The 57671-nt window shown below is 34.0% G+C and carries 48 protein-coding genes and 2 pseudogenes (1 of these 50 running past the window's edge); 34 read left to right on the plus strand and 16 right to left on the minus strand.

From position 1 onward, the window contains the following. Positions 1-119: 119 nt before the first annotated feature. Complete coding sequence (locus ACQKP0_RS17900; protein ID WP_427407193.1) at positions 120-1955, minus strand: DNA ligase D; 1836 nt, start codon at positions 1953-1955, stop codon at positions 120-122. 135 nt (positions 1956-2090) lie between these two features. Here ACQKP0_RS17900 and ACQKP0_RS17905 point away from each other — a divergent pair, with 135 nt between their 5' ends. From ACQKP0_RS17905 to ACQKP0_RS17930, 6 genes and pseudogenes are all read left to right on the plus strand, one after another. Beyond that, positions 2091-2924 carry a Ku protein gene (locus ACQKP0_RS17905; protein ID WP_427407194.1) on the plus strand — a complete coding sequence of 278 codons (834 nt, stop codon included), beginning with the start codon at positions 2091-2093 and terminating at the stop codon, positions 2922-2924. Positions 2925-3223: 299 nt separating this feature from the next. Further along, complete coding sequence (locus tag ACQKP0_RS17910) at positions 3224-3883, plus strand: phosphatase PAP2 family protein (protein WP_427407195.1); 660 nt, start codon at positions 3224-3226, stop codon at positions 3881-3883. A 150-nt stretch (positions 3884-4033) separates the two neighbouring features. After that, a pseudogene (locus ACQKP0_RS17915) lies at positions 4034-4117 on the plus strand (YjcZ family sporulation protein); the annotation flags it as partial. A gap of 496 nt (positions 4118-4613) precedes the next feature. Further along, positions 4614-4814: a cold-shock protein gene (locus ACQKP0_RS17920; protein ID WP_427407196.1), complete on the plus strand. Its 201-nt coding sequence runs from the start codon at positions 4614-4616 to the stop codon at positions 4812-4814. Positions 4815-5243: 429 nt separating this feature from the next. Then, positions 5244-7205 (plus strand): LTA synthase family protein, encoded by a 1962-nt coding sequence (locus ACQKP0_RS17925; protein ID WP_427407197.1) that lies wholly within the window; start codon positions 5244-5246, stop codon positions 7203-7205. Positions 7206-7378: 173 nt separating this feature from the next. Next, positions 7379-8722, plus strand: a complete 1344-nt coding sequence (locus ACQKP0_RS17930; protein ID WP_427407198.1) for an amino acid permease — start codon at positions 7379-7381, stop codon at positions 8720-8722. Between the two features lie 18 nt (positions 8723-8740). Here the strand turns inward: ACQKP0_RS17930 and ACQKP0_RS17935 are convergent, their stop codons facing one another. The 4 genes from ACQKP0_RS17935 to ACQKP0_RS17950 all read right to left on the minus strand — a co-directional run bounded on the left by ACQKP0_RS17935 (position 8741) and on the right by ACQKP0_RS17950 (position 11274). After that, positions 8741-9364, minus strand: coding sequence for a LysE family transporter (locus ACQKP0_RS17935; RefSeq protein WP_427407199.1), 624 nt, complete (start codon positions 9362-9364; stop codon positions 8741-8743). Positions 9365-9494: 130 nt separating this feature from the next. After that, complete coding sequence (locus tag ACQKP0_RS17940) at positions 9495-9938, minus strand: YndM family protein (RefSeq protein ID WP_427407200.1); 444 nt, start codon at positions 9936-9938, stop codon at positions 9495-9497. A gap of 307 nt (positions 9939-10245) precedes the next feature. Beyond that, positions 10246-10584 carry a hypothetical protein gene (locus tag ACQKP0_RS17945; RefSeq protein ID WP_427407201.1) on the minus strand — a complete coding sequence of 113 codons (339 nt, stop codon included), beginning with the start codon at positions 10582-10584 and terminating at the stop codon, positions 10246-10248. A gap of 159 nt (positions 10585-10743) precedes the next feature. Further along, a complete protein-coding gene (locus ACQKP0_RS17950; protein ID WP_427407202.1) occupies positions 10744-11274 on the minus strand; it encodes a cysteine hydrolase family protein in 531 nt (176 codons plus the stop codon). A 366-nt stretch (positions 11275-11640) separates the two neighbouring features. Between ACQKP0_RS17950 and ACQKP0_RS17955 the strand changes: the two genes are divergently transcribed. The 5 genes from ACQKP0_RS17955 to panF all read left to right on the plus strand — a co-directional run bounded on the left by ACQKP0_RS17955 (position 11641) and on the right by panF (position 16003). Beyond that, positions 11641-12231 (plus strand): cell wall hydrolase, encoded by a 591-nt coding sequence (locus ACQKP0_RS17955; protein WP_427407329.1) that lies wholly within the window; start codon positions 11641-11643, stop codon positions 12229-12231. Positions 12232-12606: 375 nt separating this feature from the next. Next, the gene (locus ACQKP0_RS17960; RefSeq protein ID WP_427407203.1) at positions 12607-13257 is read left to right on the plus strand and encodes a DsbA family oxidoreductase; all 651 of its coding nucleotides are present in this window, start codon (positions 12607-12609) and stop codon (positions 13255-13257) included. A 168-nt stretch (positions 13258-13425) separates the two neighbouring features. Beyond that, the gene (locus ACQKP0_RS17965) at positions 13426-14196 is read left to right on the plus strand and encodes an alpha/beta fold hydrolase (RefSeq protein ID WP_427407204.1); all 771 of its coding nucleotides are present in this window, start codon (positions 13426-13428) and stop codon (positions 14194-14196) included. A gap of 113 nt (positions 14197-14309) precedes the next feature. After that, positions 14310-14570 (plus strand): YhdT family protein, encoded by a 261-nt coding sequence (locus ACQKP0_RS17970; protein ID WP_427407205.1) that lies wholly within the window; start codon positions 14310-14312, stop codon positions 14568-14570. Next, the gene (gene panF, locus ACQKP0_RS17975) at positions 14567-16003 is read left to right on the plus strand and encodes a sodium/pantothenate symporter (RefSeq protein ID WP_427407206.1); all 1437 of its coding nucleotides are present in this window, start codon (positions 14567-14569) and stop codon (positions 16001-16003) included. The genes ACQKP0_RS17970 and panF overlap by 4 nt, the downstream gene beginning before the upstream one ends. A gap of 29 nt (positions 16004-16032) precedes the next feature. On the opposite strand, the gene ACQKP0_RS17980 is transcribed toward panF, so the two are convergent. Continuing rightward, positions 16033-17298: an MFS transporter gene (locus tag ACQKP0_RS17980; protein WP_427407207.1), complete on the minus strand. Its 1266-nt coding sequence runs from the start codon at positions 17296-17298 to the stop codon at positions 16033-16035. Positions 17299-17516: 218 nt separating this feature from the next. Here ACQKP0_RS17980 and ACQKP0_RS17985 point away from each other — a divergent pair, with 218 nt between their 5' ends. From ACQKP0_RS17985 to ACQKP0_RS18025, 9 genes are all read left to right on the plus strand, one after another. Then, positions 17517-18170, plus strand: coding sequence for an MOSC domain-containing protein (locus ACQKP0_RS17985; protein ID WP_427407208.1), 654 nt, complete (start codon positions 17517-17519; stop codon positions 18168-18170). Positions 18171-18480: 310 nt separating this feature from the next. Next, positions 18481-19473 (plus strand): ABC transporter ATP-binding protein, encoded by a 993-nt coding sequence (locus tag ACQKP0_RS17990; RefSeq protein ID WP_427407209.1) that lies wholly within the window; start codon positions 18481-18483, stop codon positions 19471-19473. After that, positions 19466-20434, plus strand: a complete 969-nt coding sequence (locus ACQKP0_RS17995; RefSeq protein ID WP_427407210.1) for an ABC transporter ATP-binding protein — start codon at positions 19466-19468, stop codon at positions 20432-20434. The genes ACQKP0_RS17990 and ACQKP0_RS17995 overlap by 8 nt, the downstream gene beginning before the upstream one ends. A 69-nt stretch (positions 20435-20503) precedes the next feature. Beyond that, positions 20504-22111: an ABC transporter substrate-binding protein gene (locus ACQKP0_RS18000; RefSeq protein WP_427407211.1), complete on the plus strand. Its 1608-nt coding sequence runs from the start codon at positions 20504-20506 to the stop codon at positions 22109-22111. A gap of 74 nt (positions 22112-22185) precedes the next feature. Continuing rightward, positions 22186-23187, plus strand: coding sequence for an ABC transporter permease (locus ACQKP0_RS18005; protein ID WP_427407330.1), 1002 nt, complete (start codon positions 22186-22188; stop codon positions 23185-23187). 15 nt (positions 23188-23202) lie between these two features. Then, positions 23203-24096, plus strand: a complete 894-nt coding sequence (locus ACQKP0_RS18010) for an ABC transporter permease (protein WP_427407212.1) — start codon at positions 23203-23205, stop codon at positions 24094-24096. Positions 24097-24654: 558 nt separating this feature from the next. After that, the gene (locus ACQKP0_RS18015) at positions 24655-24783 is read left to right on the plus strand and encodes a hypothetical protein (protein WP_427407213.1); all 129 of its coding nucleotides are present in this window, start codon (positions 24655-24657) and stop codon (positions 24781-24783) included. A gap of 40 nt (positions 24784-24823) precedes the next feature. Beyond that, the gene (locus tag ACQKP0_RS18020; RefSeq protein ID WP_427407214.1) at positions 24824-25504 is read left to right on the plus strand and encodes a response regulator transcription factor; all 681 of its coding nucleotides are present in this window, start codon (positions 24824-24826) and stop codon (positions 25502-25504) included. Continuing rightward, the gene (locus ACQKP0_RS18025) at positions 25501-26898 is read left to right on the plus strand and encodes a HAMP domain-containing sensor histidine kinase (protein WP_427407215.1); all 1398 of its coding nucleotides are present in this window, start codon (positions 25501-25503) and stop codon (positions 26896-26898) included. The genes ACQKP0_RS18020 and ACQKP0_RS18025 overlap by 4 nt, the downstream gene beginning before the upstream one ends. A 31-nt stretch (positions 26899-26929) precedes the next feature. On the opposite strand, the gene ACQKP0_RS18030 is transcribed toward ACQKP0_RS18025, so the two are convergent. Further along, positions 26930-27481, minus strand: coding sequence for an Hsp20/alpha crystallin family protein (locus ACQKP0_RS18030; RefSeq protein WP_427407216.1), 552 nt, complete (start codon positions 27479-27481; stop codon positions 26930-26932). Between the two features lie 458 nt (positions 27482-27939). Here ACQKP0_RS18030 and sucA point away from each other — a divergent pair, with 458 nt between their 5' ends. The 3 genes from sucA to ACQKP0_RS18045 all read left to right on the plus strand — a co-directional run bounded on the left by sucA (position 27940) and on the right by ACQKP0_RS18045 (position 32978). Further along, the gene (gene sucA / locus ACQKP0_RS18035; protein ID WP_427407217.1) at positions 27940-30771 is read left to right on the plus strand and encodes a 2-oxoglutarate dehydrogenase E1 component; all 2832 of its coding nucleotides are present in this window, start codon (positions 27940-27942) and stop codon (positions 30769-30771) included. Positions 30772-30816: 45 nt separating this feature from the next. After that, positions 30817-32043, plus strand: a complete 1227-nt coding sequence (gene odhB, locus ACQKP0_RS18040) for a 2-oxoglutarate dehydrogenase complex dihydrolipoyllysine-residue succinyltransferase (protein ID WP_427407218.1) — start codon at positions 30817-30819, stop codon at positions 32041-32043. A gap of 128 nt (positions 32044-32171) precedes the next feature. Beyond that, the gene (locus tag ACQKP0_RS18045) at positions 32172-32978 is read left to right on the plus strand and encodes a DUF2935 domain-containing protein (protein ID WP_427407219.1); all 807 of its coding nucleotides are present in this window, start codon (positions 32172-32174) and stop codon (positions 32976-32978) included. Positions 32979-33074: 96 nt separating this feature from the next. Here the strand turns inward: ACQKP0_RS18045 and sda are convergent, their stop codons facing one another. Continuing rightward, on the minus strand, positions 33075-33206 hold the full coding sequence (gene sda / locus ACQKP0_RS18050) for a sporulation histidine kinase inhibitor Sda (protein WP_427407220.1): 132 nt from the start codon (positions 33204-33206) through the stop codon (positions 33075-33077). A 312-nt stretch (positions 33207-33518) separates the two neighbouring features. On the opposite strand from sda, the pseudogene ACQKP0_RS18055 reads away from it, so the two are divergent. After that, positions 33519-35155: pseudogene (locus ACQKP0_RS18055) on the plus strand (AMP-binding protein). A gap of 124 nt (positions 35156-35279) precedes the next feature. On the opposite strand, the gene ACQKP0_RS18060 reads toward ACQKP0_RS18055, so the two are convergent. Next, complete coding sequence (locus ACQKP0_RS18060; protein WP_427407221.1) at positions 35280-36764, minus strand: aldehyde dehydrogenase family protein; 1485 nt, start codon at positions 36762-36764, stop codon at positions 35280-35282. Between the two features lie 266 nt (positions 36765-37030). Then, positions 37031-37822, minus strand: coding sequence for a membrane protein insertase YidC (gene yidC, locus ACQKP0_RS18065; RefSeq protein WP_427407222.1), 792 nt, complete (start codon positions 37820-37822; stop codon positions 37031-37033). Between the two features lie 715 nt (positions 37823-38537). On the opposite strand from yidC, the gene ACQKP0_RS18070 reads away from it, so the two are divergent. The 3 genes from ACQKP0_RS18070 to ACQKP0_RS18080 all read left to right on the plus strand — a co-directional run bounded on the left by ACQKP0_RS18070 (position 38538) and on the right by ACQKP0_RS18080 (position 42807). Further along, a complete protein-coding gene (locus tag ACQKP0_RS18070; RefSeq protein ID WP_427407223.1) occupies positions 38538-39422 on the plus strand; it encodes an ATP-binding protein in 885 nt (294 codons plus the stop codon). 12 nt (positions 39423-39434) lie between these two features. Further along, positions 39435-41351, plus strand: coding sequence for a vWA domain-containing protein (locus tag ACQKP0_RS18075; protein ID WP_427407224.1), 1917 nt, complete (start codon positions 39435-39437; stop codon positions 41349-41351). 310 nt (positions 41352-41661) lie between these two features. Beyond that, positions 41662-42807 (plus strand): D-alanyl-D-alanine carboxypeptidase family protein, encoded by a 1146-nt coding sequence (locus ACQKP0_RS18080; RefSeq protein ID WP_427407225.1) that lies wholly within the window; start codon positions 41662-41664, stop codon positions 42805-42807. Positions 42808-42912: 105 nt separating this feature from the next. On the opposite strand, the gene ACQKP0_RS18085 is transcribed toward ACQKP0_RS18080, so the two are convergent. Further along, positions 42913-43620, minus strand: a complete 708-nt coding sequence (locus tag ACQKP0_RS18085; RefSeq protein WP_427407226.1) for a Crp/Fnr family transcriptional regulator — start codon at positions 43618-43620, stop codon at positions 42913-42915. A gap of 110 nt (positions 43621-43730) precedes the next feature. Between ACQKP0_RS18085 and moaA the strand changes: the two genes are divergently transcribed. Genes moaA through mobB form a run of 3 tightly spaced genes read left to right on the plus strand, consistent with a single transcriptional unit; the run spans position 43731 to position 46547 of the window. Continuing rightward, entirely contained in the window at positions 43731-44744 is a 1014-nt protein-coding gene (gene moaA, locus ACQKP0_RS18090; protein WP_427407227.1) for a GTP 3',8-cyclase MoaA, read from the plus strand. Between the two features lie 34 nt (positions 44745-44778). Next, complete coding sequence (locus ACQKP0_RS18095) at positions 44779-46071, plus strand: molybdopterin molybdotransferase MoeA (RefSeq protein WP_427407228.1); 1293 nt, start codon at positions 44779-44781, stop codon at positions 46069-46071. Then, entirely contained in the window at positions 46038-46547 is a 510-nt protein-coding gene (gene mobB, locus ACQKP0_RS18100) for a molybdopterin-guanine dinucleotide biosynthesis protein B (RefSeq protein ID WP_427407229.1), read from the plus strand. Before ACQKP0_RS18095 ends, mobB begins: the two co-directional genes overlap by 34 nt. 76 nt (positions 46548-46623) lie before the next feature. Here the strand turns inward: mobB and ACQKP0_RS18105 are convergent, their stop codons facing one another. Then, the gene (locus ACQKP0_RS18105; RefSeq protein ID WP_427407230.1) at positions 46624-46866 is read right to left on the minus strand and encodes a YkuS family protein; all 243 of its coding nucleotides are present in this window, start codon (positions 46864-46866) and stop codon (positions 46624-46626) included. A 66-nt stretch (positions 46867-46932) separates the two neighbouring features. Further along, positions 46933-47061 carry a YuzL family protein gene (locus tag ACQKP0_RS18110; protein WP_427407231.1) on the minus strand — a complete coding sequence of 43 codons (129 nt, stop codon included), beginning with the start codon at positions 47059-47061 and terminating at the stop codon, positions 46933-46935. 272 nt (positions 47062-47333) lie between these two features. Between ACQKP0_RS18110 and ACQKP0_RS18115 the strand changes: the two genes are divergently transcribed. Beyond that, complete coding sequence (locus tag ACQKP0_RS18115) at positions 47334-48560, plus strand: MFS transporter (RefSeq protein ID WP_427407232.1); 1227 nt, start codon at positions 47334-47336, stop codon at positions 48558-48560. Between the two features lie 185 nt (positions 48561-48745). On the opposite strand, the gene ACQKP0_RS18120 is transcribed toward ACQKP0_RS18115, so the two are convergent. Further along, on the minus strand, positions 48746-49606 hold the full coding sequence (locus tag ACQKP0_RS18120; RefSeq protein WP_427407331.1) for a YitT family protein: 861 nt from the start codon (positions 49604-49606) through the stop codon (positions 48746-48748). A 256-nt stretch (positions 49607-49862) separates the two neighbouring features. Next, positions 49863-50069 carry a uracil phosphoribosyltransferase gene (locus ACQKP0_RS18125; protein WP_427407233.1) on the minus strand — a complete coding sequence of 69 codons (207 nt, stop codon included), beginning with the start codon at positions 50067-50069 and terminating at the stop codon, positions 49863-49865. A 235-nt stretch (positions 50070-50304) separates the two neighbouring features. Between ACQKP0_RS18125 and ACQKP0_RS18130 the strand changes: the two genes are divergently transcribed. The 3 genes from ACQKP0_RS18130 to mprF all read left to right on the plus strand — a co-directional run bounded on the left by ACQKP0_RS18130 (position 50305) and on the right by mprF (position 56619). Beyond that, entirely contained in the window at positions 50305-52494 is a 2190-nt protein-coding gene (locus tag ACQKP0_RS18130; RefSeq protein WP_427407234.1) for a DNA topoisomerase III, read from the plus strand. 220 nt (positions 52495-52714) lie between these two features. Then, on the plus strand, positions 52715-53692 hold the full coding sequence (locus tag ACQKP0_RS18135) for a rhodanese-related sulfurtransferase (protein ID WP_427407235.1): 978 nt from the start codon (positions 52715-52717) through the stop codon (positions 53690-53692). Between the two features lie 383 nt (positions 53693-54075). After that, positions 54076-56619, plus strand: a complete 2544-nt coding sequence (gene mprF / locus ACQKP0_RS18140; protein ID WP_427407236.1) for a bifunctional lysylphosphatidylglycerol flippase/synthetase MprF — start codon at positions 54076-54078, stop codon at positions 56617-56619. A gap of 125 nt (positions 56620-56744) precedes the next feature. Here the strand turns inward: mprF and pepF are convergent, their stop codons facing one another. Continuing rightward, on the minus strand, positions 56745-57671 hold the 3' portion of the coding sequence (gene pepF / locus ACQKP0_RS18145; protein WP_427407237.1) for an oligoendopeptidase F. The gene runs 888 nt beyond the window's last position; the window shows 927 of its 1815 coding nt (coding positions 889-1815); its start codon lies off the right edge, out of view — the gene reads right to left on this strand; its stop codon occupies positions 56745-56747.

Consider the following 57671-nt stretch of genomic DNA (forward strand, 5'->3'; position numbering starts at 1 on the left):
GGTCAGCATACATCCAAAAAGGTAAAAAAGTAAGAAAAATATCAAAAGGGGTTCGGAATGTGACCATTTCGAACCCCTTTTGTCTACAATCTGAACCGACAATGTTTTTATTGTCGGTTTTATTTTGTAGTGTTTTTCAGAAAGTTTAAAACTGGCTCAAAAGGCTGATTCAATTTTGATTCAAAATAACTAGCGAATGGACAACCAAGTTTATTAATTCGTTCAAGAACAGTATCCAAGGTAAAGTGCTCAGGATTAAGTTCTTCATTTACTTCATCCCAGAATAAAGGGGTAGCTACTAATGCATCATCATGTCCGCGCATGGAATATGGAGCTATGATTGTTTTTCCTTCAGCATGCTGGACAAAGTCAACATAGAGCCTTCCTTTTCTATGTTTTTTTAGTCTTTCAATGGTGAACAACTCAGGTCGCTCTGTTACAAGGTAATTTGCAATAAACTCTGTGAATAGACGAGTATCCTTCCAATTGTACCTTTTGTCAGGTAAGGGGATGTACACCTGAAGTCCTTTGTTTCCCGATGTTTTAACAAAAGTGGTTAAATTTAATTGATCAAATATTTTTTTCATCATTAAACTGGCTGTGACGGCTAAATGGAATTCCTTCCGTGTTGGTGGATCTAAATCAAAGACAATTTCACTAACGTATGGGTTATCGTTTGTATGAAATGGGATATGGTATTCAATAGCCAGTTGATTTGCTAACCACATCAAAGTTTGTAAATCATTACAAACAATATAATTTATCCCATCTTCCTGGTGTGTAGTGATATAGTCAGGAGCATAATCTGGACAATTTTTCTGATAAAAAGGCTCGCCAAATACTCCGTGTGGATATCGGATAACGGTTAAAGATCGATTTTGTAGAAATGGAAGGATGAATGGCGAAGCATCCCTCATATAGCGAATATAATCTAGCTTTGAAATAGGAGTTTTTCTCCATAATGGTTTATCAGGGTGTGTAATGTTTATCTCCTTTGGAACATTAGCTTCATTTAACAGAAATAGTTCATACGTACATGCCTCTGGTGTTAAATCGAAACGGAACTCATGAAAATGTGGTTCTCTAAGCTGCTGCTCGTACCATTCTAAGTAATTGATATCTACACAAATCGAAGGATGAATTTGTAACACTCCATTTTCCTTTGCTATAGCATTTGCTTTAATTACTTGATTTAAAGCTTTTTTTTGCTCGGGATCCATACTGAATATAAATACACCTAATGGAAAAAGTATATCTTCCTTATACACCGCTACATGATAATAACCATTTGAAGTGTCATATCCAGTAATAAAACATGAAGCTCTTTTCCAATTCTTGATTTTTATCCATGTTTCAGTACGTTTTCCTTCCTCCCATTTACTTTCGTTTATTTTCGCTACTACACCTTCTCCATCATTCTGGGCCACTTGTTTCCAAATTTTATCAAATTTCTTTTCGTAGGGTACGAATTGTACAAGTTTTGAGCAACCAATAGAGGGGTGTAAAGGTAATTCTAAGGAATCAAACATATCTTTAAGTTGTTGTTTTCTTCTATTAAAAGGATGCTGGGTTAAGGATGTTCCGTTTAATGTTAATATATCAAAAACTAAGTAACGACATGGTCTAATACTTACATGTCTTTGGATTCGATCCATCGATTTCATTCTGCCCCTAATCTGTAATTGACCAAAATTTGCTTTCCCGTCGTTTTCAAGTAAGACTAGTTCACCATCTAATTTTAACGGCAGAAAAGACGAAGCTTGTTTTTGAATGCTTAACAAGTAGCTTTCTATTTCTGGAAATTGTGGTAACAAGTCTTTTTCATTTCTACTCCAAAGGTGAATCTTATTTTGATCCCATTCCAATATGGCTCGAAAACCATCATACTTTATTTCGTATAACCAATTTCCTGTAGTCGGTGCATGTGATTTTAAAGTAGGGAGCATCGGTTTCATAACATATCACCACATTACATTTTTTATTACTATACCCTATTTATCCTTGCTATATTTCCAAAACTTTTTAAGTATCAAATCCACCGAAGGTATCAAACATTATAATAAGAAGTTTTTTAGAAAGGATGTATGAAAATGCACACAATTTGGAAGGGAAGTATAAGCTTCGGCTTAGTGAATATTCCGATAAAATTACATGCAGCAACAGAAGATAAGGATATTAAGCTTCGTTCACTTCATAAAAAATGTCATACACCGATAAAATATGAAAAAATTTGTCCTGTTTGTGAAACAGAATTGTCTATGGATGACATAGTTAAGGGATATGAAATTGCAAAAGGAAAGTTTGTTATCTTGGAAGAGACTGAGCTAGAGGAATTAAAAAAAGCGACCGAAGAAAAGGCAGTTGAAATTATTGATTTTATTAAGATGGAAGAAATTGATCCGATCTATTATAACCGAAGCTACTATATGTCTCCAAATGAAGGGGGGATAAAAGCCTATGGTTTACTTAGAAAAGCCTTAATCGAATCGAAAAAGTCTGGTTTAGCTAAAATCGTTATGCGATCAAAAGAACAATTAGCCGTTATTAGAGTATTTGAAAATACATTATTAATGGAGACGATTCATTTTCCAGATGAAGTAAGGAATGTCGCTGATGTTCCCAATGTCCCTGCTGAAGACCAAGTTTCTAAAAAAGAAATTGAAACTGCTATCCTATTGATTGATCAACTTACTACAACCTTTGAACCTGAAAAATATACAGACGAATATCGTTCAAAATTAATGGAATTAATTGAGTCGAAGCGTACAGGAAAAGAAATGGTTACCGCTAAGGAAAAGGAACCCGCGGCCAATGTTACTGATTTAATGGCAGCACTCCAAGCTTCTATTGATAAAACAAAACCGAAGGAGGTAAAGAAATCTCCTGCTAAACGAAAAAAAGCGACGACGAAAAAAGCACTATAAGTAAGGAAAAAGGCAGTTCAAAAAAGAATTGTCTTTTTCATGCACCAGGAAATTATAAAATATTCGCACTGTGGTAACTTTATGAAGAGCGAGGTTTACGTCTAGCTCCAGCGCCTATCGGCTAGCAGATTTCTCCGTCTCCTCCCTACGATAAGTCAACATCGGCTCGTGAACTACCTCACCGTGTTTCCTTTATCTCAGTCGAAGACTACGAAATCCGTACGCCGATGAGCAAGGCGTTTACGCTTTTGTTCTTATATGTGCTACGATTGAAGAGTTATCAGGAGGTTAGGAAGAATATGAAAACTCGTGCTATATGGTTAGGTGCTATTGAAATTATTTTATTAGGGATTTTTATATGGGGATTTTTTGCAATTGCAACCAGCTTTAATGGACCAGAAATTCACAAGTTTGATTATAATATTATTTCAATAGTACAAAGTAATATTTCAGATCGACTTACATCTATCATGTTGTTTATTACATTTTTTGGTTCTGTCAAAGGTGTGGCAATAATAACTGCCCTTGTAATTATTGCCCTTTTTATTACGAGGCATCGTTTATTAAGTTTATTTTTGATGGTAACAATTGGACTTGGTGCAGGTGTGTTTAATAAGATTTTAAAACTATATTTTAAAAGGGAACGACCAGATATTCAGCCTATTATTCAAGAACATGGCTATAGCTTTCCTAGTGGACATTCAATGGGGTCGATGATTTTATATGGTTCCTTGGCCTTTATCCTTTTTAAAGTATTCAACCATACATGGGCTAAAATAGTTGGAGCTATCTTTGGAATAGTCATGATTTTTGCAATTGGAATTAGCCGTATTTATCTTGGGGTTCACTATCCAAGTGATGTGGTAGGAGGTTATATCGCAGGTGCTTTTTGGTTATTAATCTGTATAATAACCTTTTCGTTTGTTGAAAAATGGAAGAAAAAAGGACTTAAGTCTTGATTTTATTTTTATCAATGCCTAGTTTTTATGGAATATTTCAGATAAAACTAGGCTATTGTCCATTTTAGCCCAAAACCAAAAAAATAAATTCCAAATTACCCAATCATGAATATGATGCTAGGGAAGTTTCTATAAGGGAGGTATGACTATATGAGTGGAGGAATAGGATACGGAGGCGGGTTTGCTTTTATCGTTGTCTTGTTTATTCTATTAATTATTGTTGGTGCAGCATATTTAGGTGGTGGGGGATACGGTCCAGGTTATGGTTATGGATACGGTTGTTGTTAATAATAAAAAGGCACCTTCTCTTGGGTGCCTTTTTCAAAAAGGTAAGAAAGTATTCATAAGTTACAAAGCGGAATTTTCCTTATTTATCTTGATTTTATTTGTTAATTGCTTTACAATTAAATTGAACTCAGATTAGGAGTGAATAGTTTGAAGCAAAGATTCTTTTCCACTGTATGTTTTGTTTTTCAATTCATACTGGCGCGGTCTAGGAGCCGTAAGGACGGAAGAGAGGAAGGGCTTTCGTTGTTTTGAAGTAAATGTTTTTACTGATTAATTTACCTATCAATCATCATTTTTATGGTTTCAAATATGGAGTTATTAGATTCACATGTTATAAAGAGTACCTACTTTTTTTGTGTGGATACTCTTTATAATATGTGAATTTTTATTTACTGCGTAAATATGAGTAACATATTAAAAAATTTTTGGAGGTTGTCTATTCATGACACAAGGTACAGTAAAATGGTTCAACAGTGAAAAAGGATTTGGCTTCATCGAAGTTGAAGGTGGAAACGATGTATTTGTACACTTCAGCGCGATTTCTGGCGAAGGTTACAAAACATTAGAAGAAGGTCAACGTGTAGAATTCAATATTGTTGAAGGTCAACGCGGACCACAAGCTGACAACGTTGTAAAACTATAATTTACAAAAAACTGCCTAAGGGCAGTTTTTTGTTTGCGAAATAAAACACATTAATCTTTTTTATTTTCAGATCCGACCTCAGATCTCGACCTTTGAAAGGTTGCATCAAATTTCCTACATCCCTCTATACCTCAAAAAAAAATCATCAATATTTGACAAATTTATGTACTTTCATCTTCTAGAGAATAACTATGTTATAATAGCTAATCATGCACATTTAGTATATGAGTTAAAGTAGAATTTGTCGATTTATATATAATTTAATCGATTTTTTTTTGTAGTTCTGATAGGCTGTTTTCGATAAAAATACTTGATTTATTTTATGAAAGTATTAAAATGATTGAGTACCAATTACCGAGGTAGACAATATTTACAAAAAAAATTAAAGTCACCTTTGAGTCATCATTATGACCAATAGGAGGTTAAACAATGGAAAAAATAAAATCTAATATTTATAGTTTGTTAAATAAAAAGTTTTCATTATTTTATTTAGTCGTTGTACTTTTTTGGATAAAATCATACGCTGTATATCAAGTAGAATTTAATCTAGATATAAAAAATAGCATGCAGGCGTTTTTGCTGTTCTTTAATCCGATTAGTTCAGCATTATTCTTTTTTGGTTTTGCTTTGTTCTTTAAAGGGCGTGCTCGTTCTATAGCAATGATTGTTATTGATGTAGTACTTTCAATCCTTTTATATGCAAATGTTTGTTACTATCGCTTTTTTAATAACTTTATTACCATTCCGGTTCTTTTTCAAACAAAGAATTTTGGATCATTAGGCGGTAGTGCAACGGCATTGATGAAGCCTTATGATGTACTTTATTTCTTAGATATAATTATCATCGTTGGATTGATTCTATTTAAAGTAGTTAAATCACAAGCAGAAAGAATGAATCGTCGTTCTATTTTTGCAGTGTTTGCGGGAGCAATTGCATTTTTTATTATTAACCTAGGATTAGCAGAGGCTGATCGCCCAGAACTATTAACTCGTACATTTGACAATACCTATATTGTTAAATATCTTGGAATATATAATCATACAATTTACGATGCGATCCAAACAACTAAATCTTCAGCGCAGCGTGCATTTGCTGATAGCAGTGATGTCGTTGATGTTGAAAACTATGCGAAGGCAAATCATGCAGACCCAAATAAAAAATATTTTGGTGCTGCAAAAGGAAGAAACGTTATCTTTGTTTCATTGGAGTCATTTCAGAATTTCCTAATTAATTATAAGCTTGATGGGCAAGAAGTGACACCATTCTTAAATAAATTAACTAATGATAAAAATACATTTTATTTCGATAACTTTTTCCATCAAACAGGACAAGGAAAAACTTCGGATGCTGAATTTATGATGGAAAATTCATTATTCCCTTTACCAAAAGGTGCTGTATTTACTACAAAGGCTCTTAATACTTTCCAAGCCGCACCAGCCATTCTAGGGCAAAAAGGATATACATCTGCAGTTTTCCATGGTAACGTTAAATCATTCTGGAACCGAGATGAAATGTATAAGTCTTTAGGCTATGATAAGTTCTTTGATGCTAATTATTATGACATGAGTCCCGAAAATACAATTAACTACGGTATGGAAGATAAACCATATTTCAAGGAATCGATGCCTTATCTTGAAAAACTTCCACAACCTTTTTATACAAAATTTATAACGTTATCAAACCATTTTCCATTTGAATTAAATAATGATCCGAACTTCCCTAAAGGAGATTTTGGAGATAAAATCGTCGATAATTATTTTCAAACAGCTCATTATTTAGATCAAGCAATGGAGCAGTTCTTCAATGATTTAAAAGCTTCTGGATTATACGATAACTCGATTATTATTATGTATGGTGACCATTACGGCCTATCTGAAAATCATAATAAAGCAATGGCAAAGGTAATGGGGGTAGATGAAATTACACCTTATATTAATGCCCAATTGCAAAGAGTTCCATTATTTATCCATGTACCTGGTGTAAAAGGTCATATTGATCACACTTATGGCGGTGAAGTGGATGTTCGTCCTACTCTAATGCATTTACTTGGTATAGATACAAAAGATTACATTCAATTTGGAACAGACTTATTGTCTAAAGAACATCGTGAAATCGTACCATTCCGTAATGGTGATTATGTTTCAAAAGATTATACTCAAATTAGCGGAGAATGTTATAAAAATCCTACAGGTGAAAAAGCCGATAATAAGTCATGCCAAGAAACTGATAAAGTAGTTAAAACTGAACTAGAATTATCAGATAAAGTGGTCTATGATGACTTACTACGTTTCTATACACCAAAAGGATTTACACCGGTCAATCGTTCAGATTATGATTATACGAAAAATCAAGCCACCGATGAAACAACAAATACAGACAATCATAATTAAGCTGAAATCCTCTCATTTATGAGAGGATTTTTTTTGTGTCTAGCGCAAGCAGCCGGCCACTCGGGGATATTTACTTGTCAGGGCTGATCAAGGCGCTTGCGCTTTTCGTATTAACCATACATAAATTAAAGCTTATATCGAACAATAACAGGAGATTGGAGGGAGGGATTTTAGTGAGTAAGGTGAAAAGAGGAGGAAGTGAAAATAATTTAAAATGGTGGCAATTATCTGTTATTGGTGTAGGATGTATTATTGGTACTGGTTTTTTTCTGGGGACGAGTATTGGAATTAAGCTTGCTGGTCCTTCCTATGTCTTTTCACTTGTAACCGCATCAATTGCTACTTACTTTGTATATGAGGCACTAGCAAAAATGACAATTAATGAACCACTAGAGGGTTCGTTCCGATCCTATGCTAAGAAAGCATATGGGAAATGGGCGGGTTTTTGCAGCGGTTGGGTGTATTGGTGTGCAGAAATGTTAATTATGGGTAGTCAAATGACTGCATTATCTATATTTTCGAGATTCTGGTTTCCTCAAGTACCACTTTGGTTATTTGCTGCTGGGTATGCAGTTTTAGGCATTTTAGTAGTCATCATTGGTACAAAAGGTTTTGACCGTTTAGAGAGTTTATTTGCCGTTGTGAAGTTTGCAGCCATACTTATGTTTATCATCATCGCACTCATTTCTTTGTTTGGCTTAATAGATAAAGGAAATAATCATAATCCTCCCAATACAATAAATGAAATTTTTCCTCATAAGGTATTTGGATTGTGGTCATCATTAATTTTTGCCTTTTATGCATTTGGTGGAATTGAAATAATGGGGATTATGTCTACTCGGCTGCAAAATAAAATGGATGCAACAAAATCGGGAAAAGTGATGTTATTATTAATAGTCATTATATATGTAATTTCTGTTGGTTTAGCTGTCTCAATGGATTCATGGCAAGCATTTAATTCAAGTAAAAGTCCTTTTGTGACTGCTTTAGATGATCATCATTTACCTTTCTATCCTCATGTTTTTAACGGTGCCTTAATTATAGCTGGATTTTCCACCATGGTTGCTTCGCTCTTTGGAGTAACAACTATGTTAGCGATACTAGCTAAAGATCATGATGCTCCATCCATTTTTGCTAAGGAAAATGTCACTAGAAAGAACCAAAGACAGCGTCCGCCTTTACCTGCTCTTGGGCTTTCTATTTTTGGTCTTGTAGTATCAATCATATTTTCCCTAATAATGCCTGATAAAATATATGAGTATATTACGACAGCTGCGGGATTAATGTTAATATACAATTGGTTATTCATATTAATCACTTCTAATAAATTATTAAAGTTAACATTTTTTTCTCAAATAAAGAGATACATTGGAATCGTAATAATCGTTATTGCCATTACTGGAACCTTGGTAAAAGATGCGAGCAGACCAGGTTTTTTTATCAGTTTATTATTTTTAGCTGTGATAGGTTTAGCGGTATGGAAGAGGAATCATTTTTGGCAAAAACATAACAAATAATTATAAATGGAAGTTGATTTAGAATAAAATTTTCATGGCTTCCAAGCCAAAATAAACCCCAAAACCAATTAGAGAAAGTCCTGAAAGTATAGAAATAGAAACTAAAAATTTAGTATTCAATATTTTTCGAAAGGTACTTGAAACAGCAGCCATCGAAATATCCCAAATGAAGAGTCCAATAAAAATAGCACCACTGTATAACAACAGTTGATCCGTTTCCACAGATTGCATTGCTTTTGCTAAAACAGATCCATAGATACCTAGCCAAAAAAGAATGGTTATTGGATTAGAAATGGACAAAAGAAAACCAGAGGAAAAAGATTTTCGTAGCGATTCGCTTTTTCTAAGTGGATCATTCGTTATTTTTTTGACTGATAGGAAACTTTCTATTCCAGTATATGTTAAAACAAAACAACCGAATAAATATAGAAAAGATTTAATAAACGATGTTTCAAGAAAATGCACAAGCCCAAAATAGACACACATCATATAAAAAACGTCTGCAACCATTGATCCTAATCCAACTAGCCATGCATGGAGAAACCCATTTTTAATTCCTTTATCTATTTGTGCTGCGTTTATTGGACCTAGTGGGGCTGCTAAGGATATTCCTAAAAAGATATAACTGAAGAAAATAGTCATGTTCGCTTATCCTCCCAAAAATAGAACTTATATATTCTATTCAAGGGATTATGCTTGTACAACAAAAAAATCCATAAAAATTACAAAAAAAAGAGGATGCTTTATTTTGCAGCCTCTTCTAATATAGATATTATTCATTCTTTTTTTCGTTAGGGGGAGATATTTCTTCAGATGTTTCCATTGCATAGTTTATGACGGACATTCCTCGTTTGCTTTTTTGTTCATGAGGATAAAACACTTTATACATGTAAATGTGTACAAAGTACTCACAAAAAGAGAAAGCAAGAGCACCAAATATAGAAGCCCAAAAAAGTGCAAGATAATTATCATCTACATTTCCATAAAAATTAAGCGACCAAATTAATAGGAATGCTACTCCATAATCTGTTGAGGTAGCTATAATATTATTGGAACGGGGTAAAATGAACTTATCTCCAATATATGTTATAACACCAATAATGATTGTTATTAAAACAATACTTTGTAAAGACAATCCATAAATTAAGCCTAATACTACAAAAAAGGCAGCAAAAGAAGCAATAAATTTTATCGCTAATGCGGTAAGTGTTTTCATTGTTTTAACTCCTTTGGTTTTTACATTTTGTATTATTTTTTTATAAAACAAGTTTGATTATTCATTTTGAAAAAATTAATATCATAAGTCATATTTATTAAAGGCATTGCTAAACAAAGTTGTTGTTTCTGGCAAAGTACTGTAGGGTATGCGTTAAGCTAGTTATACTCTGTATAGAAATCGCTTCACGCATACCCTACAGGTAATTTTAACAACAATAATCATTAACAAAGCCGTAATAAAAAAATAGATAGAGGATCTTGTCCTCTATCTATTGGTCATACATATATCAGTTTAAAAAGGTTAATTAATTCGATTCATCCTGTTTTTCGGTTATTTTGTATTTTAAATAATTATAATTTTTTGTAGGGATTGTTTTAATAACGGTACCATTCCTATCCTTGTATACTTCATACTCCCGATAGGTTTCAATCACATAGCCATCCTCTTTTTTTGAGTCGATAAATTTGTATTCAAATATAGGATTTACACCTTCTTCAGTTGTTTCCTCTTGTTCATCATTAAATACTGGAATTGATGTATGTACATTACTTAGATCATTTTCAGTTTTTCCATTTAAATAGGCAAGGAAAATCAACGTGCATATTATAAAAATAGCTGCTAACGATTTTTTTTTACGTTTCAAAGTAAACCCACTCCTTAAAATCTTAAATAAAGGTTTAAGTAAAAAATGAATTATGCCTTAACACTAAATATGCTTGTCTTGAATGATATATGCAAAATTGTGTTAGGCTTTCATAAAAAACAATCGTTTTGTAAAATACTTAAGTTAAGAATATTTTGTTCAAAATTCAATTTCATTTGTATTTTTTACACAGGCAAACCATTGATTCTGAATTTCGTTGTGATGGTCAATTATTTGTGAAGCTTTAAGTATCCTTGTATCATATGTACTATGTCCGTCTTTAACGAGGATTACATCATATCCTAGGCTATATGCTCTGCGGCAAGTTGCATCCACACATACTTCAGTTTGGATTCCAGTTATGATTATTTGTTTCACCCCACGGATATCTAATTCTTGATGAAGATTTGTTTCATGGAATGAATCCGCATGATTTTTTTCGATAATGATGTCTTTTTCAGTAGGAATTATATCAGGGTGGATTTCCCACCCGGAAGTTCCGCGTTCAAGAGGTTTTCCGGGTTTATCGTTAAACATCATGAAAATAATAGGAGCTTGGACCATCTGTGCTCTTGAAATAAGTACTTGAATGTTCTTTAGTAATTCATTTCTCCTATATAAAGGTTCGGCTTCCCGGAAAGAACCTAATTGTACATCAATGATTAACAAGGCAGTATTCCTTCCTTTCATAAAAATTACCTCCACTTTCAATCTATTTGCATCAGAATTTAGTTTGTGAAATGAGGAATTAATTATCCAAAAACAATTTTATTTTCCTAATATTAGTAGGGGTATATAATAGAATTGGTCTAAAGTGGATTGTTACATAATTGAAACTTTATGTAAAATTCAATCATAATTTTTCTTTATGTAGTTTTTTATGGAAATATTTATGAATTGGATAAAATTCCCTTATGTTAATTTAATTGTTTAATAGCAAAGGGGCATGTATTCTAATAAAATATTACCAACTTTTGGTTAATGAATAGAAATATTACAGATGGTAGCCTATTAGTAGATAAAAAAGCAGACTAATAGGAGGTAATTATGAAAAAAATGTTTAAACGGATAGCATTAGCTCTTGTTGCTTCTATTTCACTATTAGGTATTGCTACACAGTCTATGGCAGCAAGTAATACGTATACAGTAAAATCAGGAGATACGTATTGGAATCTAGCAAGTAAATATGGTGTGACAATTTCTGAATTAAAAAAAGCAAATAATAAACAAGACAATGTACTAAAAGTAGGACAAAACCTAGTAATCCCAAATTCTTTTATTTCAGAAGCAGATAAAGATCTGATGGCACGTTTGGTTTTTGCTGAGGCAAAAGGAGAACCATATGCTGGGAAAGTTGCCGTAGCAACGGTAGTTCTAAACAGATTAAGTAATCAAGAATTTCCTAATACCATTAGTGGTATTATTAACCAAGTTGAGTCAGGTCATTATGCCTTCACTCCGGTACAGAACGGCTCAATAAAAACACCGGCAGATTCAGCATCTAAAAAAGCTGTTAATGAAGCATTAGCCTTAAGAGGACAAGGGAATGGATCCATCTATTTCTACAACCCAAAAACAGCTAAAAGTAAATGGGTTTTTTCACGTACAGTCATAACAAAAATCGGGAATCATGTTTTTGCAAAATAATCCTTATAAAAAGTCTTTCCTATAAGTGACGGACACTTATGGGAAAGCCTTTTTAATTACTTAAAGTACCTTTAAAAGGACTAAAAGCTATTGAATGAAGTTTTAATCTATAAATTTTTAATGTAAAAGTGTTGACTTCTAGTTTGGTTGTAACTATAATAGTTACATCAAGAGGACGAAATGATGAAAATATGTATTCTTTTTGCTATATTTTTGCATATTCTTTTTCTCTTGAGACCTATTAATAAGTATATGTTACAAAGTAAATGTGTAAGAATAACTATGCATTCTAAAATAGAGAAAGCATATTTTTTTACACAAGATGTAACTACGATAGTTACAATGATATTAATACGAAATGTGAGGGAAAATATAATGACTGTAAAAATTAAAGCTTATTCGGATTTCATATGTCCTTTTTGTTTTTTAGGAAAAGGTCCTTTAGATGAAATTGTGAAGGAGAAAGATGTAGAAGTAGAATGGATGCCATTTGAATTACGTCCAAGCCCATATTCTAAAATTGATCCATGGAAAGAACCCGACAAGTTAAGATCATGGGATTCCTTTATTCTACCTACTGCGAAAAAACTAGGGGTAGATATGCGTTTACCACATGTCTCTCCTCATCCATATACACATTTGGCCTTTGAAGGATATCAATTCGCAAAGGAACATGGAAAAGGAAATGAGTTTCATCATCGAGTATTTACTGCCTTCTTTCAAGAGGAACAAAATATCGAGGATGTAGAAGTATTAACAAAATTAGCGGGCGAAGTAGGACTTTTTAAGGATGATTTTAAAGATGCTTTAGTATCACGAAAATATCGCGAAGCCCATCAAAATGCATTAAAACATGCTTATGAAGAAGCGCAAATTATGGCTGTCCCAACGTTTATTATTGGTGATGAAGTGATTCAAGGTTTGGCCAGCAAAGAAAGGCTAGCCCAAGTCATTGACAAAGAATTAAAAAAAAAGAAAACAAATGAGTTCGATGGCATGCAATGTGATATGAATGGGTATTGCTAATACACTTTGAAAGGAATATTTTTATATTCCTTTTTTTAATAAAATTTTTTAAAATCGACAAATACCAAGTGAAAAAATTGGTTTTTGTCATTTTTTATTTTAATAAAAAATAATTCAGCAAATATTGTTAAATCTATAGTAAAGGATTTGTAAAAAGGAGAGAAAAACATGCCATTTGCACAATGTGGAAATAGGAATATTTTTTATGACGATTTAGGAAAAGGTCCAGCTATTTTATTTGCTCACCCTCCAGGGATGGGAAGAAAAACTTTTTTAAAGCAACTCCCTCTACAATCATCATTTCGTTTACTGATTCCAGATTTTTCAGGGCATGGGGAGAGCCTTTCTCCTGATGGTAATATGACAGTTTCTACCTATATTGAAGAAATTGAAGCCATACGCAATGCTGCAGGAGAAAATGAATTATTCCTTTTTGGCTATTCATCGGGCGGAATTATTGTACAAGAATATGCAATTTTGTACCCAAAGAACGTTAAAGGTGTGATATTATCAGGTGGGTACCCAAAAGTTCAATCAGACGTTTTCAAAGTAGAACATCAAATTGGGATCAATATGGTCGTGTTTGTTCCTACATTATTAGCCAAATTATTATCCATAAGTCATTTTAATGTAAAATCATTGCAATTAGAATTATATGAGCACATTATTAAATCCAATCGACATATTTGGAGGCAGTTTTATATTGAATCTTTGCATTTTGACTGTATAGATCGATTAATATCTTTAAATGCTCCACTCATGCTTTTATACGGTTCAAAGTCTGATTATGTCAATAACAATGTTAAACTATATCGAAAGATTATTGATACTGAAATCCATTTTATTAGAGGAGCAGGCCATCAATTGCCAACGAGAAAATACAATCAGGTAAACGAATTAATTAGTTGTTTTATTAAAAAAACTGTTAATTTAACATAATTTTATTATGTAAACTAGATGAATGGAAAAGTGTTAGAAAAAAATTACGAGACAATCACGACTACAGAATTTATATTTTTATTGGAACTATGTTTGGTAAAGGAGTTAAAAAAATGAATGACTCTCGGTTTAAAATTGCTCATAAGGAAGCGTGGATTGGAGTAGGACTTGCAGTTATTCACTTTCTCTGGTGGTTTTGTTTTGCTTATGGCTATGGTAGTGAAAAGGTAGAAGAATATACATACATATTTGGTTTACCTGAATGGTTTTTTTATAGTTGTGTCCTTGGTTTTGTTGTCATAGTCATTTTAGTATTTATTGCAGTCAAGTGTTTTTTTAAGGAAGTGCCTTTTGAGGAAGAGGAAAGACAATGAATATACAAGTTATTATTCCTCTTTTATTATTTTTAATCTTATTTTTTATTGTTGGTCTTTGGGCATCACGGTATACTCATAGCTCTAATTCTTTTATTCAAGAATATTTCTTAGGCAGCCGGCAAATGGGCGGCTTTATTTTGGCAATGACAATGGTGGCTACATACGGAAGCGGAAGCAGTTTCATTGGTGGACCAGGTGCAGCATATAATTATGGATTGGCTTGGGTGCTTTTATCCATGACACAAGTGGTAACAGGTTATTTTGTATTAATGGTTCTAGGTAAAAAATTTGCTATTATTGCTCGTAAATATAACGCTATTACATTAATTGACTTTTTAAAGGAAAGATATCAATCGCATTGGGTTACTATTATTGCGGCTATAAGTATAATTATCTTTTTATTTTCATCCATGATTGCACAATGGGTTGGCGGTGCGAGATTAATGGAATCTATTTTGGGGGTATCCTATACAACGGCTTTATTTATATTTGCCGTCTCTGTTCTTATCTATGTCATTATCGGTGGGTTTAGAGCAGTTGCTATTACAGACACTATTCAAGGTATAGTTATGCTAGGGGGTACATTAATTCTTTTGATTGCTACCATCGTTGCTGGAGGTGGGATGGAGAATATTATGAATGAATTAAAACACCAGAATCCCTATTTACTAAGTCCTTATGGAGCAGATCGATCATTAACTCCAATTTATATTTCAAGCTTTTGGATACTTGTAGGGGTCGGTGTTGTTGGTTTACCACAGATTGCTGTAAGGGCGATGTCATATAAAAATGCTAAGGCTATGCATCAAGCTATTTTAATCGGTACAATTGTAATTGGCGTGATTATGTTTGGAATGCATTTAATTGGTGTTTTTGCACATGCAATCGTCCCAGGAATAGAAAATGTTGATACAGTTATGCCGATTATTACTATGAAGGTTTTACCACCATGGGCTGCGGGAATCGTATTAGCTGCACCGATGGCAGCAATAATGTCAACGGTTAACTCGGTGCTAATCCTTGTTTCATCTGCAGTTGTTAAGGATTTATATATAGGATATGTTGACAGGGATGCGAATATTGAAAAAGTGAAAAAAATAAGTTTTTGGACAACTACTATTATTGGAATTGCAGTTTTACTTTTTGCTATTCATCCACCTGATCTCCTTATTTGGTTAAATCTATTTTCGTTTGGGGGATTGGAAGCAGTCTTTATTTGGCCGATTGTAATGGGGCTATATTGGAAAAATGGGAATAAATATGGTGCATTTTCCTCTATGATTATTGGTATGGGATCTTACATTTTTTTAGATCGTTTTCACCCTAATGCATTTGGCATGCATACAGTGGTTTTACCAATATTACTTTCTTTCTTTGTATTTATTTTCGTGTCCTTGTTAACAAAAAGAAAAGCCATCCATTTACAATAGTGGGTGGCTATTTTTATCCAAAATTTATTTTATACAGTTGTGTGGGAAGGGTTCTTTTCTGTTTCATTTTCATTACTTGGCCTAACTGCTAAAAATGCCAGGATTGCTCCAATAAGGCTAAGAAAAGCAAGAATAATAAACAGAAATGTTGAATTACTTTTCATATAATAGGCCATTACAGGAGGACCTGCAGCAACCCCGATGAAACGCATAGAACTGTAAAATGCGGTCACCGTTCCTCGAATGTTTTTCTCAATTGTTTGGGTAATAATTGCATCTAGGCATGGAAGACTAGCTCCGATACCAAGTCCACAAATAAGAAATACAATGAGGAGAAACATAAATTGATCAGAAAAGCTGACTGCAACAACTGCAATTCCAGTTAAAATAATGCTTGAGAAGATAATCCATTTCATCAAGACCAAATTTTCTTTAATAACTTTCCCAGCAATATAAGAAGCAAGGCAGAGTGCTGCTAGAGGAACAGCTAGAATAAATCCTTTTTTGACGCCATGATAATGGTACTGATCTTCAAGAGTACTTGAGAGATAGAAAAGTACTGCAAATAAAATAAACATGAGGATAGCTCCGATCGCAAAAACAGCTAGGAGCCATCTACTATGTTCTTTAAATACTTCTCGTGTGTTATGGAGAAAATCCTTAAACTTCAGTCCTGCTTTATCATTATTTGGTTTTTTTACTAGGAAAATAATAGATAATAAGGAAATTAAGCAAAAAACAGGGATAGATAGAAAAGGCAAAAACCAAATAAATCCCGCAAGAAAGCTTCCAAGAATAGGACTGATAACTTTTCCTAAAGTATTCGATGTTTCTATTATTCCTAATGTGGTACTTACATCTTTTTCACGTTGAAACATGTCACCTACAAGTGGAAGCACAATTGGCAATCCTCCTGCAGCACCAATACCTTGCAATATTCGTCCAATTAAAATAACAGAAAAAGGATCCTTTAATTGCCATGCGGCCCATCCAGAAATGATTCCTCCAATTCCAGAAATAATTAGTGAAGGAATAATCACTATTTTTCTTCCATAGCGATCAGAAAGAAAACCAGCTATAGGGATTAAAAAAATTGCTACAATTGAATAAACCGTTATAATATAACTAGATTGTACCTTTGAAATATCTAGTTTTTTTTCTAACAACGGCAGAATAGGAATGAGCATAGAATTCCCAAGAGTCATGATTAAGGGAATTGAAGAAATAGATACAATTGCCCAACGTTTTTCATGAATTTCATTATGATGAAGATTCAATGCATTGTTTTTAGCCATGATCATTAATATTTCCTTTCGTTGTTATCTAGAACTGTTTTCACACATATTGCTGCTTTTTAGTCAATGTATAATCCTAATATTATTTGCTTGCTTGATTCTACTTTTTGCAGTGTCTTTTCGATATAGATCAATAAATATTAGCAAAGAACTTATATACATAATATCTACTCATTTCTTTTTTTTATTTCATGATTTTTTTGAAAACAGGAGGAAATATGAAAATAATTAGTTTAAATATCGGACAACCACAGGTTTCTATATATAAAAACAAAGAGTATGTTACAGGAATTGGTAAATCGTCAAAAAATGAAGTAATGTTATTTAAAGACCGTTTTGAAGGAGATGGGGTTGCTAATCCCACATTCCATGGAGGTCCTGATCGTGCAGTATGCTTTTACCCATTTGAACATTATGAACAATGGGAAAAAGAATTTAATACCCAACTATCTATCCCAGCTTTTGGAGAAAATTTAACGATAGAAGGAATGTTAGAGAAGGATGTTTGCATAGGAGATATAATTCAAATAGGTGACGCAGTCGTTCAGATATCACAAGGGAGAATTCCATGTTCAACGATCTCAAAGTTTAATGGAATTGATTTATTTTTAAAAAGGACGATTGATACATGCTATAGCGGATATTTTGCCAGAGTCTTAAAAGAGGGAATTATTAGGGAAAACTCTGAGATTATTTTAATAGATCGTCACCCAATGGCGGTAAGTGTTTTTGAATCAATGTTTACTTATTTTCATCAGAATAGCATTGAATCAATTCAAAAAGTCGTACAAATCCCTGAGTTAGCACCAGCGATGAAAGAAAAGCTTGAAAAAAAGATAACAAAGTTAAAAAATAATATAAATAGTAAATAAAGAAAATAATTAAATGATTCAATCTTAATAAAAATGATGTAAAAAAATATTTTTCAACTAATCATGATACACCACTTAAACAAAAATTATATAACAAATCGATTTCAAATAATGGGTGGGAGACCACTCATTTATTTTTTAAAAATATAAAATTCTAATAATTTTTTATAAAATCTATTTTCAAAAAAGATAAAAGAATGTAGAATATTTAGAAATAAAGAAAATTTTATATTATTCGAAAGGGCTAGTTTGTTTATTTAAGAGATTTTCTTCAACTAAGTTAAGTCAAATGCGAGAGAGGAGCGAATAAATGAAGAGTCCGGTCCTGGAAATTAAAGCCTTAAGTACCTCCTTTTCATCAGATGAGGGCTCTATCCCTGTTGTTAATGATATTGATTTTCAAGTATATCCTCAAGAGGTTTTAGGGATAGTCGGTGAGTCAGGGTGTGGGAAAAGTGTCACATCCCTATCCATTATGGGTCTTATCCCAACTTCAAACGGGAAAGTGGAAGGGGAAATTCTTTTCAATGGTGAAAATTTAGCGAAAGCAACAGAAAAAAGGATGAGAAGTATTCGCGGGAATGACATTGCAATGATTTTTCAAGAGCCAATGACGAGTTTAAATCCAGTTTTTACTATCGGTGAGCAATTAATTGAAGCCATTAAAATTCATTGGAAGTGGCCTAAGAAAAAAGCAAAAGAACATGCCATTGGGATGTTGAAAAAAGTCGGTCTTCCTCGTGCAGAAGAATTAATTAATGAATACCCACATCAATTATCAGGTGGTATGAGACAGCGTGTAATGATCGCGATGGCACTTGCTTGTGAACCAAAGCTATTAATCGCAGACGAACCCACGACAGCTTTAGATGTTACGATACAAGCCCAAATATTAGACTTAATGAAGAATTTAAATAAAGCAACAAACACAGCTATTATTATGATCACACATGATTTAGGTGTAGTAGCTGAAATGTGTCAAAGAATCATTGTCATGTATAGCGGAAAGATTGTTGAAGAAGCAGATGTACGTACTATTTTCAAACAACCAAAACATCCGTATACGATTGGCTTAATTCAGTCTGTTCCAGATATGAGGCAAAAAAAGGAGAAATTATTCTCAATTCCAGGAAATGTACCAAAACCAGGTTCAGTTGAAACAGGTTGTCATTTTGCTCCTCGTTGTTCACATGTCCACGGTCGATGTTATAGTGATACACCTCAATTAACTGTAATGGAAAACGGGCAAAAGGTTAGATGCTGGCTATACGAGGATGGGAAGGATGTCGTCATAAATGAATGAACCTCTATTGAAAATTGAACATTTAAAAAAGAACTTCCCAATTCGAGGTGGAGTGTTTGGAAAAAAAGTAGGTGAAGTAAAAGCTGTTGATGATGTATCATTTTCGATACATAAAGGAGAAACACTTGGACTTGTAGGTGAAAGTGGATGTGGAAAATCGACTACAGGTCGGATGCTGTTACGACTTCTTGAACCTAGTGATGGAAAAATTATCTTTGAAGGAAAAGATATTACAAAACTTTCTAAACAAGAAATAAGAAAGATCCGCAGCCAGATGCAAATGATTTTTCAAGACCCATATGCATCATTGAATCCAAGACATACAATTGAAAGAATTTTGGAGGAGCCTTTAATTGTACATGGGGTAAAAGATAAAACAGTACGTAAAAAAAAGGTTCGTGAATTATTAGAGATTGTAGGTTTAAATAGTTATCACGCCAATCGCTATCCACACCAATTTAGCGGCGGTCAGAGGCAGCGGATTGGTATTGCAAGAGCTTTAAGTCTAAATCCAAAGCTTATCATTGCAGACGAGCCTGTTTCTGCTTTAGATGTCTCCATTCAGGCACAAGTTTTAAATTTATTAAAGGATCTGCAAAAAAATTTTGATTTAACTTATTTATTTATTGCACATGACTTAGGTGTTGTCAGGCACATAAGCGATCGAGTTGGAGTTATGTATCTCGGAAGATTAGTAGAATTAGCTGAAAGCGAGGAGCTTTACCAAAATCCTAAGCATCCGTATACACAAGCACTACTTTCGGCAGTACCAATCGCTGATGTTGACTATATAAAAGAAAGAATTGTATTACAAGGGGATGTACCAAGCCCAGCGAATCCCCCTAAAGGCTGTTCCTTTCATACGAGATGTCCTTTAGCTATGGAGAAATGTTCCATTGAAAAACCATTATTTAATGAAGTAGAAACAGGTCACTTTGTAGCATGTCATCTACATGGATGATTTTGCATATAAATTTAAAGGCATGGTGTAATTAATTTATAACACTAACAAAAAAATGGGGGGAAAAAGATGAAGAAAAAGTTGATGGGATTAATCATTTGTATCCTAGTACTTTCACTTGCCTTAATGGGATGTGGATCATCCAAATCAAATGGTGAGAAGGGTAAAGATGGAAACAAAGAAAAATCAGGTGGGGTTTTAGTATATGCACGTGGAGGAGATGCTACAAGGCTTGATCCTGCTTCTGTTACTGATGGTGAATCACTGATTGTTACTGAGCAAATATTTGATAATCTAGTAACTTATAAAAAAGAAAACACAGAAATTGAGCCTGGTTTGGCAAAATCTTGGGAGGTTTCACCTGATGGTTTGACTTACACCTTTAAACTTGAGGAAGGTGTGAAATTTCACGACGGAACAGACTTTAATGCTGAAGCTGTTGTAAAAAACTTTGATAGATGGGCAAATGGAAATGTAGAAAAGTTCCCATATTACCAATCACAATTTGGAGGGTTTAAGGGAGAAAAGTCTGCAGTTATTAAAGAAGTAAAAGCATTAGATACAAATACTGTTCAATTTACATTATTCCGACCACAAGCACCATTCTTGAAAAATTTAGCAATGTCACCTTTTGGAATTTCTAGTCCAACTGCCATCGACAAATATGGTGATAAATATATCGAAAATCCAGTAGGTACAGGTCCATTTAAATTCCAAGAATGGAAAAGAAATGATTCAATCACGGTTGTGAAAAATGATAAATATTGGAAAAAAGGATTACCAAAGCTTGATAAAGTTATTTTAAAGGTAATTAAGGATAACTCTGCAAGACTAAATGCCTTAATAAAAGGTGAAGTAGATTTAATGGATGGTTTAAATCCAAGTGATATTGAAAAGGTTAAATCCAATTCAAATCTTCAAATTTTTGAAAGACCATCTATGAATGTTGGTTATCTTGGATTCAATGTAACAAAAAAACCGTTTGATAATGTTAAGGTACGACAAGCACTTAGCCATGCCGTCAATAAAGAAGCATTAATAAAAAATTTCTATGAAGGCACTGCACAGCCAGCCAAAAATCCTATGCCACCTTCAGTAAGTGGTTATAATGATGATATCCAAGATTATGATTATGATTTAGACAAAGCGAAAAAACTTCTGGCGGAAGCGGGTTATAAGGATGGATTCAGCGTTGATTTTTGGACAATGCCAGTTGTTCGCCCATATATGCCTAACGGCCAAAAAGTAGCAGAAGCAATTCAAGCAGATTTCGAAAAAATTGGAGTAAAAACAAAGATTGTCACTATGGAATGGGGAACATATTTAGAAAAGTTAGCTAAAGGTGAGGCTCCAATGTACATCGTAGGATGGACCGGTGACAATGGGGATGCAGATAACTTCTTATATGCTTTACTTGACAAAGATGCGATTGGTTCGAATAACAATTCCCAATATTCAAACGATGAGCTTCATAGTCTATTAATTCAAGCACAAACAGAAACAGACGAAGCAAAACGTAATGAATTATATAAACAAGCTCAAGTAGTTATCCATAATGATGCACCTTGGGTTCCTCTTGCTCACTCAGTACCGCAGCTAGCGGGTAAGAGCAATATTAAGGGATTCTTCCCTCATCCAACTGGATCTCAAAGCTTTGCTGATATAACAGTAAATTAATATCCAAGGGGAGTGTTTACTCCCCTTTTTCTTTAGAAAAGTAGAAACACATAATGAAGGGGTGGAGAATGTATATGGTTGCCTATACTATTCGACGTTTACTATTACTTATACCTGTTCTTCTTGGGATGGTAATCATTGTTTTTTCATTAATTCACGCCATACCTGGAGACCCAGCAAGGGCTATTTTAGGACAACTCGCAACGAAAGAAGCGATTGCTGACCTAACAAAGCAATTAGGACTTGATAAACCACTCTTTGTTCAGTTTTTTGACTATATTAAAGATTTATTAACTGGAAATTTAGGGACTTCTTTAAAAACTCTAGCCCCCATAAATAATGAAATTTGGCCTTATTTTGGAGCAACCGTTGAATTAGCTGTTGTAGCTATGATTATTGCGATTATAGTTGGTGTGAATGCGGGAATTATCTCAGCGTGGTTTCAAAACTCATGGTTTGACTATGTTGTGATGCTGATTGCACTTATAGGGGTGTCCATGCCAATTTTTTGGCTAGGTTTAATGGAACAATATGTATTTTCCATTCATTTAGACTTATTGCCGACTACTGGACGTGATGATATTCGTAATCCAGTTGAATCAATTACCAATCTATATTTAATTGATACTTTATTACAAGGAAGATTCGATCAGTTTATAGAAGTGATCAAACATCTCATTCTCCCAAGTGTCGCTTTAGCCACCATCCCGATGGCGATTATTGCTCGTATTACAAGGTCTAGTATGCTTGAGGTCATGCGTTCTGATTACATTCGAACTGCACGGGCAAAAGGGATGAGAATGTTTTGGGTTGTGTACAAGCATTCATTAAAAAATGCCTTTATCCCTGTTCTTACCATTATTGGACTGCAAACAGGTTTATTATTAGGTGGAGCGATTCTAACTGAAACGATTTTCGGCTGGCCTGGAATGGGAACATACATCTACGAAGCTATTGAGTTCCGAGACTACCCTGTTATCCAGTCTGGTATTCTCATACTTGCACTTATTTTTGTACTTATAAACTTAATTGTGGATTTACTATATGCAGCAATTGATCCACGAATTAAATATTGATAAGGAGGTTCATCAATGTCAGAACTTTCAACAAATGTATCTCAAACAACAACGGTTGAAGAGCCATTGATATCTCCGTGGAAAGAGGGGTGGAAGAGTTTTAAGAAAAATAAAGCAGCATTGTTTGGTCTGGGATTAGTCATTTTCTTCATTCTAATCGCCATTTTTGCTGATTTTATTGCCCCTTATGGTTTTAAAGACCAGCAATTAGGAGACAAGCACCTTCCTCCTTCAGCTAAACATTGGTTTGGAACTGATGATTTTGGTCGGGATATTCTAAGCAGGGTCATTTACGGAGCAAGGATCTCTTTATCAGTGGGTTTCTTTTCTGTAGTAGGTTCTGCTATAGTTGGTTCTATCTTAGGTATTGTTGCGGGTTTCTATGGTCGCCTAGTAGATGGGATTATTTCTCGAATTTTCGACATTTTATTAGCGTTTCCTAGTATTTTACTTGCAATAGCAATCGTAGCGATGCTTGGGCCATCACTCCAAAATGCTTTAATTGCAATTGCTATTATTAATATTCCAACTTTTGGGCGTTTAGTTCGGTCAAGAGTTTTATCAGTAAAAGAAGAAGAGTATATTACTGCTGCAAAAGCAATTGGTATGGGGGATGGTCGGATTTTATTCCACCATGTATTACCGAACAGTATGGCTCCAATTATTGTTCAAGGGTCATTAGCAATAGCTACTGCAATTATTGAAGCCGCAGCTCTTGGATTCTTAGGACTAGGTGCAGTGGCACCAGCACCTGAATGGGGAAAAATGCTTTCTGATTCTAAAGATTTTATTATACAAGCACCATGGACAGTGTTTTTTCCGGGTATTGCCATCATGTTAACAGTACTAGGATTTAATCTGATGGGCGACGGTCTTCGAGATGCACTAGATCCTCGCATGAAAAACTAACAAAAAGAACTGTGGGAGATTTCCCACAGTTCTTTTGATCGATTAGGAAATTATAAAATATACGTACAGTGGATAACTTTAGCGAGGTTTACGTCTAGCTCCTGCGCCTATCGGCTAGCGGAATTGTTTTAAAATAATTCTAGTTTACATGGTGGAGAAGGGAATATTCTTCAAATAAGATTTCTCATGAAATTCTAATGTTTCTTTCATGATTTTTTAGGATTTTCAATGTAGTATAGGATGGGTTAAAAGGACATGCCGCATAGTTGTTACCCGTAGCTATCGTCGGCCATTTTTATTTACTCATTATAAAGTTCCTTCTTTAAAGCCGGCCGAGTGCCGGTTATTTTTTTATATATTTTTATTCGTGAGGAGAGGTGGACTAATTTGTAGACTGGAGGATAAAGAAAATGGCTAGCTCACTGATTTCATTGAATATGACCTCTTAAATATGAGCTTTGTATGCTTTGAAGAGTTTTTTTATCAGAGACTTAACATATTTTAATCATATTTTCATTTATGATGATTATAGTAAAATATAAAGGAGGCGTATATAAAATGATGTGGATCCGATTTATTCCAATTGTTTTTTTTAGTGCGACAGCCGTTAGTCTATTTGCCTTCCAGTCAGTCGAAATTGGCCATGCAGTATGGGATTTAATTTTTTCTAAATCTCAGATAAAATAAGTATATTAATCGGAATTTGTATTTTGGAGCAGGTGTTAATGTGAAGCGAGTTTTAATAATTGAAGATGAAAAAAATTTAGCACGATTTATTGAACTAGAGCTTAAATATGAAGGATATGAAGTAAAGGTTTCTTATGATGGAAGAGAAGGGCTGCAAACAGCACTTCAGGAAGATTGGGATGTAATCTTACTTGATTTGATGCTTCCGAGTTTAAATGGGTTGGAAGTTTGTCGTAGACTACGTCAAGAAAAAGAAACACCCATTATCATGATAACCGCACGCGACAGTGTGATGGATCGCGTTTCCGGATTGGATCATGGAGCAGATGATTATATTGTTAAGCCGTTTGCGATTGAAGAACTGCTAGCAAGGCTAAGATCTGTTTTTCGAAGGATTGAAATTCATGAACCGAAATCACAGCTTACTACTTATACATTTAAAGACTTATTTGTCGAAAAAGAAAGCAGAATTGTAAAAAAAGGTGAAAAAATTATTGATGTGACGAAGAGAGAGTATGATTTGCTTTTAACATTACTGGAGAATAAAAATATTGTTTTGACCCGGGAAGTCTTATTGAATAAGGTTTGGGGCTATGAAACAGAAGTAGAAACAAATGTCGTGGATGTATATATTCGATATTTAAGAAATAAAATAGATACTCCTGGTGAAGATAGCTTCATTCAAACTGTCCGTGGAACAGGGTATGTGATGCGGGAATGAAGTATTTAAAAAACTGGTATCAAAAGTCTTCTTTAAAGGTTAAATGGTCCGTAGTAACCAGTGCGGCCATTTTTTTCACTTTTTTTCTATTTAGTTTAGTCCAATACAATGTGATTAATAAATGGATGCTGAATCAAGAAAAAAATAATATTTTTCAAGCATTGGACGAAACAATTCTATTTGTAAAACAAGGTGGTTATCGGGCTGATAATATAGATTTGGTAAATCGATTTATTGAAAAAGATCTTACTATTCGTATTCTAGATCAATACGGAAACCAAGAAGTGTTAACTCCAGATGAAAATTCGCCAAAATATTTTATTCCATTTCAACCTGTTCATAAAAAAACGGTGGCTTTGTTTGAAACGAATGGCAAAAAATTGTATTTAGGTCGCGCCCCTGTTCATACTAGCGGATTTGATGGATATGTCGAAGTGATTCAACCTTTGACACGTTATCATCAAATGATGGACCTTTTATTTTTGATTATGACGATTTTTGGAAGTGTTGCTCTATTACTGAGTGGTTTTTTTGGCTTTTTAATGGCCAAAAGCTTTTTAAAGCCGCTACAGAATCTTTCTTCCACCATGAAAAAAATACGCAAAAAAGGGTTTCATGAAAGAATGGAACCAAGCAACTCGAAGGATGAAATGGCTGAATTAACTCATATCTTTAATGATATGATGGATCAAATCGAGGATTCCTTTAACCAACAAAAACGCTTTATTGAAGATGCATCACATGAGCTTCGGACTCCTGTGCAGATTATGGAAGGTCATTTAAATTTATTAAACCGATGGGGAAAGAATGATCCAAATATTTTGGATGAATCCCTACACGCTTCCATTCAGGAGCTAGATCGTATGAAAAAATTAGTCCAAGAGCTTTTGGATTTGTCTAGAGCAGAACAGCAAGAAAGTAAAAGCTATGAACAAAGAACTATTTTATTAAAAACATTAAATCAAGTGATTAAAAATTTTGAAATGATCCATGAAAAATTTACATTTAATCTCCATACAAATAAATTAAACAATACGATAGTTTGTATAAGTGCAAATCATCTTGAGCAAATTTTAATTATTCTTTTAGATAATGCTGTGAAATACTCTGATCAAAGCAGGGAAGTTGATATTTTTGTTGAAGAGGAAGCAGGCTCAATAAAAATCACTGTAAAAGATTATGGTGTTGGCATCCCTAAAGAGGACTTATCAAAAATTTTCCATCGTTTCTACCGTGTAGATAAAGCAAGAAGCAGGGCAAAAGGTGGGAACGGCTTAGGATTAGCTATCGCAAAGCAGATTGTGGAGGGATATTCAGGTGAGATATATGCTATGAGTAAGGTTGGGGAGGGAACTAGTATTACGTTTACCTTACCCGTGAACGAAAACCGATGAAAAAATATCGGTTTTCTTTTTTTGCAATAGATTACAACTTTTCCGTAACATCCACCTCTGTATATTGCATATCTACATTTTTGTTCATTTTTATTTCTAATATTTCATCTTTATATTGTGCTAATGTTCCCTTCTTCTTTATCAAACTGGGTAAAGTGATCACATGCCTCTGTCCTTGTTCTGGAATGTTTTCGATAATTGCTTGATTCGATGTATGGAATATTTTCACCTGCTTTAACCAAGATTCATCTTTGATCGGAATTCTTACATAGATATCATCAAATGTTTCAAAAACACTTACATCAAAGCTGGTAGAAGTTGATGGTTGTTTTTGATTTTCAGTAGTTGATTGAGTTTGTTGTTGTGTCTCTGTCGATGTTTGATTTTGTTGTGTTTGATCTCCATTTTGAAACATTGATGTTGCACGACCCATCATCTCCTGCGGGTTAAATCCCCCTTGCCATTCCCCTCCAGGTACAAACTGAGAGATCATATTTTGTACCATTTTTTCTATATCCTGAGGATTCATCTGCTTCATTAAGTTATTCTTATTGTTAAAAGGAAACATATTAAAAGGAAACATAAGGTTGTTACCTCCCGAACTTCAACACTATATATTAATGTATGCAATGTTTCGCCCAATGTTATTAAAGGACGAAATATGAACTAATTCCTTTGAAATATTTCTTACTAAAAAAATAAAAGAAATAAGTAAAAACAATTGATTTAATTTTCATAAGGAGTATTATGAAAGTTGAAAATGGACATTTATAAAAAGAATGATTAATTTTAGGGGGATTTGGTTGATAAAGGGAATAATGAGCATTAAGTATTAACCAGAATATTTCACTTTAAAAAAGTCTTTTTTTCGAATGAATAAACATTCATTTTTATTTAAAAAAAATTGTTTTTTATCCTTTATCTTATTACTTTACAGTGATAGAATTGTGTCTGTAAGCGTTATGGCTTATTTAGAACATTTTATTACATATATGTATTTTATAAAAAATTATTAGGCTTAATAGCTGGAGGTTTTTCGAGATGAAACAACAAGCATCAAAAGGCTTTTGGGAGAGCTTTTCTGGCCCGAACCTTGGTTATGTGATGGAAGTTTACGAAAATTTTGTAAACGATCCAGAAAGTGTTGATCCTGAAATGAGAATCCTTTTCGAAGAATGGGGCGCACCATCTGTATCCGAAAAAGGCTTAACTACCCATGGACAGGCGGATATATCCTTTCAATTACCTACTAATCCAACTGTGTTTAGTAAAATTGTTGCCGCTGTAAAATTAGCGGATAATATTCGTACTTATGGGCATTTAGCAGCTGATATTAATCCATTAAACGATCGTAAAAAGGACACTCGCAGAATCGAATTTTCAGAATTTGATTTAACTGAGGAAGACTTAAAAAATATTCCAGCATCTTTTATTTGTCCAGATGCACCTGCTTCAGTGAAAAATGGATTGGATGCAATTAATCATTTGAAATCGGTTTATACAAAAAAGCTTGCATTTGAGTTTTATCAAGTACATGATTTAGAAGAAAAAAATTGGTTACAACGTACTGTTGAGTCCGGTGCATTTCTTCCGGAATTAAAAAAGGAACAAAAAATTGCTGTTTTAAAACGTCTTTCTGAAGTAGAAGGATTTGAAAAATTTATTCATCGTACATTTGTTGGGCAAAAACGCTTTTCCATAGAAGGATTAGATACTTTAGTTCCACTAATAGATCAAATAATAAGTTCTTCAGTCCAAAGTGGTGCGAGAACTGTTAATATAGGAATGGCTCATAGAGGCCGTTTAAATGTGCTAGCTCATGTTCTTGAAAAGCCGTATGAACTGATATTTGCTGAATTCCAGCATGCACCGAATAAAGATTTAATACCACATGAAGGATCAATTGGAATTACATATGGATGGACTGGTGATGTTAAATATCACCTTGGTGCAGATCGTCGTGTTAAAGATGAGAGCACTGCAAGTACTCGAATTGTTTTAGCAAACAATCCGAGCCACCTTGAGGTTGCAAGTCCAATTGTAGAAGGTTATACAAGGGCAGCTCAAGAGCAGCGAAATGTAAACGGTTATCCTAGTCAAGATCAAGATAGTTCTTATGCTATATTGGTTCATGGTGATGCTGCGTTTGCAGGACAAGGAATTGTTGCCGAAACGTTAAATATGAGCGGATTGAAAGGTTATAATACAGGCGGATCAATCCATATCATTTCAAATAATATGATTGGCTTTACAACAGAAAGCTATGACTCTCGTTCAACACATTATGCTTCTGATACAGCAAAGGGCTTTGAAATACCAATTATTCATGTGAATGCTGACGATCCTGAAGCAGTGTTAGCTGCAGCGACACTAGCATATGAATATCGCAAAAAATTCCATAAAGACTTTTTAATTGATTTAATCGGATATCGTAGATTTGGTCATAATGAAATGGATGAACCGATGGTAACGAATCCATTGATGTACCAAATCGTTCATAAGCACCCGACTGTTCGTGAAATATATGCTGAAAAATTAATGAATGAAGGAAGTATATCAAAAGAGGAAGTTGCATCAATTGATCAGGTGATTCAAGGTAAACTGCAAGCAGCATTTGATAAAGTCCCTAAAAAAGAGGAAGACCCAGATACTGTGATGAATCCGCCTGAAATTGTAGCTAAAGGATTTCCAAAAGTTGAAACAGCTGTTAGCAATCAGGAAATTAAGGCTATTAATTCAGAACTTTTAAATTGGCCGGATGAATTCCATGCATTTAAAAAATTAGCTAAAATTTTAAAACGACGTGAGAATGTATTTGATGGGGAAGGTAAGATTGATTGGGCACATGCTGAAACACTTGCTTTTGCGACCATTATTAAAGATGGTACACCTATTCGTTTTACAGGACAGGATTCACAAAGGGGAACATTCGCACAACGGAATCTCGTGTTGCATGATGAAAAAACAGGTGAAGAATATATTCCACTTCATCATGTGAAGGATGCGAATTCATCATTTGTAGTTTACAACAGCCCACTAACAGAAGCGGCAGTTGTAGGTTATGAATATGGATACAATGTATTTGCTCCAGAAACACTAGTCATTTGGGAAGCGCAATTTGGTGACTTTGCAAATATGGCACAAGTAATGTTCGACCAATTCATTACTGCTGGAAGAGCAAAATGGGGACAAAAATCTGGACTTGTGATGTTATTGCCACATGGTTATGAAGGTCAAGGACCGGAGCATTCAAGTGCAAGATTAGAACGTTTCTTGCAGCTTGCTGCTGAAAATAACTGGACAGTAGCAAATTTATCGACAGCAGCTCAATATTTCCATATTTTGCGTCGTCAAGCTGCGATGCTGCAAAAAGAAGAAATTCGTCCATTAGTTATTGTGACACCAAAAAGTTTACTTCGTCACCCATTGGCATCGGTTGATGGAATTGAATTAACAGAAAGTGAATTCAAACCTGTTCTAGAACAAAAAGGACTTGGTAATGAACAGGATAAAGTTGAAAGAATCATCTTATGCAGCGGGAAAATTGCCATCGACTTTGAGGAACGCATTAAAGATGAACAATTAGATTGGGTTCATATATTGAGAGTAGAAGAACTTTATCCTTTCCCTAAAACAGAAATTAAAGAAATTTTAAGTAGGTATGCAAACTTAAAAGAACTTGTTTGGGTTCAAGAAGAGCCTAAAAATATGGGTGGATGGACTTTCGCAGATCCATACTTACGGGAGCTTGCTCCAAAAAGTGTAAATGTGAAATATGTAGGCCGTCCTAGACGTTCTAGCCCGTCTGAGGGAGACCCAATTGTTCATAAAAAAGAACAAAACCGTATATTAAATGAAGCCTTGACAAAATAAAAAACGATAAAGAAAAAGTAATTCATATAAAGGGAGGACAACATTGTGGCTGAAATTAAAGTTCCAGAATTAGCTGAATCTATTACTGAAGGAACCATTGCTCAATGGTTAAAACAACCAGGAGATCGTGTTGAAAAAGGAGAATACATTGTCGAATTAGAAACTGATAAAGTCAATGTAGAAGTCATCTCTGAAGAAGCAGGGGTTATCCAAGAATTAAAAGCTGAAGAAGGCGATACTGTACAAGTTGGACAAGTTATTGCTGTTGTTTCTGAAGGTGGAGAGGCAGCTCCAGCTAAAGAAGAAAAAGCGGAAGCTCCAAAACAAGAAGAAAAAGTAGAAGCAAAACCAGCACCAGCGCCTGAAGCAGATAAGAAAGATCGTCCAATTGCTTCACCTGCAGCACGTAAGCTTGCTCGTGAAAAAGGTATCGACCTAGCTGCTGTATCTACAGTGGATCCAATGGGACGTGTACGCGTTCAAGATGTTAATGCACATGGTAATCAGCCAAAACCAGAAGCGAAGCCTGCTGCACCTAAACAAGCTGCACCAGTTTCTATAGAAGACGGTAAACCAGTTGAAGTTGTTCGTATGTCCCGCCGTCGTCAAACAATTGCAAAACGTTTATTAGAAGTAAAACAAAATACTGCAATGTTAACAACATTTAATGAAATTGATATGACAGCGGTTATGGAACTTCGTAAACGTAAAAAAGACAAATTCCAAGAGGAACATGGTGGAACACGTCTTGGTTTTATGTCATTCTTTACAAAAGCTGTTGTAGCTGCATTGAAAAAATACCCAGCTGTAAACTCTGAAATTATTGGTACTGACTTAGTATTGAAAAAATACTATGATATCGGTGTAGCTGTATCTACTGAAGAAGGTCTTGTAGTTCCAGTTGTTCGTGATTGTGATCGCAAAAACTTTGCAGAAATTGAAGCTGATATCGCTGGGTTTGCAAAGAAAGCAAGAGATAATAAACTTGCATTAAGTGACCTTCAAGGTGGAACATTCACGATTACAAACGGTGGAGTATTCGGTTCATTATTCTCAACACCAATCATTAATGGTACACAAGTGGGTATCCTTGGTATGCATACGATTCAAAAACGCCCTGTTGCGGTAGGAGATAATGTAGAAATTCGACCAATGATGTACATCGCATTATCATATGATCACCGTGTAATTGATGGCAGTGAAGCAGTTGGATTCTTAGTGACTGTTAAAAAACTTCTTGAAAATCCTGAAGATTTATTACTTGAAGTTTAATATGAACTCGAAAAAGCCTTTCTCATTTTTTGAAATGAGAGGGCTTTTTTATTTGGATCAAATTATACATAGTCCAAGTAATCATATGAATAAAATTTTAATATGGAGAAATAGAAAGGGGGAATCAGGTGAGTACATTTTTAGAATCAGCAAGGTTTGAGCACTCTTTTTGGTTACAAATATTAGGAGATCATTCTAGATTTATTCTCTCATCCTTGAGTCCTAACGAGCCAAAAATGATTAAATCAGCTAATAACTTTAAAGAAATTTTTGACTTCCTCTTAGGAAAAGCGAGAAATCTGCAAAATGATAAGGAGTCGATCCTTTTAGCAAATGAGGCAGATGTACATGTAACGGCTTTAAAAGATTTAAAATTTGAAATTCTAAGACGGCATTTAAAAGGCAAAATTAGTATCCATTTATCACCTTCGTTTATAAACCATATGGTAAATGAGTTGGAAGAATACGAAAGATTATTGAAATATTTAAAAAAGGGAGAATCCCCACCGATTTATCATGAATTGCATCACCATTTACTATGGCTTCACGATGCTTATGGTCATGCAGGAGCTATCGATAATGAAATGGATGCAACAGAAATAAAAATTAAAAAATCCAGCACTCAATTTTTAAAGCAATTTGAGCAATTTTATCTAAAAGCTGTGGAATTTACGGGCTATTTACGAGCGAATGAAAGCAGTTTTCCCGCATTAAAAAGGTTTAATTCGGATGTGAAGCTAGAAATGGAAATGTTTCAAATGTTCTTAAATGAAATTTTTGAATGTGAAATTTCAAATCAAGTACTTGGCACTTTTCCTGCTTTAATGGCAGATCATATGTTTCGTGAGGAATGCTATTATTTAACTAAATTAGCTGAATCATCAAATACAAAAATTCCTGAATGTGATCCAACTAAGCCGAGAAGTGAAGATTAGTTACTTCATACTTTTTTGAATGATACTTCTTTTAGAAAAGAATTAAAAATAAAAAGTGTGCAGCCATAAAAATGATTGCACACTTTTTATTTTAAATTAATTTTTAAATGGAGTTAATCCACGCTTCATAATCTCAGATTTTAATAATTTAATCCACTCACGATCTTGACCTTTCTTTTTAGCGTCTCGATAGGCTGCCACCAACATTTCATTACTCATGATTTTCATGACAATACCTCCTAGTGGAATATATTAATTTTTCTATATTGTCTAATCATTTTAACTCTTTTCTTGATAAATGAAAAGCGTTAAGTAGAAAAAATTAAAACCATTTGAAATTTAGTTCTTAGTGCTTAGATTATCAATATATAATCTGTGTTGAAAAAGAGAATTTTATATTTGAATATTCAGAAAAACGTGATAACATGATAGTAAGAGTGTGGAATCTGCATAATACAGCATGACAGTCCTCTTTGATTACATTAAATAACATCCTTACTCAACTCTGTTGTTAATAAAGGGGGATTTTCTACAATGTCAATATTGGACGTAACAATAGGTGAATTACTAAAACAAAAGGCTAAATGCCATCCAGACCATGAAGCAGTGGTTTATGCCGATCGTAAACTACGTTGGACGTATAAAGAATTTGATGACCAATGTAAATTAGCAGCTAAAGGGTTAATGAGCCTTGGCATTCAAAAAGGGGAACATTTAGCAATTTGGGCAATAAATACTCCTGAATGGCTTACTTGTCAGTTTGCTACTGGAAAAATGGGTGCTGTTCTTGTAACTGTAAATACCAATTATCGGACATCAGAACTAGAATATTTACTGCGTCAATCTGACTCTAAAACAATTATTCTAATGGAAAGCTATCGGGATGCATCGTTTATAGAGATGCTTTATGAAATTTGCCCCGAATTAAAGGAAAGTAAAGCAGGAGCTCTTTATGCAGTAAGAGACTCCCTCAACTAAAGAATGTAATTGTCTTTGGGGAAGATAAGTATCCGGGTACATATAATTGGACTGATATACTGAAACTTGGTGCGGGAGTTACCGATGTAGACTTTGATCAAAGGTTTCATTCACTCGATCCAAATGATGTCATTAATATGCAGTACACTTCAGGGACAACTGGCTTTCCAAAAGGAGTTATGTTAACACACAATAATATTGTAAATAACGGATATAATATTGCGGGTTGTATGGAATTGACAATGAAGGACCGACTTTGTATTCCGGTTCCATTTTTTCATTGCTTTGGCTGTGTACTAGGTACTATGGCATGTGTATCTGTTGGCGCAACAATGGTTCCAATCCAAGAATTTAACCCAAAACTTGTTTTACAAACTGTTCAAGATGAAAAATGTACTGGGTTGCATGGTGTGCCAACGATGTTTATTACCGAATTAAATCAACCTGATTTCGATCAATATGATCTTTCCACTTTACGAACAGGCATTATGGCTGGATCAAACTGTCCAATTGAAGTAATGAAAGGGGTGATTAACCGTATGGGGGCAACGGAAATCACCATTGCCTATGGTCAAACTGAATCATCACCCGTTATTACCCAAACTAGAACAAACGATCCGATAGAGATACGAGTTGAAACTGTAGGTCGTGCTTTACCGAATGTTGAAGTGAAGATAGTAGATCCAATTACGAATCAGTTAATGGAAAAGGGTCAGCAAGGTGAACTATGTACAAGAGGTTATCATGTGATGAAGGGGTATTATAAAAACCAGGATGCTACAAGAGAGGCAATTGATGAGGAAGGATGGCTTCATACGGGTGATTTAGCGGTTTTGGATGAAAACGGTTATTGTCGAATTACTGGGAGATTAAAAGACATGATCATAAGAGGGGGTGAAAATATTTATCCTCGCGAAATAGAAGAATTTCTTTACTCACATCCAAAGGTATTAGATGTTCAAGTAATCGGTGTCCCTGACGAGACATTTGGAGAAGAAGTCATGGCATGGATTATTCCGAAACAAGGGGAAACGATCACATTAGAGGAAGTACATGAGTATTGTAAAGGAAAAATTTCAAGACATAAAATACCTCGTTTTGTTGAAATTACTGACAGTTATCCAATGACGGCGTCCGGAAAAATTCAAAAATATCGATTACGAGAGAAAGCTATCAATGTCGTATTGAACAAAATTTAAAAATCTTCTATCAATTTAAAGTTGCCGTATCAATATTAACAATCAAAATAAGAGCCGAATAGGCTCTTATTTTGATTGTAATGTTAATTTATATAGCTCTTTGATCAATGATATTACTTCTTTCTTACTTAAGTGACAGCCAAACACTCTTCACTTCAGTGTAATTATTTAATGCATATGAACCCATTTCTCGGCCAATACCTGATTGTTTATAGCCTCCGAATGGTGATGCTGCATCAAAGACATTGTAACAATTTACCCAAACTGTACCGGCTCGAAGGCGGTTGGCAATATAGTGTGCATTAGCTACATCACGAGTCCATAAACCTGCTGCTAATCCATAGTCACTATTATTGGCACGATTAATGACTTCATCCAAATCTTCAAATGGCAAGGCTGCAATAACCGGGCCGAAAATTTCTTCTTTTGCAATGGTCATTTCATCATTAACATCCGCAAAAATGGTAGGTTCAACAAAGTATCCTTCCTCACGAGGTTTACTACCGCCAGTAAGCAGCTCTGCACCTTCATCGAGACCTTTTTCAATGTAATTTAATACTCGTGTTTGCTGCTCATCTGAAACTAGTGGACCCATTTGGGTTTGTTGATCCAGGCCAAAGCCTTGTTTAATATTTTTTGCATGTGAAACCATGTCAGCGACAACATTATCATAATTTTTCTTTTGAATAAATACTCTTGAACCAGCACAGCAAACTTGACCTTGGTTAAACATTACACCATTTAATGCTCCCGGAATTGCTTTGCTTAAATCTGCATCAGGAAGGATAATATTTGGTGATTTTCCACCTAATTCCAAAGTAACGCGTTTTAACGTTTTTGCTGCACGTTCCATGATGGATTTTCCTACAGCTGTAGAACCAGTAAATGCAATTTTATTAACTAATGGATGATCCACTAATGGCTGGCCTGCTGTTTCTCCGAATCCAGGAACAATATTAATTACTCCAGCCGGGAAACCAGCTTCTTCTGCAAGTTCAGCTAAATAAAGAGCAGACAGTGGAGTTTGTTCTGCTGGCTTTAGAACAATAGTACAGCCAGTTGCTAAAGCTGCTCCCATTTTCCACATAGCCATTAACAGAGGGAAGTTCCAAGGAATAATTTGCCCAACTACACCTACAGCTTCATGACGTGTATAATTGAAGAAAGGTCCGCTAACCGGAATCGTTTGACCCGTAATTTTATTTGTCCACCCGGCGTAGTAACGCATATGTTCAATAGCAAGAGGGATATCTGCATTCAGCGTTTCATTAATTGGTTTTCCATTATCCAATGTTTCTAATTGTGCTAAAGCTTCTTTATTTTCTTCCATTAAATCAGCTAATTTATACATTAGTCGGCCTCTTGCAGCCGCACTCATTTTTGACCATTTTCCGTTATCAAAAGCTACACGGGCAGCTTTTACTGCACGATCAATATCTTCAGGCCCAGCTTCAAAGACGGTTGCTAAAACTTCACCAGTTGCTGGGTTTGGAGTGTCGAATGTTTTACCTGAAGCACTTTCCACGAATTCACCATTAATATAAAGCTTTTTCTTACCTTGTAAAAATTTTTCTACTTTCTCATTGATTCCTGCTAAAACTTGACTCATTAAAAAACCCTCCTTAAAAAATTCATAGTTTACTAGAGGTAATTCATGATGTTGTTGCAGAAAATACAAGCTTACATGGGAGCGCTTACAAGTTAATCCTACAAGTTTATTCATTACATTTCAATCATATTTGCTGAAAAATCAAAAATATTTTTCAGCAAATATTGATATTCATCGACAAAATAAGAAAATAATAAAACTAAATATATGTAATTCTTTTGGATAATAAAAAATACCTGCTCTATTTAGAACAGGTATTTTTGTAACTATTTTTGTTTAGAAGGTTGTTGTTCTTCCTTAGGCGGATGTGTTTGGTAAAACTTCTTGGATAAATAGGTTTGACCAATCAAGAATGCTCCACCGACTGCCCAGTAAAGAGGTAATGCTGCAGGAGCACTAAATGATACGATTAAGATCATAATTGGTGAAAGAAGACCAAATATTTTCATTTGTTTTTGTTGTTCTTCAGTCATACCGATAAGTGAAACTTTCGATTGAAAGTAATACATGATACCGGCGATAATCGCCATAGGGATATCTGCTTTCCCTAGGTTAAACCATAAAAATGAATGAGAGGCAATTTCTTGGGAACCTCGAATTGCATAATAGAATCCCATTAAAATCGGCATTTGAATAATTAGTGGCAAGCATCCCATATTCAATGGGTTTACATCATGCTTTTTATATAAGCCCATCATTTCTTGTTGTAATTTCATTTGCTCTTCTTTAGTTTTGGCCTGTTTAATTTTATTTTGAATAACCGTCATTTCTGGCTTTAATTTTTCCATTTTCTCTTTCATTATTTGTTGTTTCTTAAAAGTTCTCATCATAAATGGCATAAGAACTAAACGAATAAGAATGGTAATTAAAATAATGGCAACCCCATAATTACCGCCAAATAGCTCTGCCGTAAAATGAATTACTTTCGTAAAAGGCACTACAAAATAATCATGGAAAAACCCTGTATTACTGGAACCTTTGGAAGGATTCCCTTGACATGCTGAAAGGAAAAATACTGATCCAATCAATAAAAAAGAAAGCTGTAAAAAACGTTTCATCATATATCCTCCTAAAAATAAATTCATAAGCTTAAAGAACTACGGATAAATGATGATCCGGATCTTCATTAGGTGATTCTTTCCTTCTGACGCATTTTATAATCCATAAAATAAGTGGATGTCCAGATATTTTCAAATTATTAAACCATTGAAAAGTAGTGTTTAAACAGTTAGTAGTTTGTTCTGTATTAATGTATGAATAAGACTTAACAGTAAAATGGTTCCAAATATATGTTAGTCCAATTGACAATAAAATACTGACATAAAATGAGCAAATAACTGGATCATTTGTGAGGTTTAAAATATATTCCATTATTGTATGTTCACACACCTTAATTACTTCACTAGCTAGCATAGTATAACGTAAATGTTTCGATTTTTCAAATACTCTTTTTAGAGGAGTTCAAAAAGTCCGGGAAAAATAGCTGTCGAATTTCTTCGTCAGCTTGCCGCTCCGCTCCTCACGTATAAAAAACATATGCTCCGGTGCTCTCAGGCCACGCTCCCTCGAACTTCTCGGCTCTTTTTGTCCTCCTTTTTGAACACCTATTTGTATTATTTTATCATATGAAACCAAAAACCGTACAATTATATTAATCATACTCCAATATAACTCTTTGCAATTCTACTGGTATTGACCTAAAATACAAAGGTAGTTTTCTAATATACATTGTATTATCCAAATGATTACTGATAAATAGAAAGGGAAGCCAGTATGTTCAATAATATGTTAACAATACCTAATGAAATAAAAAATAAATTAGAATTAAGGAAAGAATTTTTTGTAAATGACTTTCAGGAAAGGATGACGAGTAAAGACGGCTATATTCCTTCTGATCATTCTATCTTATTAGATGCAACTATTGCCCTCCTTCTCGGGAAAAATATTTTATTAAAAGGACCAACTGGATCAGGAAAAACAAAACTAGCTGAAACTCTCTCGTCATTATTTGGTCAACCAATGCATAGTATCAATTGTTCTGTCGATCTTGATGCGGAAGGGCTCCTCGGCTTTAAAACTATTAAACAAGAAAATAATCAAAGTGTAATCGATTTTGTCTCAGGTCCAGTAATTAACGCAATGACTAAAGGTCATCTTTTATATATAGATGAAATAAATATGGCTAAACCGGAAACTCTTCCTATCTTAAATGGAGTGCTTGATTATCGAAGACAGATCACTAATCCATTTACTGGTGAGGTTATAAAAGCTGCAAATCATTTTGGTGTTATTGCGGCAATTAATGAGGGCTATGTCGGGACTGTACCGCTTAATGAAGCACTTAAAAATCGATTTGTTGTGATAAACGTCCCATATATTCAAGGCGAGGCATTGAAAAATGTTTTAATTAAACAGAGTCAATTAAAAGACGAAGGGCTAATTGAAAAATTTGTCGTCTTTTCAAGTGATTTAATCTCCCAGGCAGAAATGGGAAAAATAGCAGAAGAAGCGGCTTCAATAAGAGCCTTAATCGATACTTGTGATTTGGCGCTATTTTTACCACCATTAAGAGCTATTCAAAGGGGTATTATTGATAAATTAGAGGATGCACGTGAAAGAGCTGCCATTCGAAATATTGCCGAAACATTGTTTGAATAGGAGGCTTGCATTATGCAACGCTTTATCCAATTTAATGACGAAAAAGTTGATTCTATGCTATTAATGGAAATGGCTGATTTAGGCACAACATTGACAAAAAACTTAGAGTATGAGGTCGAATTCGGGGTCCATTCCTATCTTGACTTATCTGCCAAAAAAATATATGTCAGTCATTTTTGGAACCATCGATCCAAGCAGATAATAAAAAATGGTTTAAAAAGTGATGTCTTTTTACGGGCAATTGGTAATTATAAATATTCAAATTACAAAGATATTCAACAGTTTATCGAGAAAATAAAAACGAGATCTTTAAAAAGCTTTGCAAAGCAATTGTTTATGATTACCGAAGATTTAAGGATTGAGGAGTTAATCAAGCAAGAACGTCCTGGTACAAAAAATGTTTTTCGAGATCGAAAAAATGTTTACAGAAAATATTTTGAAACACAATTGAATGTTAATCTTGTAAAAAGTGTATTTACAGATGCACTCTTTAATAATATTTTTCTCCTATTAAACTCTGAATCACCTGTAGAGGATATTCCGCATTATAATGAGAAAATTGATCTGGTTGTGCCGTATATCCGGAATTCTGTCTCAAGGTTTTTCGAAACGAAGTCAACGAAAGAGACAGTAAAGATATGCATCGAAATTGTAGAAACTCTAGAAGATGTTCTTGAACAAGATATGTTAAATGAATACTTCCATCTCCCGGAAATTGAAAATGATTCAGTTGCGGAAGGTCTTACATTTAAAGATTTGAAACGTAAGGACCCCTTGCAAAACAATGATGTAATCGATAAAAAGGCAGATGGAGACGAGGAAGTAATTAATGAAGAATTGCGAACCTGGCATCGAGAAACCAGTGATTTAAGTAAAAGCTTTTTACAATTTGATTTGGATCAAGGTACCGGTACAGATTTGATTGGTGAGGGAGTTAGAGAGGGAGAAACAGGCGATCAGGCATTAGCAGTTGTACAAGGTTCTGTTCAAAAAACAAGTCAGAATGATTATTCTAGTTTAGAAGCAAAAGAACAGAGGCGAAATTCTGCACAAAACAATGACAAAGAGTATGGAAAAGAAAATAGGTCCGCATATTCCATCTTTTTAAAGCCTTCTATTCCTACTTATGATGAGGAGAAACAGTATAGGGTTCTGAAGTCTGAGATTCATTTTTATCAAAAAAAGTTAAAAAAGTTAATAGAAAAAACTCTTGAACATAAGAGAACAGCTTCTAGAAATGATTTGCAATTTGGCCGTTTAAGTAAAAAGCTTCTTCCTTTTTATACTGATAAAAATCCTAGATTATTTTATAAGAAACAAGAGCCAGCAAATGAAATTGATGCTGTTTTTTCCTTATTAGTTGATTGCTCTGCGTCAATGTATGACAAAATGGAGCAAACAAAACTTGGAATTGCCTTATTTCATGAAGCCTTGAAATCTGTTCGGGTTTCCCATGAGGTAGTAGGGTTTTGGGAAGATACGAATGATGCAACAAAGGAAAAACAGCCTAATTACTTTTATCCTGTAATTGACTATTCTTCCTCATTACAAATTCATTCTGGGCCAGAAATTATGCAACTAAGGCCTGAAGAAGATAATCGTGATGGTTATGCGATTAGATTAATGACAGATAGAATTTTATCTCGTAAAGAAAAGCAAAAATTTCTTTTAGTGTTTTCTGACGGTGAACCAGCAGCATTTGGGTATGAGCAAAATGGTATCGTTGACACCCACGAAGCAGTTTTACAAGCAAGAAAACAAGGTATTGAGGTGATCAATATCTTTTTATCCAATAGTGAGATAGAGGAAAGCCAAAAGAAAGTCCTTCACGATATATATGGAAATTTCAGTATATTAGTTTCTGATATTGAGGAATTACCTGATGTGCTATTTCCGATCTTAAAAAAATTGCTTTATAAGAGTATTTAGAAGGCTCTTTTCTAATACTTTGTTGCTATTTGTAACAAAGTAAAAATCGGCAGTAGGATTTTTACGGTTATTTTTGCACCTATACAAAAAGTATTGGATGAAGAAAAGAGCACGAAACCAATTTAATTAAGTATTGGAGCTGTATACGAAAAGCAACAATCTTAACGAAAACAGCCATTTAGTAAGAGTGAAACGGTACTTTAGTCCAGTTTGATTTCAATTTGATTACAATTTCTAAAACTAATGAAAGGGTTTAATTCAATTTGGTAGAATAGATTTTGGAGAAAATTGTAGATGGATGTGTCGAATATTGAAGAAAACTTGGATAGTCATATTAGTATTTTTTGTCACATTTAATATTTTTAATAAAGTGGAAGCATCCGAAAAACCTAAATTAACAATTGCAAGTGAGACGGCTGTGTTGGTTGATAGTAAAACAGGGAAGGTTTTGTACGAAAAAAATGCATTTCAACGAATGTATCCTGCCAGCTTAACAAAAATCGCAACTGCTATCTATGCGATAGAAAACGGGAATTTAAATGACAAAATAGAGATTGGGAAGAATGTCCAACACACTGAAGGAACAAAGGTTTATTTAGTTGAAGGGGAACAAGTTACTTTAAAGCACTTAATTCAGGGGTTGTTAATTAATTCTGGAAATGATGCGGGTGTAGCAATTGCAGAATATATGAATGGTAGTGTTTCAAAGTTTGCTGATCAATTAAATAAGTTATTAATTAATGAGGTCGGTGTTTCAGCCACAAATTTTGTCAATCCACACGGACTCTTTGATAAGGACCATTACACTACTGCATATGATTTAGCGAAGATTACAAATTATGCCATTAAAAATAAAACATTTAAAAAAATATTTGGAACGAAAGAACTTAAATGGAATGGTAAGGAGTGGAAAACCACACTTATTACACACCATTTGATGTTAAGAGGCGATTACGAATATAAAGAGGTAACAGGCGGGAAAACGGGGTATGTAGATAAATCGGGGCAAACCCTAGCTACTACAGCAGAAAATAAAAAGATTCATTTAACCGTTATTACGATGAATGCAAAAACAAAGAGAGATGCATATACTGATACGAAAAAACTTCTCGACTATGGATTTAAACATTTTGAAACTAGTTCATTACCAAAAGGGGAAACGTTTACAGTAGGGGGAAATGTCTATAAAACTCCCCGAGATATTGTTTATACGAAACCACTAAATGGTGCAGTATCAAAAGACGTTTCTAAGGACGGGATATTAAAAATTATTGATAAAAAAGGGGATTCATTAGAATCATATCAGTTATTTCCTATTCAGGTAAAGGCTACTCATGAAGATTCTGTAAAGTATGTAACGAAAGCTTCGAATGATAATAAATGGTTCTCTTTTATTATTATACTTTTAATAATATTAGGTGCTGCATCTATATTTAAAAGAATAGTATTCAAATAAAATACCTAAATTATTTAGATATGATCATTAAATTTCAATCAATGAAACAAGAGGGTGACATCGCTTCACCCTCTTAAGTTTTTCTATCGAAAAATGATAGATTGTTTATTCAATATTACAATAAATAACTGGACAATCTTCACAGCAAATCTCATCTTTTAAAAATTGTAAATCATGAATAGTGATTTTTCCTTTGTCTATTGATAAAACGCCACGTTTTTTTAAGTCACTTAATATTCGATTGACATTTTCCCGTGAAGCTCCGCAAAAGTTTCCTAGTTCTTGATTAGTCACCGGTAAATTGATTAGAATTCCATCCTGTTTTTGTTCACCATAACTATTTGACATACGAATGAGAGTTGAATATAATGCACCTTTTTTGCCATGAAGCATCAGATCGCGAAACTTTGTTTGAGTTTTTCGATATTGATCACTCAACCATTTCATCATCTCAAATGCTAAAGAACTATTTTCAAATATTTCATTTTCTAATACTTCTTTGCGAATGAAAGCAACTTCTCCATCCTCTAGCACTTTTGCTGTTAATAAATATTTTGGAGAATGAGAGAAAAGAATTGATTCTCCAACTATTTCATTACTACTACATATCCTAAAGGTCAATTCTTGTCCATCGGGAGTGATTTTACTTATTTGAATTTTACCAGATAATATAATAAAAATTCCTTCGGCTAACATGCCTTCCTGAAAAAGGTATCTTCCTTTTATTATTTTTTCTATTTTCTCTGCGTAAAGTAGTAATTCGGTCATTTGAATGGAATGTGTCGATTTCAATGTTTGTCGACTAGTCGTCATACATTCATCACCCTTATGTTGATATATGTAAATTATACCATAAATATTTAATTAAATGTTATGATGATCAGCTGGAAACTGATAGAATAAGATTTATGGAGGTGAGTTTAATGCTTAAAACTGTCCAAGATACATTAAAACGACCACTTCAAGATTTACGAATCTCTGTTACTGATCGCTGCAATTTTAGATGTGAATATTGTATGCCAGCGGAAGTTTTTGGACCCGATCATTCATTTCTTCCTAAAGATCAGGTATTAACTTTTGAAGAAATTGAAAGATTAGCTGCATTGTTTGCAGATTTAGGTGTAAAAAAAATACGTTTAACCGGGGGAGAACCGTTACTACGTCGGGATATTTCTGAATTAATTAATAAATTAATAAATATTGAAGGCATTTCAGATATCGGATTAACAACAAATGGCATTTTTCTCCCTAAACAAGCTCCAGCATTATTTACTGCCGGTTTAAGAAGGTTAAATATTAGTCTTGACGCATTAAATGACGATATATTTAAGAAAATGAATGGAAGAGGCGTTAGTTCTAAAGCTGTGTTAAAAGGGATTGATACAGCTTTACAAATGGGCTTTGATATAAAAGTAAATATGGTTGTGCAGAAAGGTATGAATGAACAAGAAATACTTCCGATGGCGAAATATTTTCGGGATATGGGGGTCACATTACGCTTCATTGAATTTATGGATGTTGGTAATTCAAATGGGTGGAACTTGGATAAGGTAGTATCGAAGAAGGAAATTTTTCAAATGCTATCGAAGGAATTTGAGCTCATTGCAGTTGACGCTTCTTATTATGGGGAAGTAGCAAAACGCTATAAGTACAAAGAAAAAGATGCGGAGATTGGTTTTATTACTTCTGTTTCCGAATCATTTTGTTCTAGCTGCACAAGAGCAAGAATATCAGCAGACGGCAAGCTATTTACATGCTTATTTGCAAGTAAGGGATATGACCTAAAATCTTATCTTCGTAATGGATCGACAGATGATACGATAAAAAATGAAATTATTTCTATTTGGAATCATCGTAGTGATCGATATTCAGATTTAAGAACAAACAAACAACTAGGAACAAAAGATAAAATCGAAATGTCATATATTGGTGGATAACGAGTTGAATGAAGAAATAAAAGGGGGATCTAAGATGGCTGGTCGGCGTAAACCTATTTGGGTAAAAGACGCAATCGAAATGGTGATGGAATGTAGAAAAAGAGGGGATACTGAGTGGGTTTCCATCGATGAATGTGATAACCGTTTTCTTGCTGAACCATTGTGTGCAGATCACGATGTCCCCCCTTTTGATCGATCTCCGTATGATGGATTTGCTATTCGTTCAGAAGATACATTCCTTGCACATTCTAATAATCCGATTCAATTAGAAGTAATAGATGAAATTGGTGCCGGTCAAGTAAGTATAATGCAAATTGACCGTTTCCAAGCCACTAGAATTATGACAGGAGCTGCAATACCTTTAGGTGCTGATTGTGTAATAATGCAAGAGCTTGTTAAAGAGGAGCACAAGGGAAACAAAAAGTTTATTACAATTAAAAGAAGAATAAAATCAGGGGATAATATCTCTTTCCAAGGGGAAGATGCTAAAAAAGATCAAGAGCTAATCGGCAAAGGGACTCTTATTAATCCTGGTGTAAAAGCTTTACTCGCTACATTTGGTTATTCTCGTGTTCCAGTAATAAGAAAACCGATCATTGGAGTTATTCCAACTGGGAGTGAATTATTGAAGGTTGATGAACCATTAGAGCCTGGAAAGATTCGGAACAGTAATGGATATATGATAGAATCTCAAATTATTCGTGCAGGAGGATCTATAAAAAAGTTCGAAAATCGTGCAGATGAAATTGAATCTCTGTATTCATCAGTGAAAACAGCAATAGAGGAATGTGACATAGTCATTACAACAGGTGGAGTATCTGTTGGCGATTTCGATTATCTATCTGAGATTTATAAGCGTTTAGGTGCTGAAGTGTTATTTAATAAAATCGCTATGAGACCAGGGAGTGTAACAACCGTTGCAAATATAAACGGAAAACTTCTTTTTGGTCTATCTGGTAATCCTTCTGCATGTTTTGTAGGCTTTGAATTATATGTTAGACCAATTATTCGTTATTGGCTTTATTCGATTAAGCCGTACTTAAGAAAAGCAAAGGCTGAATTAAAGTCGGATTTTATGAAGCCTAATCCTTTTAGTCGTTTTGTTCGCAGTAGAATGGATTATGAAAATGACAAAATAACTGTTAAACCTGTTGGACTCGATAAATCAAATGTAGTGACATCAATTGCATGGGCAAATTGTTTGATGGTTTTACCAGGTGGTACAAGAGGCTTTCAGGTAGGGGATATAGTAGATATTTTACTACTGGAGGACCAAACGGGAAGTGAAGAACCGTGGAGAGAAAAGCAAAAGTATTCCAAATTGTAGGTTTTCAAAATAGCGGTAAGACTACAATCATTCAAGAGATTATTCAATATTGGAAACAACATAATCTTGACGTAGGGACGATTAAGCATCATGGTCACGGCGGTACCCCTGATACAAACATCAGAGAAAAAGATTCAGACAAACATTTGGCAGCAGGCGCTGTTATTACGTCTGTTGAAGGTGAAGGAAAGTTATTAATACAAAAAAAATGTCGACCTTGGTCATTACAAGAAATTATTCACATATATGAATTATTTTTATTAGATCTTATTTTAGTCGAGGGATACAAGTATGAAGCATATCCAAAAGCAGTAATCATCCGAAATGAAGATGATAAAATATTATTAGAAAAACTAACAAATATTCAGGCTGTTATTTCATGGATTCCATTAAAAAACAGTTTAGAGTACCCCATTTTTTCGATAAAAAATAAAAAACTGTTTTTAGAATGGTTACTTACTAAATTAAACAAATAAATTTATAGCCCACTATTTAATATGTGATTCCCATTAATTTAATGGGAATCACAGGTAAAATCCTTGATGTTTTCTCTTATGGTAGTTTACTCTCAACTTCGTTACATACTTCATCTGCAGACATTCCAGATGCATCAATAACTGAACCCTCTATAATAATATCTTGAATGCCCATTACATTATTGTCACCACCAGTAACAACACAGCAATCGCAGCCTTGTGCATCTGTTTCATTTTTAAGTTCAACAACATCATAGCCTTTTTCTTTAAGGGCTTGTGATACATTTGTCAAAGATTGCTCCACACCTATTTTTGGCATACTACTACACCTCCTCTCGCAAATTATAGATTGCTTCATTCTAAGTTAAATTATTCCAAAAAATGATTATCTTCCATGTTTTTTACGTGAGGCATCTGCTTGGATGTCTCCAGTCTCCGTAGTGGTAGTACCTTGTCCTTTTACATTCGGATTACTTAAACCGGTTTTGGAAGGGTCTTTTTTTCGTTTTCCCATGTCATCACCTCCAATCTTATTTTCCAACATTACCAAAATAGTATGTATGATTCATTTTTAAAAAAAATCTTTCGGGTATCAAAAAAAGATGTATAATCGTTTTATACGAAGGCTTTGTTAATGAGTTGTTGACGATGAATGGCACTTTCGGCAATGCGTGAGATGATTTCTTTACATAGTAAAACTGGCTAAGCGCTTACACTAAGAAATTTATTAGATGCAACACATCGTTAAACTAAACGTAATCGAAAACGTAGGAAAGAGAGATGCATATGGCAGTAGCTGCAAAACAAAATTCACAAAATGTAGGATTAAATACGATTTATGGGGTTTTATTCACCATCAGTTTAGGACATTTTTTTAATGACTCGCTCCAAGCGGTAGTTCCAGCAATGTTTCCGATATTAGAGAAAACATTAAGTCTTTCCTATTCACAAATTGGATGGATTGCTTTTGTTGTAAATATGACATCATCAGTTATGCAGCCTGTATTTGGTTATTATTCCGATAAAAGACCATCTCCTTTCCTGCTGCCTTTAGGAATGTTTATGAGTATGATTGGACTAATTGGTTTTGGATTGTCTCCAAATTTCTATATCATTTTATGTTCAGTATTTTTTATTGGGATAGGATCGGCTGTTTTTCATCCTGAAGGCTCTAGAGTTGCATATATGGCGGCAGGAGGAAAAAGAGGGTTAGCTCAATCAATTTATCAAGTGGGTGGGAATTTTGGCCAGTCACTTGCACCAGTGTTTACTGCATTCATTTTTGTGCCATTTGGACAAAAAGGAATATTATCTTTTACACTTGTAGCTTTGATGGGAATCATTCTTTTACTATTTGTTTCAAAGTGGTACCAACAGCAAATAGCAATTGGCATTCAAAATACGAAAAAGAAAGTTTCTTCAATAGCAAGTGGGCCAATTAACCCAAAAATAAAAATGGCTATGGTTTTGCTAGTTTTTATTGTATTTGCTAGGTCATGGTACTCGGCAGGTATCACTAATTTCTATCAGTTCTATTTAATTGATGATTACGGTTTATCGATAAAACAAGCACAAATTTTTGTATTTATCTTTATGATTGCAGGCGTAATCGGAACCTTTTTAGGTGGACCATTGGCTGATAGATTTGGAAAACGTAATCTTATTTTATTCTCATTAGTAGGAGCAGCACCGTTTACACTTCTACTGCCACATGTTCCAATATATTTAGTGATTCCGATGTTTTTCTTAATTGGCTTTATTATAACATCCAGCTTCAGTGTTACAGTGGTCTATGCGCAAGAATTACTGCCGCAAAAAATTGGTATGGTTTCAGGTTTAATTGTTGGTCTTGCCTTTGGTATGGGGGCTATTGGCGCTGTTTTATATGGTAAATTAGCAGATATTTATAGTATTAAGTTCGTAATGAATTTTTGCAGCTATCTTCCATTATTAGGACTATTAACTTTCCTATTACCAAGTGATGAAAGGGTAAGGGAGCTGCAAGAAAAATAATGTAAAAAAGGAATCCAATTTTATGGTTGGATTCCTTTTTAAAGAATGGCTTTGTTAAATCATATTGTTGATGTCTATTACCGCCTACCGTGGTAAATGTTCATTAGTTATTCATTCGAATAAAACCCATTCACATGTACCACAGTAGGCTCTAAATCAATAACAAACATAATATAGCGTAATAATTAATGAATATCCTTTTTCTTAAAACGTCCGCCCCTTACTTCAGAAATATTTCCGACAGCGAGAAAAGCATTTTCATCGAATTCCTCAATAATTGATTTTAGTTTAGCTTCCTCAAGACGTGTGATAATACAATAAATGACTTTTTTTTCATCGCCCGTAAAGGCGCCTTCGCCTTTTAAATATGTTACACCACGACCTAGACGTGCAAGTATTGCCTCACCAATATCATCCACATAATCACTAATAATCCAGGCTGCCTTTGATTCATCTAATCCTTGAATAACTACGTCTATCGTTTTTGCGGCAATAAAATAAGCAATGACAGAATACATCGCCCGATTCCAACCAAAAACAAAACCTGCACTGCCAAATATGATAAGGTTAAAGAACATGATGATTTCCCCGACTGAAAAGGGAAGTTTTTTATTTAACAGGATAGCGAGTATTTCAGTTCCGTCTAGTGATCCTCCAAAACGGATAACTAACCCGACACCAAAACCTAAAATAATGCCACCAAACACGGTCACTAATAATAGATCTTCGGTGAAACTATGGATGGGATGTAATAACGCTGTAGTTATTGACATGATGGTTATTCCATACAATGTAGTTAATGCAAACGTTTTTCCGATTTGTTTATATCCTATGTAAAAAAATGGGATATTTAGAATAAAAATAACAAGCCCAAGTTTAAGGCCCGATAAATAAGATAAAATAATAGAAATACCTACAATTCCACCATCTAATAAATCATTAGGTACAAGAAAAAGCTCTAATGCAACACCCATGATAATCGCACCAAATGTAACAAAAAAAGCACGCTTTAACAGGACGGTCCTTTTAAGTCTTTTATGTCTCATTAATTCAATTGATTCTTTTGTTTTAGCAAGTTCCATCGATCCAATCCTTTCATATTAAATTGTTTAGCTTAGAATAATAAATTAACGGGATAATAGTGAGGTATCCAAAATTATTGGAAAATACGATCGTAGAAAAAATTATAAACATCAACAAATGTGTATAAAAATGAAGGTTTATTAATTGTTTCATAATTCATATTATATCGTAAAAAAAGTAATTTGAAAAAAATTATGCATTATTATATAGAAAATCCCATTATAATAAAAAAATAGGTCGATTATCTTCATCATAGGATTTAGATAATCGACCTTTATGTTTTTGTTTTCTTAAAACTTCTTCCTTTGTTTTCGTTTTTCTTGTCCTTAAATCTGATAATGCATAAATGCCTCGATTCTCTTCAGGGTTTCTTCTACCCTCTCTAACAAGCTTTTCACGCATCTTTTTTGCGGAGCTTTTAGCCATATATATCACCTCAAGTTTATCATAACAAATAAAAAAGCAACTTCAAATAAATAAACAATAATTACTCTAAAAAAGTTAAATGAAAGTTTTAGAGAAAATAAAAGATTACAACAAGAAATTGAAATTCTAAACAAGCGGTGTCTATTGTGACCGCTAAATAAGAGTCCCTTTACATTTTTCACTCTAAAACTATGGTATATTAGATAGTACATAGTTAGTAAAGGAGTTCGAAAAAATGGCAAAAAGTGTAGTAATTGCGGAGAAACCTTCTGTTGCACGCGATATTGCAAATGTATTGAAGTGTACGAAGAAAGGAAATGGATTTTTAGAAGGCGACAAATATATCGTCACTTGGGCGCTAGGACATTTAGTCACTTTAGCAGACCCTGAGGTATATGATAATAAATATAAATCATGGAACCTAGAGGATCTTCCTATGCTTCCCGAAAGCATGAAATTAGTTGTTATAAAACAAACTGGGAAGCAGTTTAGTGCTGTAAAAGCACAGTTAAATCGCAATGATGTGAATGAAATAATCTTGGCTACTGATGCAGGGAGAGAAGGAGAACTAGTTGCACGTTGGATAATTGATAAAGCAAAAGTTCATAAACCTATCAAACGTCTGTGGATCTCTTCTGTAACAGATAAAGCTATTAAAGATGGATTCAATAACTTAAAGCCTGGTAAAGCTTATGAAAACTTATATGCTTCAGCAGTAGCACGTTCAGAGGCAGACTGGTATATTGGCTTAAATGCAACTCGTGCCTTAACAACAAAATTCAACGCACAATTAAACTGTGGACGTGTGCAAACACCCACAGTTGCGATGGTTGCAACACGTGAAGAGGAAATTAAGAACTTTATATCTCAAACGTATTATGGTATTGAAGCGCAAACAGATGGACTTAAATTAACGTGGCAAGATGAGAAGGGTAATAGTCGTAGCTTCAATAAAGAAAAAATTGATGCAATCGTTCAATCACTTGGACAAAAAGATGCAACGGTTGTTTCCATTGACCGTAAAGCAAAGAAAACATTCTCACCAGCCTTATATGATTTAACAGAGTTGCAGCGTGATGCCAATAAAATCTTTGGTTATTCAGCTAAAGAAACATTAAATATTATGCAAAAACTATACGAGCAACATAAAGTATTAACATACCCGCGTACAGACTCGCGCTTTCTATCTTCAGACATAGTTAGTACGCTTCCAGAACGTTTAAAAGCTTGTGGTGCAGGGGAATATCGTTTACTCGCTAATAAAGTATTAAAAAAGCCTATTAAAGCAACGAAAGCCTTTGTAGATGATAGTAAGGTAAGTGATCACCATGCCATCATTCCAACAGAAGGTTATGTGAATTTCTCTACATTCACAGATAAAGAACGTAAAATATATGACCTTGTTGTGAAACGTTTCTTAGCTGTATTATTTCCTGCTTTTGATTATGAGCAGTTAACAGTACAAGCAAAAATCGGTGATGAAAAATTTTTTGCAAAAGGAAAAACGGTAATTAATGCTGGTTGGAAGGAAGTGTACGAAAACCGATACGATGAGGAAGAATCAACAGATGATGTAAAAGAGCAATTATTGCCTCGTCTTGAAAAAGGTGATGTATTAAAAACAAAGCTAATCGCTCAAACATTGGGCCAAACAAAGCCACCTGCACGTTTTACAGAAGCTACTTTACTATCAGCCATGGAAAATCCTACGAAGTATATGGAAACTAACGATAAGAAGCTTGCAGATACTTTAAAATCGACTGGTGGACTTGGTACAGTTGCAACTCGTGCTGATATTATTGATAAATTATTCAATTCATTCCTAATTGAAAAACGTAGTGGAAAAGAAATCTATATCACTTCTAAAGGTCGCCAACTACTAAATTTAGTACCAGAAGAATTAAAATCGCCAGCAACAACAGCTGAGTGGGAACAAAAACTTGAGCTAATAGCTAAAGGGAAACTAAAAAAAGATGTGTTCATCAATGAAATGAAAGAACATACAAAAGAAATTGTTGCAGAAATTAAAGCAAGTAATAAAAAATATAAGCACGACAACATTTCCACAAAATCATGTCCTGACTGTGGAAAACCAATGCTTGAAGTAAATGGTAAAAAAGGAAAAATGCTTGTCTGCCAAGATCGTGAATGTGGTTATAGAAAGAATGTCGCACGCATAACCAACGCACGCTGTCCTCAATGTAAAAAGAAAATGGAACTTCGTGGTGAAGGTAAAGGTCAAATCTTCGCATGTAAATGTGGATATCGCGAGAAGCTATCTGCTTTTGAGGCACGACGTAAAAAAGAATCTGGGGGAAAAGTGGATAAACGCACTGTACAAAAGTACTTAAAAAAGCAAGAAAAAGAAGCTGAACCAATTAACAATGCATTCGCTGAGCTACTTAAAGACATTAAATTTGATTAAATTACATCCAATTCATTTTCATATAAAATGGCAAGAGTATAAAATAAACTTTTAGTAGGCGTTAATACTATGTAAACGATTATTAAACCCAAAAAATCCCCCCCTTGTCAAATTAGCATAAATTGTATACAATGTTCTATTGTAAGAGAAAATGTGTATATTAAATACAACCTAAATACATTTATATCTTGCAAATATAAATCGATAGGTGGTAGTAATTGTGATGGAAACAAAACCTTATAGAGTATTATTGTATTATTTTTATACAAAAATTGACAATCCGGAAGAGTATGCTGCAGAGCATCTAGCATATTGTAAGGACCTAGGTTTAAAAGGAAGAATCCTCGTCGCTGAAGAGGGGATTAACGGTACTGTTTCAGGGACAGTTGATCAAACCAATCAATATATGGATATGATGAAAAGTGATCCACGTTTCGATGGAATCGTTTTTAAAGTGGATGAAGAAGATAAGCATGCATTTAAAAAGATGCATGTACGCCCAAGAAAAGAGTTAGTCACTCTTCGCTTAGAAGATGACATTAATCCAAAAGAAATAACGGGTAAATATTACAGTCCAAAAGAGTTTTATGAAGCAATGCAAGATGAAGATACAGTTATTCTAGATGCTAGAAATGATTATGAATATGATTTGGGACACTTTAGAGGCGCTATTCGTCCTGATATTGAAACATTTAGAGATCTTCCTGACTGGGTACGTGAAAATAAGAATCAATTAGAAGGAAAAAAAATATTGACTTATTGTACAGGTGGTATTCGCTGCGAGAAGTTTTCTGGCTGGCTGGTAAGGGAAGGCTTTGAAGATGTAGCACAACTTCATGGTGGAATCGTTACTTATGGTAAGGACCCTGAAGTTCAAGGTGAATTATGGGATGGCCAATGTTATGTATTTGATGAGCGAATTGCTGTACCTGTTAATCATAAAGAACATGTTATCGTTGGTAAGGATTATTTTACGGGTGAACCATGTGAACGTTATGTAAATTGTGCAAATCCAGAGTGTAATCGTCAAATGCTATGCTCTGAAGAAAATGAACATAAATATTTAAGAGGCTGCTCTCATGAATGCCGCGTACACCCAAGAAGCTTGTATATAAAAGAACATCAATTATCTAAAGAAGAAGTTGCAGAAAGGCTTCAAAAGATTGAAGATGAGTCTATGATAGACATGGCTAAATAAATTTTTCAAAAAAACGCTCAAGTAGTAATACTTGGGTTGTTTTTTTGTAAGGCTTTTTTTCGTATACTTTGTTGTTTTTAAATAAGTAAAAATTGATATTAGGCTTTTTACCATTCTAATTTATCATTCAATTTGAATTTTAGATTTATAATATAGGGAAAAGAGCACGTAAAAAAAGTATTCTAGAAGGACAATCTATATGAAAAGCAACATTCTATTCGAAAACAGTCTTTTGTAATGATATTTTTATGTGTTTTTTTGGGAAAAATAGATTTATGAATAGTGGGATTAAAGCATTCTTGTCCCTTGGTAAAATGAATACATACTAACATTTAGAGCTCTACCTTAATACTTTTGACAACATAACGGTTTATGTTAGTTGAATGAAAGCTGGTGTTCAATTGAAGTTTAATAAAAGAAAGCTGTTTTCATTTCTAAAAATAGCTTTTCCAATTGCTCTGTTGCTTTTAATATTATTTGAATCTAAAAATATGGTGAAGGGCTTTGATATTAATTTATTGAAAAATAATATCTCTGAGCTTACACCAATAAAAATACTATTAATATTAATATTAGGTTTAGTATCAATTGTCCCGATGTTATTTTATGACTTGATTTTAAGTAAAATTTTAAAAATAAAATTGAGTTATAAAAAACTTTTATCCTATTCTTGGATAGTTAATACATTTTCAAATTTTCTTGGTTTTGGTGGAGTAATTGGGTTGAGTTTGAGAACGTATTTTTACAAAGATTATTATAAAGAAAAAGATGTTATCCTAAAAAGTATCGCAAAAGTGTCTATTTTCTATTTATCAGGTCTTTCAATTTTATGTTGGCTAGTCACTTTAGGTATATTCAAACCTACATTTTTAGTTGAAATGAAATGGCTCAAAATAGCAGTATGGGGTTTAGCTTTATATATTCCTTTTTTGTTATTGAGTTTTAAATTGAGGAATTTGAAAAATGAGAACTTTTCGCTAAGAAAAAATTATTTAATTGAATTGATGATTATTTCTGTATTTGAATGGATGTTTGCATTTCTATTATTTATGATCATTGCACATTTAGTAGATGTTCATATCAGTTTTGGACATTTATTTCCGATCTTTTTTGTAGCTGCATGTGCAGGTATCATCAGTATGATTCCCGGTGGATTAGGATCCTTTGATCTTGTCCTACTAATGGGATTCGAATATTACCATATACCGTCTGAAAAAGTATTATTAATATTGCTTTTGTATAGAGTTAGTTATTACTTTATTCCATTTTTAATAGCTATTGGATTATTCGCAAAACATTATTGGAATATTCTTGATAAGCAATATAAGCAAATTCTTAATACAATAGTAAAAAATATAAGTCATTGGATCTTGGTAATACTTGTATTTTTATCGGGAATTGTTTTACTGCTATCAGCTTCATTGCCAGGAGTACTTGATCGAATAAGGTTTTTAAGGGAATTTTTATCGTCTCCCTTTATGGGTTTTTCCCATCAATTGACAGTTATTGCTGGTTTTTTATTAATCTTATTGTCAAGAGGAATTGAATATAAAGTAAGATGGGCATATTACTCAACACTTGTCGTATTAATATTTGGCTCATTGCTTTGTCTTGTAAAAGGGCTGGATTATGAAGAAGCTATATATTTAAGCTTTGTTGCCATAATGCTTATCATTTCTAAAAAACGTTTTTACCGTATTAATTTTGTGATAACTTGGGGCAGAGCAACATTTGATTTCTGTGTGATTATTTTTTTCACAATTCTTTACATATTAATTGGTTATTGGAACCTACCTGAAAGTAAAATAAGGATTCCTCATTTTATTCAAAAATATATGATTATTGACGCTGGTGATCTAATATTAAGTGCAATTACTGGCTTAGTTATCGCAGCAATAATAATGTTTTGCACTTATTTGATCATAAAACCGAAATCACCCGGATTTTATCCAGTTGAATCGGAAAAAATTATAGAACATGTAAAAAAATACAAAGGTACTGTTCTTACTCACTTAATATTCTTGCACGATAAAAAAATTTTTTGGAATGAAACAGGTCAAGTGATGATGATGTATGAAAGATATGGGGACAAGTTAGTAGTTCTGGGAGATCCTGTTGGAAATGAACAAGAGTTTTTTCATGCGATCGAGGAGTTTCAAGACTTTGCTGATCTATATGGCTTTACTCCTGCTTACTATCAGGTGACAACAGATTTGATACCGAAATTACATGAAAATGGATATGACTTTTTCAAATTAGGCGAAGAAGCATATGTTGATTTGACTTCATTTACTTTATCAGGTGGCAAAATGAAGGGACTCCGTTCAACAAAAAATAAATTTGAAAAGGAAGGATTTTCTTTTCAAGTATTACAACCGCCATTTACAAATGATCTATTTCAATCATTAAGAGAGATATCAGATCAGTGGTTAGAAGGGAAGAGTGAGAAAGGCTATTCACTTGGTTTTTTTGATGAAGATTATTTAAGGAGGGCGCCTATTGCTATCCTTAATGATCAGGAAAATAAGCCGATGGCTTTTGTTAGCATTATGCCGGCTTATGACAATCATCAAACACTTTCAATTGATTTAATGAGACATCTACCTAATACTCCATCTGGAACAATGGACTATCTTTTTCTAGAGCTTTTCGATTGGGCTAAAACAAACGGATATGTGCGTTTTAATTTAGGGATGGCACCACTTGCAAATGTAGGGTTATCCAAATATTCATTTATTGGAGAAAAGGTAGCATTTCAAATTTATACTCATGGCAATTTTGTGTATCATTTTAAGGGCTTAAGAAAATTTAAAGAAAAATATGCGAACAAGTGGGAGCCTAAATATTTAGCCTATCGAAAGAAAACATCATTACCGATTACAATGATTCAAATTGCTTTACTTATATCAAGAAAACGCCCTAGTTAAAGGGCGTTTTTTATCTGTCTAACTTATTAACCAATAATCTCTATATATAAAGTAAAGTATAGGAGAGGACTTTATAAGATGTGATAACATCTACTTTTGGGGCTAAACAGCTGCATTTGCCCATCTTATTTGTAACTATTTTCTAATTCCTCCACTAATTGACCAACATATGATACAGCACTTCTGATTGCATCAGGTTTAGACATATCGACACCGGCCTTTTTGATTAAATCAATTGGTTTTAATGTACCACCTGATTTTAGTACATCTAACCAACGATCAACAGCTGGCTGGCCCTCTTCTTTTATCATTCCTGCAACAGCTGTTGAAACTGTTAATCCAGCTGAATAAGTATAAGGATATAGCCCCATATAATAATGAGGTTGACGCATCCATGTTAGGCTTGCACCATCATCAATTTCAACTGCATCACCCCAGAAGTTTTGGAGAAGCTCTCTTTTTTGTTCACATAGAGTAGAAGCAGTAATAGGTTTTCCAGCATCAGCTAAGTTATAAATACGTCGTTGTAGTTCACCTTCTAATAAATGAGTAACGAAATTATGGTAGTAAGTCCCAAGCAATTGGGAAATGACCCAGCGCCTCATCCGTTTATCCTCTGTTTTAGATAAGATATGATCGGCTAAAAGCAGCTCATTCATTGTGGATGGTGCTTCTACAAAATATGTTGAAGGTCTTGTATTGATCATTCGCTGATTTTTGCCTGCTAAATAGAAATGTCCTGCATGACCAAGTTCATGTGCTAGCACAAATGCTCCTCGCATCGTATCTGTCCATGTAATTAATATAAATGGATGGACGCCATATGGACTAGAACAGAAAGCACCTGTCGATTTCCCAATATTATCTGCTAAATCTACCCATCTATCTGATAATGCTTCTTTCATAATTTGGCTATATTCAGGACCCATTATTTCCAATGCCTCTATAATCATTTTGGAAGCTTCTTCATAGGTCGTTTTTGGATTATAATCTGGATCAAGCGGTGCTTTTAAGTCGCAGAAAAGCATTTTGTCTAAGCCTAATTCACGTTT

The sequence above is a fragment of the Heyndrickxia sp. NPDC080065 genome (assembly GCF_050281185.1).
Lineage (GTDB): Bacteria > Bacillota > Bacilli > Bacillales > Bacillaceae_C > Heyndrickxia.

Excerpts from the sequence above, each read along its gene's own strand:
- panF (WP_427407206.1), top strand. The coding sequence starts at position 14,567 with ATGAATATACAAGTTATTATTCCTCTTTTATTATTTTTAATCTTATTT.
- moaA (WP_427407227.1), top strand. The coding sequence starts at position 43,731 with ATGCTTAAAACTGTCCAAGATACATTAAAACGACCACTTCAAGATTTA.
- ACQKP0_RS18030 (WP_427407216.1), bottom strand. The coding sequence starts at position 27,481 with ATGTTTCCTTTTAATATGTTTCCTTTTAACAATAAGAATAACTTAATG.
- ACQKP0_RS18075 (WP_427407224.1), top strand. The coding sequence starts at position 39,435 with ATGCAACGCTTTATCCAATTTAATGACGAAAAAGTTGATTCTATGCTA.
- ACQKP0_RS18025 (WP_427407215.1), top strand. The coding sequence starts at position 25,501 with ATGAAGTATTTAAAAAACTGGTATCAAAAGTCTTCTTTAAAGGTTAAA.
- sda (WP_427407220.1), bottom strand. The coding sequence starts at position 33,206 with ATGAAAATCATGAGTAATGAAATGTTGGTGGCAGCCTATCGAGACGCT.
- sucA (WP_427407217.1), top strand. The coding sequence starts at position 27,940 with ATGAAACAACAAGCATCAAAAGGCTTTTGGGAGAGCTTTTCTGGCCCG.
- ACQKP0_RS17925 (WP_427407197.1), top strand. The coding sequence starts at position 5,244 with ATGGAAAAAATAAAATCTAATATTTATAGTTTGTTAAATAAAAAGTTT.
- ACQKP0_RS17950 (WP_427407202.1), bottom strand. The coding sequence starts at position 11,274 with ATGAAAGGAAGGAATACTGCCTTGTTAATCATTGATGTACAATTAGGT.
- ACQKP0_RS18110 (WP_427407231.1), bottom strand. The coding sequence starts at position 47,061 with ATGGGAAAACGAAAAAAAGACCCTTCCAAAACCGGTTTAAGTAATCCG.
- ACQKP0_RS18105 (WP_427407230.1), bottom strand. The coding sequence starts at position 46,866 with ATGCCAAAAATAGGTGTGGAGCAATCTTTGACAAATGTATCACAAGCC.
- mprF (WP_427407236.1), top strand. The coding sequence starts at position 54,076 with ATGAAAGCTGGTGTTCAATTGAAGTTTAATAAAAGAAAGCTGTTTTCA.
- ACQKP0_RS17970 (WP_427407205.1), top strand. The coding sequence starts at position 14,310 with ATGAATGACTCTCGGTTTAAAATTGCTCATAAGGAAGCGTGGATTGGA.
- ACQKP0_RS17955 (WP_427407329.1), top strand. The coding sequence starts at position 11,641 with ATGTTTAAACGGATAGCATTAGCTCTTGTTGCTTCTATTTCACTATTA.
- ACQKP0_RS17995 (WP_427407210.1), top strand. The coding sequence starts at position 19,466 with ATGAATGAACCTCTATTGAAAATTGAACATTTAAAAAAGAACTTCCCA.
- ACQKP0_RS18120 (WP_427407331.1), bottom strand. The coding sequence starts at position 49,606 with ATGAGACATAAAAGACTTAAAAGGACCGTCCTGTTAAAGCGTGCTTTT.
- yidC (WP_427407222.1), bottom strand. The coding sequence starts at position 37,822 with ATGAAACGTTTTTTACAGCTTTCTTTTTTATTGATTGGATCAGTATTT.
- ACQKP0_RS18115 (WP_427407232.1), top strand. The coding sequence starts at position 47,334 with ATGGCAGTAGCTGCAAAACAAAATTCACAAAATGTAGGATTAAATACG.
- ACQKP0_RS17965 (WP_427407204.1), top strand. The coding sequence starts at position 13,426 with ATGCCATTTGCACAATGTGGAAATAGGAATATTTTTTATGACGATTTA.
- ACQKP0_RS18070 (WP_427407223.1), top strand. The coding sequence starts at position 38,538 with ATGTTCAATAATATGTTAACAATACCTAATGAAATAAAAAATAAATTA.
- ACQKP0_RS17910 (WP_427407195.1), top strand. The coding sequence starts at position 3,224 with ATGAAAACTCGTGCTATATGGTTAGGTGCTATTGAAATTATTTTATTA.
- ACQKP0_RS18125 (WP_427407233.1), bottom strand. The coding sequence starts at position 50,069 with ATGGCTAAAAGCTCCGCAAAAAAGATGCGTGAAAAGCTTGTTAGAGAG.
- ACQKP0_RS18130 (WP_427407234.1), top strand. The coding sequence starts at position 50,305 with ATGGCAAAAAGTGTAGTAATTGCGGAGAAACCTTCTGTTGCACGCGAT.
- ACQKP0_RS18000 (WP_427407211.1), top strand. The coding sequence starts at position 20,504 with ATGAAGAAAAAGTTGATGGGATTAATCATTTGTATCCTAGTACTTTCA.
- ACQKP0_RS18095 (WP_427407228.1), top strand. The coding sequence starts at position 44,779 with ATGGCTGGTCGGCGTAAACCTATTTGGGTAAAAGACGCAATCGAAATG.
- ACQKP0_RS17900 (WP_427407193.1), bottom strand. The coding sequence starts at position 1,955 with ATGAAACCGATGCTCCCTACTTTAAAATCACATGCACCGACTACAGGA.
- ACQKP0_RS18085 (WP_427407226.1), bottom strand. The coding sequence starts at position 43,620 with ATGACGACTAGTCGACAAACATTGAAATCGACACATTCCATTCAAATG.
- ACQKP0_RS18010 (WP_427407212.1), top strand. The coding sequence starts at position 23,203 with ATGTCAGAACTTTCAACAAATGTATCTCAAACAACAACGGTTGAAGAG.
- ACQKP0_RS17940 (WP_427407200.1), bottom strand. The coding sequence starts at position 9,938 with ATGAAAACACTTACCGCATTAGCGATAAAATTTATTGCTTCTTTTGCT.
- ACQKP0_RS17980 (WP_427407207.1), bottom strand. The coding sequence starts at position 17,298 with ATGGCTAAAAACAATGCATTGAATCTTCATCATAATGAAATTCATGAA.
- ACQKP0_RS17960 (WP_427407203.1), top strand. The coding sequence starts at position 12,607 with ATGACTGTAAAAATTAAAGCTTATTCGGATTTCATATGTCCTTTTTGT.
- ACQKP0_RS17920 (WP_427407196.1), top strand. The coding sequence starts at position 4,614 with ATGACACAAGGTACAGTAAAATGGTTCAACAGTGAAAAAGGATTTGGC.
- ACQKP0_RS17905 (WP_427407194.1), top strand. The coding sequence starts at position 2,091 with ATGCACACAATTTGGAAGGGAAGTATAAGCTTCGGCTTAGTGAATATT.
- ACQKP0_RS17935 (WP_427407199.1), bottom strand. The coding sequence starts at position 9,364 with ATGACTATTTTCTTCAGTTATATCTTTTTAGGAATATCCTTAGCAGCC.
- ACQKP0_RS18015 (WP_427407213.1), top strand. The coding sequence starts at position 24,655 with ATGATGTGGATCCGATTTATTCCAATTGTTTTTTTTAGTGCGACAGCC.
- ACQKP0_RS17985 (WP_427407208.1), top strand. The coding sequence starts at position 17,517 with ATGAAAATAATTAGTTTAAATATCGGACAACCACAGGTTTCTATATAT.
- ACQKP0_RS18060 (WP_427407221.1), bottom strand. The coding sequence starts at position 36,764 with ATGAGTCAAGTTTTAGCAGGAATCAATGAGAAAGTAGAAAAATTTTTA.
- ACQKP0_RS18005 (WP_427407330.1), top strand. The coding sequence starts at position 22,186 with ATGGTTGCCTATACTATTCGACGTTTACTATTACTTATACCTGTTCTT.
- ACQKP0_RS17990 (WP_427407209.1), top strand. The coding sequence starts at position 18,481 with ATGAAGAGTCCGGTCCTGGAAATTAAAGCCTTAAGTACCTCCTTTTCA.